The organism is Nitrospirota bacterium (assembly GCA_040752355.1).
Taxonomy (GTDB): Bacteria; Nitrospirota; Thermodesulfovibrionia; order Thermodesulfovibrionales; family Dissulfurispiraceae; genus JBFMCP01.
In genome coordinates this window covers 1-54,825 of record JBFMHE010000008.1, presented here as the reverse complement: position 1 = coordinate 54,825, position 54,825 = coordinate 1, and the positions used below count along the sequence as shown (strand labels likewise).

Below are 54,825 nucleotides of genomic sequence, written 5' to 3'. Positions count from 1 at the left end.
TACATGCTCTCCTGCAAATCCCTTTTGATTCTCCACAGCCAGTTGATCTCCTTTTCATGGAGCATCGTGACATCGAACAGATCATTCAGCACGGTATCTTTAATGAGCTTGAGGCACCTGGCGTAATAGTCCTTTGTCCTGGCACGCCGAGCTAATTCGTTAATCTCGTAGGCGTAGAATTCGGGAATATTCCTTTTCATATCCTCAGCTTTCTCCCTTGTTCGAGCGGTCCGTCCAAAATTGCCAAGTAGGCAATGCAGTAAATTGCAAAGCCTAAACTGATAATCCATTCAGCGACACCGAGCATTAGAAATACCAGAGGCAAGCATCCACCAAGGAGAAAAGGGCAAAGCAGGAAGAATATCCAGCTCAAGAGTGACTGCATGAATACGGGCAGATTGAAATTGTTCTTTATGCCCTTAATATAAGAGGCCGTGAACCAGAGGGCTGCGATCAACATTCCCCACTGTTCTTTCGTAAAGGTCTCGTATATCCAGAAGGGCTGGCCCAGGAGCCCGGCTATGAAGCCGTATTTGAATCTCGTCTTCGTGCTGAAGAGATACACTGAGCTGCAGCTGAAAATTATGATGAGTGTCTGGATCATTACCCTTTCCTCCCACACACGATTTCCAGTCGTGTGCCTTCGAAATCATCTCTCTTAACCGATACCCCACAATGTGGGGCATCAGCCACGAGCTATGAGCCCGCTTCAGTCAGCTTCTTTTCCAGCTCCTCTGTCTTTGCCGCCTGCCCTTTCTGGTAGGGCATCCATTCGCAGTAGTCGCCAGCCTCAGGCTTCGGAGCGCCGTCCTGGATCAACGGAACGCTGGTCCTGCTATGGTGTGCGCCGTTCGCGTCGAAGACCGCGAGGTTAACGCACGTGTCCGAATGTACTGCCGCGATGATTGCGGCGCACGGCTGCCTGTCGATAGTCGCCATAAAGTCCGACTTCGCAGGGGTAAACAATACGACTCTTCCGACTGTTGGTGTAATCATTCTATTCACCTCCTTCCTTGTCTACCTTGCGCCAGGAGCCGTCCGCTGCGACAACGTACTCGGTGCCGTCGCTCATCTTCACGGTCTCGCCTGGCACATGGATGTTTGCTGTGATAGGCTGCTTGTGTTCATTGGCAAGCTTGCCCATAGTCGCCCGGTCGATAGTGTCAACCTGGTCGAACAAGGCGTTATACATGTCTCTGAATGCTGCGGGCTTGCCGAAGGTCTTCTCAAGATCAGCTATCAACCCCGGATTCACACTCCCAAAACTTACTGATGCCATACTATTCACCTCCTTTGAATTCGCGTTTTAAAACTTCCCGAATAACTCGATTAAGCTGCGTGCGATTCGGGAGATCCATTTTCCTGAGAGTGTTGACCATAGCGACCAGCTTCAATCCGCGTATTTGATCGACATCAATGTTGAGGTCGATAGCTTGTTTTGCGATAGAGGCTATAACCAATTGTCGCCCGAAGATCATGCCGACTCCCTTCTCTTCTTCAGAAGCTTCGCGCATGTCAAACAATTCCCTGCTGCTGTGATGTGTCGCTGCTCAAGATCGGGCTTCATATACGTGTGAACCTTCCAGCACAGAGAGTAGTTTGATCCCTCTGCAAAGAAGTGCCATTTCGGGCGCTTCGGGGTTAGCTCAGTCTTGATCCACCCTTCCTTCATGCCGCCTCCATCTCCTCTTTCTCCTGCACCTTAGCCATGTACTCCTCGCGGAACGCCTGGATCATCTTTTCGACCTCCGAGGCGACCAGGGCGATGTAGACGTTGTCAGTGTCCTGGTCGATAGTGACGCCGATCTTTTTGAGGTCGGCGCCGGAGAGGCCCTGCAGAGCCTTTTTAACGGGCTTTTTAGTGATCTTCAGGAGGATGTCGACCTGATGCTTCAGGTGCCGCTCGATGAGCTTGACAGTGGCCTCCTCGTCGGCGATGATGACCCGTCCCTTTTCCTTCTTGATCCCCACGGTGACGCCGTGAAACACCCTCGAGCGGGGCTTCCGGAACAGCTCCGGGGACGCGGATATTCCGGAGTGAAGCTCAGCATAAGCTGCCCCCGCCCGCTCGAACTTGCGCTTGATGACGGGCAGGTGATGCCTGGTGATCTTGTCTACTGCGTCCTGCATCGCTCTGATGGCCTCAGCGAGCGCCTCTTCGGCCTCGTGATACCGTTTTGCTGCGAGCTCGATCTCCTCCATTGTGGCCATTGTCCTCCTCCTGTCTTTTATGGATGCCGTCCAGTATTGCCTCGTAGACGATCGCGCGGTCTCCGGCCTCGCGGGCAGAGGCCCGGCTGGTTACGGTCCGTTCGATCCCCCGGTTGTGCTCAGAGAGCGCCGTGAATCGCACAAGGGTCTTTTCGACGAGCTCATCGGGGATGTCGACCTGTATGATCATCGCCGCACCTCCAGGGCATCCCATTCGTCCATGCCCCTGAGCACCGCCATGCAGAAGTCGACGCGCATGCGCAGCTGCTCTTTGAGGCGGGGCGCCTGGGTGCGCCGCTCCTCTGCCTGGCTCCGCTCGATGTCGGCATGGAGCAGGGCTCGAAGGGTCTTCGGGGCCACGGTCTTGAGGTCGACGACTATGACCATAGCGCCTCCATGGCGGCGGCCTTGCCCCTGGTGATCATGTGGGCCTGCAGGGCCAGGACCTGGGAGCGGCCGAAGAGCTCGACCAACTGGTTGTCATCGATACTCTGGCGCATGACCTCCTCGGCGCGACGGTGCAGCAGCTCCAACGAGAGGCCGACGCAGTGCCACTGCCAGTTAGTGTCTGCGCCCAGGAGGAACGCAGACCTGGCTTGCATCACGCGGTCGGTAGCGGCGTCGAGCAGCCTGAGGAGATCGGCGTCGTGCATGCCGCGCTCTCTCGCCTCTCTGACCGCAGCGAGGAGCTCTCCGTAGAGCTCGAAGTATGCCTGCTTGTAGCTCTGCAGGGGATCGAATGCTGATTGCTGATGGCTGATTGCTGATCGCTCTGCTATGCTCATAGTCGTGTCCTTTCCTTAGCGGGCGGTCGATGCTGTAACATCGTCGCCTGCTGCTTTGGTTTCTACGGTAACCTGTTCGAATTCTCTCATGGTCGGCACCCATCTGCAGAGCAGCGTGACTGATTCGCTGCCGCAGACCGGGCACGTTGCACTGAGCACTCCCTCGGCCTGGTACACTTCCTCGCAGTCTAAACAGAGTCTGGCATCTCTCAGCTTCATCGCGTGCCTCCTATCGCTGACCCCTCATATTTTCGAGGGAGAAAATAATTTTCGAGGCCTGCCTGCTGGTGATGAACTTCGGGTCAGACACCTTAAAACGCTTGAACAGGAACGACCGCAGCGCCCTGGCGCGTTCATCCTCGGCGTGGTAGCGGCAGACGTCTTTCCACATGGCCTCGATCATCCGGAGCTGCTTGGGCGAGGCCATGCCACTACGCTCGCCCAGGTCCTCGTATTTCGACTTTCTCGACGTGCGCCGCTGCCATGCGCCCCTTGCAACCGCCTCGGCCTCCAGCGCCTTTATGAGCTGCTCTGCCTCGTCGCTGGTGAGGTCCTTGCTCGTGCCGCTGAAGCCGTGGACTTCCTGGACGCGCGCGCGGTAGTTGTCATCTGCAAGCTTGAGGGCACTCTTGAGGGTGTGGATGAGCCGGATCTGCCGTTTGTCGATCCGCTGCATGGCTACCTCCTCACCGAGCAGCCCAGGCATGTCCGAAAAAGCCGGAGCTTGATGGGATTGCCGGACTGGCCGCCGTACTGCTTGGCCTGTTTCCAGTTGGTCGCGCAGTCGGCCGGCGCGATCTCGCCCATAACAGGACAGAGGACCTTGCCGTGCTTCCCGTATATCTTCATCACGATCCGCTCTATCTTCGCGAGATCGCCCTGATACGTACCCTTAATCACCAGATCGACAGTTGCGCGGGAATAACCGATCTCTTTGCCGACCGCCTTCGGCCCCTTGGCCTCTACCTCGCGGCGCAGAATATCAGTCCACATGGTCGGCCTCCGATGTCTTCCTCCGTGGAGAAAGGAGCCGGACAGGCTCCTTGAGGGCGACTTTTTTCTTGGGGCTGTTCAACGGGAGGGCTTCGAGCTGACGCGTGCGCTCCTCTGCTGCAGCCTCGGCGGCTGCCAATGCGGCGACCTCGGGATCCTCGGACCAATACTCATTGGTATTGGGGTCGTACAGGAGATGCAGCGTCTTCAGGATGGGAGGCTGCGGCCCGGTGTTACGCACGAGGCGGTACACCATCTCGGCGCCGGCCTGACCGGCAGTGCGTCTCCAGCCGACCTTGACCAGGTAGCCTGCCTTAGTGAGGCCGAACATATAGTAGTGGATATTCGCTCCGGGGATGCCCGCCGTCGTAATGATGTCCACTGCGCTGAACTTTCCCATAACGCGCATCACCTTCCATGCCTTTGCTCGATTGGTATTGGGCTTGATGATGTTCCTCATCGCTTCGCTCCGTTCAGGTGCTGCGCAGCGATCTCCTTGAGGCTGTTGGTGCGTGCGATCGCCTCGGCGCGGTAGAGCCAGACCACGACGCGGCGGAAGCCGACGCTGTACTCCCGTGTCTCGTTGTAGATGTGCTGCACCGCGTCGTCGGTGAGCGGGACTTCGCACATCTGCTCGGCGATCGACTTGATGTCCGCGGCGCTGAGGGGCTTGAATTCGACGATCTCGCTGAACCGGCTGTAGAGGTGCTTGAACCTCATAAGCTTCTTGTCGGCCTTGTCCATGCCGATGAAGGTGATGGGCGCGTCGGTCTCGTCGTGGAGGTCGCGGAGGGTTTCGAGGATGCGCTGGTCATGCGCGAGATAGTCCACCTCGTCGATAAAGAGACAGGTCTGCCGGTGCGAGAGTATCTCGCGGGCCTGCTCGTAGAGCTTCTGCGTGGAGCCGGCGGGATCGCCGCCGAGCTCCTTGACGACCTCGGCGAGGAGCCATTTGCCGGTCATAAGTTTTTTGATGCGCAGGAAGGCGGAGTTGCTCTGATTGTTCATCCAGTGCCAGAGGGCGGTGCGCGTCTTGCCGAGGCCCGGCGCGCTGAAGATGAGCGCCATGCCGGGAATGCCCTCCTGCCGGTGCTGCAGCCGGTTCATGGCCGCGACAAAGGCGTTGACGTTGGAGGTTTTTGCGAAAACCTTTCGCATGTGCTAAACTCCTTTTGAACGGTTATTTTATGGGCCGCCCCAGGGGCGGCCTTTTTTATTGCTGCTGCCGCTGCTGCTGATCGAAGAACTGAAAGAGCATTTTGAAATCGCTCGTGGTCCTGAACCAGACGCACCAGGCCTGATCCTCCTCGGTCAAGACGCCGTGGTCGAGGTGCCACTGGTAGCGCTCGGCGGGAGAGGCGAAGAAGGGCCGGGTCTCAGGCTCCAGGCGCGTGACGTCTGCCGGGCCTTTGGCGGCTTCCAGGGGCTCGGGCTCGACGCTCACCGCTTCGTCAGGGATGCGCTCCTCGATAGCCGGCAGCTCGATATTCTCCCGCTCCAGCTTGTCGGCGATGCGCGGGGCGATCTCGGTGACCTTCTGCCAGTCGAGCTCCACTGTTCCGCCGGCCCGTTTGAATTCCTTCGCGAGCTTCAGTGTCTGCCGGGCGAGCCGCTTCTGCTGCGCAATGCCGCGCTTCACCGAGTCGTAATCCGCAGCAGTGCCGGTGATGCGTGCGAGGGGATGAACCGGCGTCACCCGCCGGGCGACGCAGATGAACTCGCCGCTTACGGCGTAGACCTTTACGGCAGAAAGATCGAAGAGGCTGTATTTGATGACGGCCTGTTCCTTGAGGCCGTAGAGATTGTCGTCGTAATAGTCCCCGCTGAGAAAGCGGATGCCGTTGCGGTCGATGCGGGTGATCTTCGCGTCCATCATGAGGTCGTCGAGCCCGGCAACATCGACGCCGGGGCCTTTGCCCTGGGAGAAGACGTCGCCGATGGAGATGCCCTTTACGTGAGGGCACTCCTGGCTGCGGTGGAATTCGAGCCAGGCCTCGAGGAGGTGGACCGTCTCCTCGATGGTGGGCACGTACTCGTTATGAAGCGCCTTATGAAATTTTTCGTTCCGCATCATATAGGCGGGCTTGTCGGCGATGGAGGCGCCGATATAGCTGGGGAAGAGGCGTTCAAAGGTATTCGAAAACTCTTTAAACCACCTTTCAACAATCTTCGCGCGGGCGTTGTAGGGAGCGGCGAAGAGCGGGACGATGCCGAGCCTGCCGAAGAGGCCGTAGAAGCCCACCTCCTCGAAACTCGGGGAACTCATGAAAAAGCGGTTCTTGAAGGCCTTGCCGTTGTCCTGGTAGCTGACCTTTGGCAGTTTGCCGAGGGAGATGATCGCGTTGCGCATGGCGCTGGCGACGCACTGGGTGTTTTCCTCCACCATGATTTCGTACCCGGCGAGGTCGTAGCTCTTCCAGTCGATGTAGGCGACGAGCACCGCCCTGCAGGGCTTGCCGGTGAAGGGGTTGACGACCTGGAAGTTCAGCCGGTGGCCGTCCGCGACAAAGGCGTCGCCGACTTCGAGCAGCGAGGGGTCGCGCTTGATGTAGGGCTCTACCTTATCTTTGAGCGCCTTCTGCCCCTCGCGCATGAGGACCCATAGATCGTAGTGGCGCGCCATGAAGTCTTCGGCGTAGCGGCGGTAGGTCATGTCGGACTTGTCCGTCGGGCAGCCGCGCTGCTGCAGCAGGAGCCGGGTGAACCGGGTGGCGGTGCCGACGGGTATTTTGTTCGGGCTCAGCAGGAAGGCGAGGAAGACGCGCTCCTCGACGGGATTGAGGCGGGGCGTCTTGTCTTTCAGATAGTAGCGCGGCACGAGACGGGTCCAATCCTGCGTGCCGTCAAGCTCCTTTTCCCACCGGTAAAGAGTCTGCACCGACGTCTTTCCCGCTGCGGAATAGATGGTCTGATAGATGAGCCCAGCGTTGTAAGCCGTAACGAACTCCTTGTCCACCTCGGTCATTTTGCGCCCCGGACGCGCAGCCCGGTAGCCGTCGCGCATGCGCAGCAGCGTGAGCCGTGCAATAGCCTCCTGACGGGCCTTTTCAGGGACGCCGTCGGCAGCGTCGGCGCCGGCAGCGGGAGGGCATACCTGCTCTGGCAGATTCTGCGCGGCCATGAGAGGGAATTCGCCCGACGGGGTCATTACCGGGCCTCGCCCCGTTTGTATTTCTGAAGCTCCTCCATCTTGTGCGTGATCCTGCTGTACATCCGCTGGAGCTCGGACTCCAATGCGGCGACGCCGGATCCGTCGTTGAGGTCGAGTTCCTCGAAGATGATGTAGCTCAGGGCGGCGTCGAAGTTGTCGTAGAGGGCCGATACAAGGGCGCGGGACTTTGCCCATTTGGTATCACCGGCGCTGTCGGGGATCAACTCGTGGAATTCCTTGAGCTCTTTGCGGAGGATGTCGTTATGGCTTTTGAGCTTGCCGGTTTCCTTTTTGACGATCTTGTCGGTATCGGTCTTGAGCTCCCGGACGAGATCACGGAGCTCCTTGACGCTCATCTTATCGAGCTCGTCCATGTCTTTCCCGGCGAAGAGGCCGAGCTGCTCCAGTTTCTGGAGCTCTTCTTCAGGGGCCTCCAGGAGGGTGTAGACCTTGCTCACGTGTCCCAATTGGGACATATTGATAGCCGGAAACTTATCGGCTTTGAGCGCAGCATTCATAAAACGGTAGGCTGTCGTATGCGGAATGCCTATGTTGCTTTCGACGATCTCTCTGAAGTGACCTTTTTCTCTCGCCTGAATGACCAGCAGTATCTTGCCAACGGTGAGGATATCCTCGATTGAGCGCCTCAGATACCTGCATGCCTCATTGATATAGAGCGTCCGGTCATAAGGCAAATCACCTTCGATCTGCGCGACGAGCTTCTGATGCTCGGGAGATGTTTGCGATTCCTCTGCTGCTTTGCGCTTCGCCGGCAGGTGTTCCACTTTCTTCTTTGCCATTTGCTCCTCCTGATTGCTCCAGTTTTTCTATGATCTGGGTGATCTCTTCAATCGTGCCGGTGATCCGTCCGTGTATGACGATCGTTACAGTCATTTATACGGGACCTATATATCTGTAAAGGACCCGCTTGCTATCGATGCTAACCTGCTCGATCAGCCCTTCTTTCAACAGCTCATCGAGTACGGGTTTATCATCCTTATAAAATTGCTTCCGCCACTCGTATGAGAGGAGGTAAGGCTTTTCCATGAGAAATATTCTGATGATCTTTTCTCTCCTGTCCATCTTCTCCCCTTATTCCTTGGTCTCCAGGAGCGCTCTTTCGAGTTCCTTCAGCTCCTGGTTCTTCTTGGTGATCTCTTCTTTGAGAAGGCCGAGTCGGGCTCTCACGACATCCTTGCCTTTGAGGGCTTTATAGTTGCTGGTCTCGGCGAGCAGAAAGAGAAGAGAGTAATCACCGGTGACTTCACAGAAGGCATTGACAACATCGATGGACATGCCCCACCGCTTATTGCCGTTATAATCGAGCGCGTCTCCCGAGAAATCTCTGCTCTCAGCCGACCAGCCGTCGAGCGTGCTTTTGGGGACCTCGATGCCGGTGAGCTTGTATATCTCGGCGCAGATATCTATCCTGTCTTTGCCTGACTTGCGTATGGCGTCGGAGATGATCTGTCGAGCGCGTGCGCTGATATTCATACTGCCGGGAGCGGGAGGCGCTTCAGGCTTCAGATGGGCGAAAATGCTTATCTGGTTGCCGCTGTCAATTTTACGCTTGCTCTTTGACATTCATTCCTCCGGAGCGGGCGGGTAAACTGTCATCATGATTTCGGGCGTCCTCTATCGATGCACGTTCGGCCACCGGGAGGTGGTGCGCTGCGAGCCTCCCGATGCATGGCCGGTGAAGCGGTATCCCGGCTTGATCTGCAAGCAGTGCGGGGCGTTTCTCTACCCCGCGGAGCTGGATGGCGTGAGGGACCTGAAGACGATCTTTTATATGTTCGCAACGTGCCCCCACGCCTACCAGTGCCAGACGAACGGATACTACGCGGCTGAGTGCGAGGAGCCTTACCATATCACGCCCCGCTGCCTTTCGCTGGTGATGAGGGTTTCGACCGGAGCTCGGGCCAGAGGTCTTTATAGATGACCCGAATGCCACGTATCTTTTTCCTGTGCAGGCCTCTTCTGATCTCCCTGATGATTGCGAGGCGCATTGCTCGGCCCTGGCGATCTCCGTTGATCACGCGCGAAAGCTGCATGAGCGTGGTGCCAAGCGCAGAAGCGAATGCGCCCACAGATGGGAATCCGGAAAGAAAAATAAGGCCTTTAATAAGTTCCTTATTTGTGCTATATTTGTGCGTCTGCTTGGATGATTTTTTATCCATCGGCGACATTATATCGTCATGCCGATAAGATGTCAAGAAAAAAAATCGCTATGCCGATTGGAGCAAGACTAAGGGAGTATCGTGAGAAAAAGCATTACAAAGTAGCTGAGTTTGCCTCTATAATCGGTATCTCTCAGGGCACCCTGTCTGATATCGAGAATGAGAAGACGAAGCCGAGCGCAGAGACTATCGCAGCGATTGTTCGCCATACGGATATTAATGCGACCTGGCTGTTAACCGGAAGGACGACCGAGAAAGAGAGTTATATGTATCGGGCTCCGGCGGAGAGATCGATGATTATCGCTGAGCAGCCTGCCGAATTTATGAAGAGTGATGCGGTCTCAGTTACGGTGCATGCTCTGGGGGGGGCAGGAATGGGCAAGATGCTGGTCGAGACGGACCCGATTGAGACGATCGCGGTGCCGCGGGAGTTCTGGAAGCCGTCTATACAGGTCGTAAAGGTGCGCGGCGACAGCATGGAAGACTACATTCACGACGGCGCGTTCGTCGGGATCGACACGCATGACCGCGAGATCCTGAGCGGACGAATCTATGCGATCTGGCTGCCCTACGACGGGACTGTCCTAAAGGAGATTTATACGACGCCGAGTGATATAGTTTTCAAGTCGCGGAACGCGCGGTACCCGGTGTTCTCGGTGCCGCTGAAGGAATTCCAGACCGAGAATATCATCGGCCGCGTGAAGTGGGTGCTGCAGGAAGTCTAAACCGATATTCTAAGAGGGGGAGTTATGAGCACCGTAAAAGCATCCGCCGTACTGATTATCACTCTTGCTGTCCTCGGCTGTGTGTCAATGCCCGGCGCTATAAAGACCGCTCAGTCTGAATTTGATGGGGCCACGGAAATTACTATGGAGCCAGCATGGATATGCAAAGAAGCATCTCTGAGCGGGTGCGCTTTTAAGCTGGGGCTGCAGCGGCGCTCTACGATGCCAGGTGATCAGATTATATTGATTGCTATGGTCCAAGGGGTCTTTTACTTTTCAGAGCCGTCCTTGCTCTTGAATATCGACGGAGAAATTTTAAAACTTGTATCGATTGATTCAATGACGGATATCTCCTCTACCGAAGGGGTCTATCTCCCACCCGCTTACTCACCTAAAGTTATTTTGCCAGGCTTTTATCTTCCACCCTCAAACTGGTCTGTAAAGCAATATTTAATGGATAAGGCGCTTTTGCAAAAGATGATCAGCGCACAAAAGGTAGCTGTTCGTATTAATTCAAGCAAGACCTATGTGGAAGGGACTTTTTCTCAGGATAGGCCCACGACAGCCCGGCCAGCTTTCAGAGAATTCTTCTCTATTGCTTTTGAGGGTGAAGCAGCAGAGAGTAATGCCCCGGTAAAGAAAAGCCGACCTGATGAGAAGGAGAAGGCCAAGGGAGTGATCGGTCTTTGAAAAAAGATCGCGCCCGCGAAATGAACAGATGGATAGTTATACCGCTGCTCATTCTTTTATTGTGTTTCGGTAACTACTCCTTTGCCGCTCATCGGCACAAGGAACGTGAATACCAGGAGGCCTGGTGCACTGCACATAATGGCACCCTGGAATACGTGCTCGATGATGGAGCCAGGGTGGACTGCCTGACGGAAGAGTATGCTGTAGAGTTCGATTTCGCGCCGAAGTGGGCCGAGGCGATCGGTCAGAGCCTGTACTATTCCCTGAAGACGGGGAAGCGGCCAGCTGTTGTCCTCATCATTGAGAGAGGGGGTGGCGAGCGTGAAATGAGGCGGCTGAGATCGGTATCGGAGCGCTACGGGATAATGGTATGGACCATGCGGCCGGAAAAAATTAAGGGATCGCGCCCGATATAAAAATACATTAATTAATGTATTCGCGCCCTTTTTAAAGCCCTGTTGCAGCCCCTTTTAATTTCTCATTTTGGGTGGTAAATAGGTGGTAAAACTGGCATTTTTTCTCAAACTGGATTCCGAGACCCCGGATATCCTTTTTTTTTATAACTTAGGTACTTACCTTCAATAGACCTCTTTTTTCTCTTTTCTCAAATTACCTGAAAAATTATATTTGCAGTCTCCCTCCAGGACATGCACTTTCACGTAGACGCCCCGGAACTCCACCTCGACGCGGTCCTCCTCGAAGATCTCGACAGGGGTATTGTCCAGCGCTTCACAGCCCGCTGCCGATTCCCTGTCGCTGAGGAAGATGCTCCGCTTCACTTCGTCGGGGTCCGCATAGACGGGAACAGGACCGCCGCCCGCAACCGGGCCGCCGCACGGTATGCTCAGGTATCCCAGCGACCCGGCGGATGCAGTACAGACAAGCACGGCAACCGCAAGCATGATTGTCACGGCACGGTAATGGTAAGGTCTCATCGGTTCCTCCCCTTATCTCAATCATAGCACCGTGCTCATTCTTGGCAACCCCTCAGCTCCCCGCTTCCCGCAGCGCGCAGGTGATTTCTGGTAGGATACCCTGTTGGCCCTCAGTATCCAACCCGGCGACCCGGCCGGACCGGCACGATTACCTGGCCGGTACGATTACCTGGTAAGATTGGAGGAGGGCGTATCCTGCTGCACGCCGTTCGTGCTGCCGTGGAGGAGAAGAGCACTGAAGGAGAGGACGGTCAACCTTACTGAAGGGAGCTTGCGGACGACTATCTGGCAGCTCTCGTGGCCCATGCTGCTCATCATGGTCTTCAATTTCCTCGTGGGACTGGCCGATGTCTACGTAGCGGGATTCATCGGCCCGCCGGTGCAGGCGGCCGTAGGGTTCGTCAGCCAGATATTCTTCCTGATCATCATCATCGCCAACGCGATCAGCATCGGCACGGTGGCGCTCCTTTCGCGCGCCCTCGGCGCCGGCAATTTCGATGAGGCGGTGGGCCTTGCCCGCCAGTCGCTCCTGTTCAGCCTGCTCGCTGCTGCCGCGATAACGGCTGCAGGGCTCCTCCTGTACCGCGATATCGTGGTCCTTGCGGGCTTTCCTCCGGACATCAGGAAGATCGCCGAGGACTTCCTCCGCATCTATGCCCTTGCCGTAGGGCCGAATTACATAGTAATCATTACCAACGCCGTATTCCGCTCGAGCGGCGAGGTGAAGAAGACGCTCTTCACCATGTTCTTTGTGAGCGTCATCAACATCGTCGGGAATTTCGTTTTCGCCCTCGGCCTCTTTTCCGTTCCCGCGCTCGGCCATGTCGGCATCGCCCTTTCGACGGCCCTCGCCATGACCGCCGGCATGCTCATCAACTTCGGCCTCTTCGCTTTCAGCCGGTGGCGGGCGCTCTACGAGGGACCCTGGAGGGTGTCGGCTTCCGTCATCAAGAGAGTATTCAGGCTCAGCTGGCCGGCGGCCATGCTCCAGATCGCCTGGAACGCCGGGAGCATCGTCCTCTACAACGTCCTGAGCCGGCTCGATGAGGGGAGCATTACCGCCCTCGCCTCATTGACGAACGGCCTCAGGATCGAAGCGATCATCTATCTCCCCGCGTTTGCGCTCAATATGGCCGCTTCGGTGCTCGTGGGACAGAATCTCGGCGCCCGGCAGGTCGTGCGGGCGGAGAAGGCGGGATGGCACATGGCGGCAGTCGGGATAGCGCTCGTAAGCTCGATGGCGCTTATAATATTCATAGGGGCAGAGCGGTTCGCCGCCCTCGTGACCAACAGCCCCGCCGTGCTCGAAGAGACGACGCGCTACCTGAGGATCACCATGCTCTCCGAACCCTTCATGGCCCTGAGCGCCATCCTCGGGGGAGGGCTCCAGGGCGCGGGAGATACGAAAGGGACCATGTGGGTGATCATCATCGCGATGTGGTTCATCAGGCTGCCCCTGGCGTATCTTGCGGCCATCGTCCTCGACTTCGGCGCTCCCGGGGTCTGGACGGCGATGGTGGTCTCCATGGTGATCCAGGGCATGCTGATGGCGGCACGGTTTCGCAGCGGACTTTGGAAAAAAGTCACGGTAGAATAAAATAAAGAGAGGTCGTATGTTGAAACTTTTCAACACCCTGGGAAGAAGACTCGAGACCTTCCACCCTGTCAGCAAGAAGGTGGTCACCATGTTCACCTGCGGCCCCTCGGTCTACCAGCGGTCGCATATCGGCAATTTCAGGACCTTTCTCTTCGAGGATATCGTCGTGCGCTATCTCGAGTACAAGGGATGCGCCGTGCGGCGGGGCATGAATTTCACCGATGTGGAGGACAAGGCATACAAGGCGGCCCGGGAGAAGAAGACCACCGTGCGCGCCCTTACGGAGAAGAACATCCGCACCTTCTGCAGAGAGATGGAGCAGCTCCGGATAAAGATGCCCGACTACCTCCCCCGCGCCTCGGAGCATGTGGAGAAGGCGGTCGAGATCATTCAAGAGCTCCTCGACCGCGGCAGCGCCTATTGGTATAAGGGAAGCGTCTACTTCGATCCCCTCACCTTCCCCGGCTTCGGCAAGCTCTACGGCCTCGATATGTCCCGATGGCCGAAAAGAAAGCGCCGCTTCCACCGGGATACCTATCCCGGCATGCAGTGGAACCTCGGCGATTTCATTCTCTGGCACGGGACGCCGCACGGCGCCTGGAAGACGGCGATCGGGAGGGGAAGGCCGTCATGGAATATACAGGACCCGAGCATGATCAGCGACTGCTTCGATGAGACGCTCTCGATCTACTGCGGGGGGATCGACAATCTCTTCAGGCACCACGACTACAACCTCGCTATTCTCGAGACGATCAGGCCCTATCCGATGGCGCGCTTCTGGCTCCACGGTCACCATCTTTATGTCGACGGCCATAAGATGTCGAAGAGCAAGGGGAACATCCTTTACACAGAAACGCTTCAGGAGCGGGGATATTCGCTCAGCGAAATACGGTTCTTCCTCATCTATGGCCATTACCGGACGCGGCTGAACTATTCGGACCGGGCCATGGAAGAGGTTGCAAACAGGCTGCGCCGATTCAAGACATACGTAAAGAAGACGGAAAAGCGGGCCGGCCCGAAGCCAGCGGCATGTCCCCTGGTCAACCGGGTCGAGGCCGCCTTCGTGGCGGGAATGGATAACGATCTCAATGTGAAGGAGGCCTTCGACGGCGTTGCCGGGGTGCTCGAGTCAGGCGGAGGCAAGGCGCTCTCTCCCGGTGAAGCGGCATGCATGCTCCAGGCGCTGCAGCGCATCGATGAAGTGCTGAACGTGGTTTATTAAGGAGCCGGTGCAGACGAGCCCGGGAGAGCTGCTGCCGTGCGCGCCTACTTCTCGAGCTCCTTCTTCACCTTCTCGCCCGCCTCCTCGGCGCGCTCCCCGGCCTTCTCCACTCCCTCATCGATCTTCTCTCCGGCGCGCTCTGCCGGACCTTTCTTCTCGCAGGCGGCACCGTTCATGATGAGCATGCCGGCGACGAGCAGGGAAAAGAGCGGCGTATACCGTTGCATGAGGAGCCTCCTTCAGATGGAAAATGGTGCAGAACGGCATCGCAGCGGATGCTACTTTCTTAGTAGCACGGATAGAATCCTTTGTCAACGCTCTGTTGACATCATACCTGGCAAGATGATAATTTATATATCTCGGGGCTGTAGCTCAGCTGGGAGAGCGGTCGTATCGACAGGTCGACGGTTGGCCTCAATCCGTTTCGCATGCCCTACGTTGTATATATTCTCAAGAGCGATGCAACGGGAACCTCGTACGTAGGCCAGACCTCGGATTTGGAGAAGAGACTTGGAGAGCACAATAATGGCAAAAGTCTCTCAACAAGAAATCAACGGCCGTGGCGATTGGTTTATAAAGAAGTGTACCAGACACGCGCTGAAGCAGTGCGGCGGGAAAAGCATTTTAAATCAGTTAAAGGCCGCTTAGAGCTTAAAGCACAAGGGATTTTGTAGTAACTATTTATTGATTTTCGTTCGTTCCGGTGTAAGGTAACAAACTTGGATTGTTCGGGGCTGTAGCTCAGCTGGGAGAGCGCTTGAATGGCATTCAAGAGGTCGACGGTTCGATCCCGTTCAGCTCCACTTATTCCATCCTTCATTTTCAACAATTCACCTCTCTTTAATCTCCTTTACCATCAGCATGTTATGGTATAATTTGGTTCATCGGGTGGATGGAGAGTCTGTGATAGTGTCAAGAATTTTTCGCACTTTTAATGGTGCCCTCAATGTGGCCGTGCCTTAAGCTGCTAACTCCCTGGCCTGCTCATCGAGCCGGTCCACTTTCAGATACTGCTTCAGTCCCCACTTCGTACTGGCGATATGCCTGAGCCGTGCCGCTACGAGCATCAGGGCGGAGTTGCCGTCAGGAAACGATCCGACTACCCGTGTGCGCCGCCTAATTTCTTTCATGATCCGCTCAAGAGAATTATTCATCCGTATCTTCCTCCACTGCTCGCTCGGGAAATGATAATACCGTAATGTCTCCTCTATGCCCTCTTTGACGATCTCCGCTGCCTTGCCCAGCTTCATCGCTTTGAGCTTTTCCACTACTGAAGAGGCTTTCTTCATTGCCTCCTTCTTGTCCTCCTGCGCTTTGTCAATTTGAAATCATATCCGGCGCTTGGCCGAGACTTGCTGAAAGCATCGCGGAAGCTTTACAAAGCACCCGCCACACTAATCGGCGGGTAAAAGGACAAGCCCCGTATTAAATAATTACGGGGCAGGCTCTGGAGGAGCGAGGGCATGTGCTTCCCCTGGCATGAGGTCGAATCGACCGGACCCTTGCCCTTGCCCGTGCCGGAATGTTCCGTGCGGAGTCAAAGGATCATGAAGGCACTCTTTGTAAGGTGCATGACAGGATCACAAGCAAAATGACTGAGCGAGGACTGCGGGTAACCCTCGTAGCTGCGGAGCGGCGGGTGGGATTTACCGTTTTATCGGCTCTTTATCAATTCATTTCTCGTCATTTCAACATCCCTCAGGATCTTTGATAACAGTCCCGGTCCAATACTTTCACCAGAGTGGACCGGCACTACTGTTGCCCTTCCATCAGGGTGCTGCAAAAATACATGGCTTCCCTTTTGTCTGGTAGCAACAAAACCCTTTTTTTTCAATAGGGAGATGAGCTGCTTCCCGGTAAGGGAGGGGTATTGGCTCATACCGCTACTTTCTGAACGCCGACGAGATGTGTCTTAGGAGATTTTCTCCCATACACTTCAAGGCAGAGTTGAATTGCCTCTTTTGTCCGTTCAAGGAGCACGTCAAGAGACTTTGCCTGTGTATGGCATCCTGCAAGCTCAGGGACTTCCGCAATAAAATATCCCTGTTCATCCTGTTCGATAATTACGGTGAATTCTTTTTTCATTGTTATTCACCTCCGTTTCCTTGAATTATAGCTGATCTGCGGTTTTTCAGGCTATCTTCACTTCGAGTCGCTTTATAAAAAGAGTACGGGCACATTTATCAACTAATGCCTTTCTTGCACCGTTGCTGTCTTTCCTAAACCGGTATCTCCAGAAGAATCTTGTCATAATTCACAGAGGGTAGTTTTTTTTCCCTGCCGTTGGCTTTCGCTCTTTCCAACTCGATAAGGCCCAACCCCGCCAGGTAGTGGACATCATCAGAAACGTTCTTAATATTCCGATGCAGCATCTTTGCAAGCTCGTAGATGGATTCCGGGTGTCTCTCTTTAATAACCTTGATGATCCGTATCCTTTCCTCTGTAATAGCCTTTCTCATTGTCTCAAGGTTTTCAAAATAAACGCCCGGTCTCTTTTTTCTCACTTTCTCCCCGCTATCGAGACGCTTCATTACATCCTTTGCCTCGCTAAGCATCGCCTCGACGCTCTTTATCCCTACGGTGACATTCTTAACTCTCATGTTTTCTTGCCCTCCTTACATCTCTGTAAAAGTCCTCAAAAAGCTTGTCAATGCCGCTGAACCTGTGCGGCTCTTCTTTATTGCCATAATGCCGGTGATCGCCCTTGCCCTCGTGGTTGTCATAGCACACAACGCGCTTGCCGTGCCTGATATAAACCAGAGAATATTTATAGCCGTGGGGTGAGCCCTTCACAGCCGGCACAGCCCACCCCTTGATTTCAATAATGCTGCCGTCGGCTTCTTAACCTTGTCGTGCAAAACAAGCTCTGCTCTCATATAGTAGTTCTGCTATACCAGTTATGGGCTAGTCAGTCAATTCTAAAAGGAAGGGTTAAACGTATCCGCGATTTCTTCGATGGACACCGCACATCCTCAGCATAGCGCAGACGTTTCCATCTAAAAACAGCCTGGGTGTGAACTAAACCGTGAAGTGGAAAGGGAAAAGAGGGATAACGCCGTTTAAGATGCTATCCCTCTCGTTTTGAGACTCTCCAATTCTGAATGCTATTCCGGCTCCCTGTTCAGCAGGCTGAGGAAGATGAGGGCGAGGAGCAGCATGCCTGTCTCGAGGGGGAAGGCGGACATCGAGAAGAGGACCAGTCCCAGGAGGGACAGGTGGAGAGCTACGCGTGCGACCTTCCTGAGCATCCTGCGCAGTTTTCGCCTTCTTCTCCTCGACAAGCGAGCGTCGAAGATCGATCCGAAAAGCCACTCCATCCTGAGCCCTGCACCGAGCCGCATCGTCGTCCCCTCCTTTTCGTGCCGGCGCTCCTTTCACAGCGGCATGCTCAGGGCGCGGCGCCTGCTGCCGCAGTCCCCCTCGTTACTGACATTCTACTTACCTTTTAGAGCAAAATATGCCGGTTGTCAACATCTTTTATGCCGACCGATCCTTTGATTGTCAGGCAGTATGCCCTTCTGGTATCATTGAACTCATGGGGAGGGAACTCATGGGGAGAAAGGTTATCTGCGCAGGCACCTTCGACCACTTTCATCCGGGGCACCTCGACTTTCTCAAGCAGGCGAAATCCCTCGGCGATGAGCTGATGGTCATCGTGGCGCGGGATGAGACGGTACGACGGATAAAAGGGTTTCTCCCCTCCCACGACGAGCAGCAGCGGCGCGCCAATGTCGAGTCCGCCCGCATCGCCGACCTCGTCGTTCTCGGGCACCTCGACACCGATCTCTTCGAGATAGTGGACGAGCTCGGGCCCGATGTCATCGCCCTGGGATACGATCAGCGCGTCTCGGAAGAAGAGATCCGCCGGCGGTTTCCCCGGCTCACAGTAGTGCGCCTCGCCTCATTCCATCCGGAACACTTCAAGTCCTCGGTCTATCGCAACAAGCGGACCTGACGGGCGCACCAATAAAAAGGGCGGTCCCTGTGACAGCGGACCGCCCTTTGTGGTGAACGGGCTCTCTTGCCGGAGCCCTAGCGCCTCGCCTCTTCCGTCGGCATCAAGACATCCTTGGGAGTGCCGACGGCGCCCCCCGCCGCTGCTGCTATCGCGCCGAGCACCACCGCGATAAAGGCCCAGATCGCCGCAGTCGAGAGCGCACTCATGGCCTGCTCCGTCACCTGCGCCGCCGTGCCCGGGACCTGCTGCAGGAACTGCTCCGCCTGCTGCCGCTGCTGGATCCAGGTATTCACCGCCTGCTCCGCCTCGCTCCGGTTCATCTGCGTGCGCTGCGCGAGCATGCTGATGACCCGCTCGCGGTCCGCAGGCGTCACGTCCTGTCCCGTGAGGATGCTCTGGAGCGACTCTCTCATCTCGGGGTCCAGTGTCGCTCCTCTCTGGGAGAAGAGCTGCTGCGCCTGGTTAATGATCGTCTGGACCGGATCGCCTTCTCCTCTCGTCGCCTGCTGGGCAACGGCTGCCACCCCGCTGCCCAGGAGCGAGATGCCTCTTCCGAGCACACCCGCCACACCGCTCAACAGCATGCCGATCGCCGTCGTCATCAGGTAGAACGAGAAGAGCGTCACGAGCCCCCAGACGACGACGCCGTGCAGGACGCCGAGCAGCGAGCGGGGATAGCCCGCCATCCTGCTCGCCACCCAGCCGCCGGCAAAGAGCGAGATCAGGGTGCTGATCGCCATCCAGATGCCGGCACCTATCCCTATGCCGCCGAGGGGATTCTGTTCCGTCGCCGGGTTGATGGTCCCCAGCCCTATACCCATGCCCAGCAGGCTGAGCGCCAGGCCGATCACCAGAGCGACTATCGTCCCTGCGAAGATCGCTCCCCAGGATATACGCCTGAAGAATCCCACTTCCGTTGTCCGTGTGCTTGCCGGTTCTCTGTAAACAGTTGCCATTCTGCACCTCCTGGTAGTTACTCGTTACTGAATACGGCCTGTCTCCGGTGCTGCAGCAGCCATGCGTACAGCTCCGGGTTGTTGTACGTTACGGTCCATGCATCATGGCCGGCATCGGGATATACCGTAAACCGCACCGTGCCGCCGCAGCTCCGCAGCGCGTTCACCATCTCCTCCGATTCCGAAAGCGGGACGACCCTGTCCCTGGCCCCGTGGAATGCCCACACCGGCAGGTGCTTGATCCTGCATACCTCGTCGGGGTCGCCTCCCCCGCAGATCGGCGCGAGCGCGGCGAAGCGGTCGGGGTAGTCCATCGCCATGCGCCAGGCGCCGTAGCCTCCCATGCTGATCCCGGTGAGAGAGATGCGGTCGCGGTCGACGCGGTGCTCGGCCTCTACCTCGTCGAGCAGCACGGCCAGCATGTCCGGTATCCAGTACTCGCCCTCAGGGCACTGGGGAGAGACGGCGATGAAGGGAAGGTCCTTCCGCTCCTCGACGACCCTCGGTATCCCGTGGGCCTTTATCCTCTTCAGATCGTTACCCCGTTCAGCCGCGCCGTGGAGAAAAAGGACCAGCGGCCACGGCTCCTCCTGGTCGAGGTAGCGGTTCGGGAGAAAAAGCAGATACCGGTATCCGGCGGTCCGGGTGATGCTCTTCTGTGTGTTCGTATCCATTACGCCTCCCTTCGGCAGCAGCCGCTACGCAGCGGCATCTATGGCAACCTCGACCCGTACCGTACGCGCGCCGCCCTCTTCGACAACGCGCACCGGGACGATGGCGCGGAGATGCTTTATGAAGCAGAGGTATTCTCTGCCGGCCTGGCAGTAGTAGACGATGAGATCTATGGCGCCCTGCACAGCGCCGGGGGAGAAGGCGACAGGCAGGCTGAGCGGAAACACGGGATGAGGGAGGGTCTGGTCCGCGACACCCGGCGCCATGCGCACTGCGCTCCCGTCCTCAAAGCTGCAGCGGAATGAGAACGGCGCCATAGCGCTCAGCTTCAACCCTTCGGGAAAGAGTACGGTGAGCTCGATAGCGCCCGCTCCCGCTGCCACGGTCTGCTCCGGGAGCTCCACCCGCTTTCCCTCGAACGGATCTCGCTTGCGCTGCGGCGGCAGGAGCGCATCCGCATGCTGCAGGCTCATCGTCGAGAGCTCCTGCGCCGCAAGGTCGAAGATACGAATCAGGTGGTTGTTCGTATCGGCGATGTAGAGCTTCCCGTGCGCCTGCGTCAGCCCGTTGGGTTCGTTGAGCTCCGCTGTTCCGGCGGGACCGTCGGTCATTCCCTGCCGTCCGGCGCCGATGACGGTTTCGCAGCGTCTGCTCGCAGGGTCAATCCTCTTTATCTTGTTGTTGTAGGTATCGGCGACATACAGGACCCCCTCATGGGAGAGCACGCCGAGAGGGTGCTGGAGCCGCGCCTCCGTCCCGACGCCGTCCCTGTCACCGAACTCGAAAAGTCCCTCGCCGACGAAGGTCTCGACCATGCCCCCGGCATCGGGGTCGGCTGCGCGAACGGCGCTCGCTTCGCTGTCGGCGAAGTAGAGGCGTCTGCCGTCGGTCGTGATGCCGCTCGGCTGGGCGAGGACTGCTTCGGCAAGGGGGCCATCGATGAGCCCCTCGCGGCCCGAGCCTGCATGGGGGCGCGCCCAGCCGGTTTCGGGGTCGAGCGTCCAGAGCTGGTGCGGACCCGCCATGGCTATATAAAGAATACCGTTGTGAACGACAAGGTCCCAGGGCGAGTTCAGCTCGACAGCCGTACCTTTCCCGCTGACATTGAAACGGCGCGCCTGCCTGCCTGTCCCGGCCAGGGTGACCACCTTTCTCTTCGCGAGGTCCACGGCGCGGACCGCGTGGTTCCCGGTATCGGCCACATAGAGCACCTGCCCGCTCACGGCGATGCCCTGCGGCCTGCTGAACCGGGCATTCTCGCAGCTCCCGTCCGCCAATCCCTCCGTACCATCACCGATAGTGTCGGCAACGCTGTGGTCGGCGAGAGCGACGACGACGATGCGGTTATGGTTCGAATCGGCTATGTAGAGGTGCGTCCCGTCGCTGGCGACCTTGCCGGGAAACGAGAGGAGCGAGCGGGGGGCGCGCTGCTGTTCGGAAACAAAGGAGAGCGGCTGCCGGTCGATCTTCCCGAACATGTCGAACTCCCGGATCATACCCCGTATCACCCTGTCGAAGATATCGAAGATATCCTCTCCGGAATGCTTTCCGACCACTTTTCCCTCGGGGTCGATGAGAATGAAGCTCGGCCAGGCGTTAACCGTATAGGCGTCCCACACTTCGAAGGAGCGGTCGTTCACGACGGGGTGGTCGATCCCGTAGCGGAGGATCGCCTCGCGGATATTGGCGGTCTCCCGCTCGGTGCTGAATTTACCGGAATGCACGCCGATAACCACCAGCTCGCTGCGGTACTTTGCCTCGAGCCGCTTCAAATCCGGGATAACATGAATACAGTTGATGCAGCAATACGTCCAGAAGTCGAGCAGCACGACCTTCCCCTTCAGCTCGCGGAGCGAGAGCGGGTGCTCGGTATTGAGCCATTCCAGTCCTTTGGGGAAATCAGGCGCGTTGACCTTTCCGGCATAGGAAATAACCGGCATTATTTCATCTCCTTCAGGCGCTCTTGACGGGCAGCAGGAAAGAAGGCATCGGTTGTGAGCTTAAGTAGGGATGCTTCCGAAGACCATCGCTGGATGATAACGGCTCGGTACGGGGTAACCCCTGCGCCTTTTACCTATTACATAGCATAGAATCGGGACACACGCAAGAAGAAGGCCCTGCGGGCACTTGCAAGGACCGGAGAGGTTCAGAGGCGAGTCGTTTATGATTGACCGCTCCCGCCGGCGAATCATTTATAATTAAACCATGGGTAACGAACATACCTCCTCTGCTGAGGAACTGCTCGATCGGGAGTTTCAGCTCCGGAGCGGTCTGATCCATCTCAACCACGCCGGGGTCGCCCCATGGCCGACGAGGACAGCCCGGGCCGTTCAACGCTTCGCCGAAGAGAATGTGCGGCAGAGCTCGTGCAACTATGCCGCCGAGTGGCTCGGGGTCGAGGCGGAGCTCCGGGCGAAGGCAGCGCTGCTCATGAACGCCCCCTCTGCGGGAGACATCGCCCTCCTCAAGAATACTTCAGAGGCGCTCTCGGTCGTCGCTTACGGAATAGACTGGAGAGCAGGAGACAACATCGTGAGCAGCGACCAGGAGTTCCCCTCGAACCGCATCGTGTGGGAATCCCTGGCTGCCTGCGGGGTGGAGCTCCGCGAAGCGGACCTCGCGTCCGCCGCAACGCCCGAGGGCGCCCTGTTTGCGCTCGTCGACGGGAGAACGCGCCTCGTCACGATCAGCTCGGTGCAGTTCGGAACCGGCCTCCGCATGGACCTCTCCCGTATCGGCGAGCTCTGCAGAAAGCGCGGGATACTCTTCTGCATCGACGCGATTCAGAGCCTCGGCGCAGCAGCGTTCGATGTCCGGGAGGTGGAGGCGGACTTCGTGATGGCCGACGGTCATAAGTGGATGCTCGGGCCCGAGGGCCTCGCCCTCTTCTACGCGCGTCCCGGTGCGCGCGACCGGCTCCGGCTCACCCAGTACGGCTGGCACATGGTCGATCCGCTCGGCGATTTCGATACGAGGGAGTGGAGCGTGGCGAAGACGGCGCGCCGGTTCGAATGCGGCAGCCCGAACATGCTCGGGATTCACGGGCTCGATGCGAGCCTTTCGCTGCTCCTCGAGACAGGAATGGAGGAGGTGGAGCGGCGGGTAAGCGCACGGGCGGCGCACCTCTTCGACCGTATCCGTTCAGAGGCGGCTTTGGAGCTCGTGACCCCGGGCGAGCCTGGCCGCTCTGCCGGTATCGTGACCTTTCGCCTTCGCGACACCGATCCCGCCCCTCTCTACCGTCATCTGATGCAGCACGATGTCCTCTGCGCCCTCCGCAGCGGCGGCATCCGCCTCTCGCCGCACTTCTATACCCCCTTGGATCAGCTCGATCATGTAATGGCAATGATCGCGGACTATCTCAAGAGGGTATAACAAAAGAAAAAGCCCTCCTGCACTACCTCAATATGGACATCCTCTGTATCTGGTCTCTGCGTATCTCGTACTCCCTCTGATCCATTTTTCCCGCCTTGTAGTCCTCTTCGATCCTCTGTATCTCACGCCGCGCCACGTATTCATAGCCTCCCGCCCCTGCCGCAGCTCCTCCGGCTGCGCCGAGCACGGCGCTTCCGCCTCGCGAGCTGCAGCCGGTCGCCGTAACGAGAGAGGACAACATCATGAGAGCCACGATCAGCTGTTTCATGGGACCTCCTTCCGGGGGGACAACGGTGTGTGGTTTTTACCGGGAGAGAAAAAGAGTGCGTCTAAGAACAACGTAGCACGAAACGACCCGGCTGTCAACAAACGCCCTTCAGCCGGGGGGTGTAATTATAAAGAGGTGGCAAGCATCTCACTCAAGGGGAGAGGCCGGGAAGAGGGCAATAAAAAAGGGCCTTGTGCAGGCCCCGCTATTCGGAATTAGTTCATTATGTATAGTTGTCGGATATTAGACCTTTTCTACATTGATCGCTTTCGGTCCGCGATCTCCTTCGACAATGTCGAACTGGACTTTCTGGCCCTCGGCTAACGTCTTGAATCCATCGCTCTTGATCGCGGAATAATGCACGAATACATCCGCCCCGTTCTCCTGCTGGATAAAGCCGAACCCCTTCGCCTCATTGAACCACTTCACCTTTCCTTCGAACGCCATGACTGCTGAGTCCTCCTTTTTCCCTGTACAAGGGTTACTGAAATTACGAGACAAAGTATCGCAATATTCAGTTATACCATGTACTTACCTCAAATGTCAAAAGGAAAATTATTGATTTATTACCGGTTTTCGGGAGAGGTCTTCGCCTCCTCCCAGAGGGCGTCCATCTCCTCGAGCGTCATATCGGAGAGCGACCGTCCTGCTTCGGCGGCCTTCTTTTCGATGTAGCGGAACCGGGAGGCGAATTTATCGATCGTCTTCTGGAGGGCGCTCTCGGGGCTGACGCCGGCAAAGCGGGAGATATTGACGAGGACAAAGAAGAGATCGCCGAGCTCCTCTTCGATATGCTCCTGTTCCCCGCTCTCGAGGGCCTTCCGGAACTCGTCGAGCTCCTCATCGAGCTTCTCGAGCACCTCCTCGATGCGCTTCCAGTCGAAGCCCACCCGCGCTGCCCGGGATTGAATGCGGTGGGCCTTGAGGAGCGAAGGCAGCGCCTTCGGGATCCCCTCCAGTATGGATTCCCGGTTCTTTCCCTCCTCTTTCTTGCGGTCTTCCCACTGCTTCAGCACCTCTTCGGCGGTCCCGAACTGAGCGTCGCCGAAGACGTGGGGGTGCCGGCCGATCATCTTGCGGCTGATCGCATCGATGACATCGTCCATCGTAAAGTCGCCGCGCTCCTTCGCAAGCTGAGCGTGGAAGACGATCTGGAAGAGCAGGTCGCCGAGCTCTTCCTTTATTTTCGAAGGGGCGCCCTCGTCGATCGCCTCGATCACCTCATAGGTCTCCTCGACCAGAAAAGGCTTCAGTGACTCCCGCGTCTGCTCCCTGTCCCAGGGGCAGCCGTCCTCGGAACGGAGCGCCGCCATGATATCGATGAGTTTCTGGAAATCGTTCATCGTTTCAGCTCTTGCGCGCTATCTCGTCAATATCTCCACGATCTCTCGGTAGCGGGCTGCGGTCTTCTGTACGATCTCATCGGGAAGGACCGGCCCTGGATAAGTCTTGTTCCAGTCGAGGGTGAGGAGATAATCGCGGACGATCTGCTTGTCGAAGCTGTCCTGCCCCTTGCCGGGCCGGTACTCCTTGATCGACCAGAACCGCGACGAGTCGGGGGTAAGGAGCTCATCGATCAGGATCAGCCTGTTCTCGTAGAGCCCGAACTCCATCTTCGTGTCGGCGATGATGATTCCCTTCTTCTCCGCGATCTCCCTGCCCCTCTTGTACACCGCGAGGCTCACCTCCTTGAGCCGTTCGGCAAGGGCGGGATCGACGATCTTCTTCATCTCATCGAAGCTGATATTGATATCGTGACCCTCTTCCGCCTTCGTGCTCGGCGTAAAGATCGGCTCATCGAGCCGGGACGATTCGACGAGGCCGCCGGGGAGCGCGATCCCGCAGACGGTCCCCTTTTCCTTGTACTCTTTCCATCCCGACCCCGAGAGATAGCCGCGGACGATGCACTCGACCGGCAGGGGCTGCGCCTTCTTCACCAGCATGCTCCTGCCTTCGAGCACCGCCCCGTACTTATGGAGCACCGCGGGATAGTCCTTCACCTCCGTGGCAACGATATGGTTTTCGATAACGCTCTTCATCTGATCGAACCAATAGAGGGATATACGGGTCAGCATCGCCCCTTTATCGGGAATCCCGTTGGGCAGCACCACATCGAAGGCCGAAACCCTGTCGGTGGCGATGATGAGGAGATAGTTGTCCACCTCGTAGACATCCCTCACCTTGCCGCGCCTGACCAGTTTGACATCGTTGAAATCGGTCTTCATCACTACGTCAGCCATAAACGCCTCCTCGCTGCGATTTTCAGTACTGCATATGATTTCATGGATATAAGCCACTATTCTATCATAACCGGCTGGAGGGGACCGTACGCCGCCGTATCCACTTCTCGATCTCGACGGCGAAGAAGACCACCGAGGAGAGGGCGAGGATCAGGAGCAGCTCCGGGCCGGACAGCGGGACCGTCCTGAATACGGGATTGAGGAACGGCACATAGATGACCGCCATCTGGAGCAGAAACGTGACGAGCACCGCTCCCAGCATTGCCCTGATCTTCCCCGGAGGCATCCTGAAGAACGACTGCTGCTCCGAGGTGAGGGCGAGTGCGGCGCCGAGCTCGGCCAGGCAGATGAAGGTGAAGACCATGGTCTGCCACTTTCCCTGGAAGCCGCCGTTCATCGTACCCGCCTGGAGCACGATCCCGATGCCTGCCAGGAGGAAGCCGGTCCAGAGAATGCTCACCAGCATCCGCATATCGATGATCCCGGCCTTGGGGTCCCGGGGCGGCCTGCCCATTACATTCGGTTCGGCAGGTCCTGCGGCAAAGGCGAGGCTCGGCAGGCCGTCGGTAATGAGATTGAGCCAGAGCATATGGATCGGCAGGAGCGGCAGGGGCAGCCCGAAGAGGGGGGCGAAAAAGATGAGCATGACCTCGCCCGAATTGGTCGAGAGGATATAGCGGATCATCTTCGCGATCCCGTCGAAGATTCTTCTGCCTTCCTTGACGGCCTTGACGATGGTGGCGAAGTTATCGTCCAGAAGGACCATATGGGCCGCCTGCTTCGCTACATCGGTGCCGGTAATCCCCATGGCAATCCCGATATCCGCACGCTTCAGCGCAGGAGCGTCATTCACCCCGTCTCCCGTCATCGCCACGAACTGTCCCCTGTCCTGCAGCGCCCGGATGATCTTCAGCTTCTGCTCGGGCGCTACCCGCGCATACACCCGGATATGCTCCACCCGCTCCTCGAACTCCTCCAGCGGCAGCTTCTCCAGCTCCCGCCCCGTCGTGATCGATCTGCCCTCCTCACGCTCCAGGATGCCCAGCCGCTGCGCTATGGCACGGGCCGTCAGCGGATGGTCTCCCGTGATCATGACCGGCTTTATCCCCGCGCTCTTGCACAACGAGACCGCCTCCTTCGCCTCCTCCCGCGGCGGGTCCATCATCCCCACCAGCCCGATGATCGTCAGGCCCGTCTCGACCGCCTCGGGGGTCAGCTCCTGAGGTACCGCCTCCCACCGCCTCATCCCGATGCATAAGACCCGCAACCCCTCTGCCGCCATCCGCTCAGCGGTCTTCAGCAGCGCCCGCCTGTCGAGCTCCCTCACTCCTTCGGCAGTCAGCTCGTCCGCTGCCTTCTCCACGAGCGACTCCACTGCTCCCTTGGTGAAGGAGACGAATCCCCCTTTCCCTGCTGCGGGAAAATCGGGAGGCACGCTATGAAACGTGGTCATCGCCTTCCGGTCGGAATCGAACGGCAGCTCGGCAACACGGGGGAGCTCCTTTTCGACCGATGCCTTCTCGAAGCCTTTCTCCTGTGCAATGCTGTAGAGGGCCACCTCGGTAGGGTCTCCCAGGATATCCCCTTCCGCTCCCTGCTGCGCATCATTGCTCAGCGCAAGGGCCGTGAGCATCAGCTTCCGGGCGCCTGTTCCTTCCGCGCTCAATTCTTCCGCTCCCACCACCCTGCCCTCGACATAGAGCTCCTCGACGGTCATGCGGTTCAGGGTCAGGGTGCCGGTCTTGTCCGAGCAGATGTAGGTAACCGACCCCAGGGTCTCGACCGCAGGGAGCTTCCGCACCAGGGCGTTCTGCCGCACCATCTTCTTTGCGCCCAGCGCAAGCGATATCGTCACCACCGCCGGCAGCGCCTCCGGGATCGCCGCGACAACGAGCGTAAGGGCGGTCATGAACATCAGGGTTATCGACTCGCCTCGCATCACGCCCACGAAAAAGAGGAGCACGCAGACCGCGATGACCGCTACCGCCAGCTTCTGGCCGAATGCAGCGAGCCGCTTCTGGAGCGGGGTCTTCATCCCCTCGTCGGTATGGAGGAGCGAGGCGATCCTGCCGAGCTCCGTCTCCATGCCGGTGGCGACGACCACGCCGCTCCCTCTTCCATAGGAGACCATCGTCCCGTTGTAGACCATGTTCTTGCGGTCGCCGAGCGGAAGCGACTCGTCGTGCAGGGCGCGGGTATGCTTCTCGACGGGCACGGACTCGCCGGTGAGGGCAGCCTCTTCGATCCGCAGCTGCGCCGCCTCGATCAAACGCATGTCGGCGGGCACGATCTTTCCCGCCTCGAGCAGCACGATGTCGCCCGGCACCAGCTCCGCTGCAGGGACATTCACCGGAGCGCCGTCCCGCACCGTCAGCGCCACGGGGGCGGCCATCTTCTTGAGCGCCTCCATCGCCTTTTCCGCCCGGTACTCCTGGACGAAGCCGATGACCGCGTTCAGGATGATGATGAGCAGGATGGCGATGGTGTCGGTGAGGTCGCCGATGATGCCCGAGATAACGGCGGCGGCGATAAGGATAAGGATCATGAAGTCCGTGAACTGGCCGAGGAACATCACCGCCGGGCTCCGGCGCTTGCCTTCCCGCAGCTCGTTGCGTCCGTACTCGGCAAGGCGGGCTGCCGCCTCTGCGGACGGCAGTCCGTCCGGCCCGGACTTCAATTCCTCGAGAGAATGCTCGGCCGTCCGCTGATGCCAGGACAGGCGCTCAGATATGCTTTGATTCAAGATGCTCCTCCCTATACCGCTTTCTTAAACGAATGCCCGGGGTCCTGCTCCAGCAGCCGTTTGAGCTCGTCTCCGTCGATAACCTCTTTTTCGAGGAGCAATGCGGCGATTGATTTCAGTTTTTCGATCCGTTCCGACAGAAGTCCCTTGGCCTTGGCATAGGCGTCCACCAGCAGCGTCTTCACTTCGCTGTCGATCCGCTGCGCCGTCTCCTCGCTGTACTCTTTGTGCGGAGCGCCCCACTGCGGCTCGAGAAAGAGCGAGCGGCTCCTCTCGAAGGAGACGGGGCCGAGCTTCTCGCTCATGCCGTAGGCCCGCACCATGCTCCGGGCCATCTCGGTCGCCTTCTCGAGGTCGTTCCGGGCCCCCGTCGAGGCCTCGCCGAAGATCAGCTCTTCCGCTGCCTTGCCTCCCAGCATTACCGCCATCCGGTCGAGGAGCTCCGACGCGGTCAGCAGGTAGCGGTCCTCGGTCGGCAGCTGCAGGGTATAGCCGAGCGCCGCGATCCCCCGCGGGATGATCGAGACCCGCCGCACCGGGTCCGCATTGGGCAGCACGCTCGCGACGATCGCGTGGCCGCATTCGTGGTACGCCACCCGCTCCTTCTCCCTCTTGCTCATCACCCTGCTCTTCTTTTCGAGGCCTGCGACGACCCGCTCGATCGCCTCCTCGAAGTCGGCCATTTCGACGATGTCCTTGCTCTTCCGCACCGCGAGAAGCGCCGCCTCGTTCACGATATTGGCGATGTCGGCGCCGACCATGCCGGGGGTCATCGATGCGAGCACATGGATATCGACATTCCCGGAGAGCTTGATCTTCTTGACATGGACGGCGAAGATCTCCTCGCGCCCTTTTATATCGGGACGGTCCACCAGCACATGCCGGTCGAACCTCCCCGGCCTGAGCAGCGCCTGGTCGAGGATCTCGGGACGGTTCGTGGCCGCCATGATGATCACGCCCTTGCGCGTATCAAACCCGTCCATTTCGGTGAGGAGCTGGGTCAGCGTCTGTTCCTTCTCGTCCACGCCCGAAACAGGGCTGAGCGTCCGGGCCTTGCCGAGGGCGTCGATCTCATCGATGAAGATGATGCAGGGCGCAAGCTTCTCGGCCTGGCTGAAGAGGTCGCGCACCCGCGCGGCTCCGACGCCGACGAACATCTCGACGAAGTCCGAGCCGCTCAGGCTGAGGAATGGCACCTTCGCCTCGCCTGCCACGGCGCGCGCCAGCAAGGTCTTGCCGGTCCCGGGAGGGCCGACGAGCAGGATGCCCTTCGGTATCTTGCCGCCGAGCCCCTGGAACTTCTGGGGGTTCTTCAGGAACTCGATCACCTCTTTCAGCTCCTCCTCAGCCTCCTCCACGCCCGCCACATCGTCGAACGTGACCTTGGTCTCGCCCTCCACATACACCTTCGCCTTGCTCTTCCCCACGGCCATGAGCCCTCCCCCGCCGCCCGGGGCTCCCATCCGCCTGAAGAGCAGTCCCCAGATCGCGACAAAAAAGACGACCGGAAGAATCCAGGAGAGGAGGTTGACGAGCCACGTCGCTTCACGCCGCGCCGCGTAGCGGATGCCCTTGGCAGTGAGCTCCCGAACCAGATCGGAGTCATCCATCCTGACCACCGTAAAGACGCCGGTCTTTTTCAGCTGTTCAGCTGCTGCACTATCCTTTTCGTTCCTGAGCGCGATGAGGCGCTCCTGCGCACCGGCGGCGAACGTCCCTTCGATCATATCCTGGGCTATGGTGAGGTCGTTCACGAGCCCCTCTGCGAGAAGGATCTTGAACTCGCTATAGCTAAGGGGGGCAACCTTTCCAGAAAAAAAATAATTCTGCAGTGAAAGGAGCACGGCTATCGCGATAATGAAATAGATCACGCTGAACCGCATCTTCTTTTCCATGGCAACGCTTCCTCCTCAAACGGTCAGGCGGGGGCAAGGAGTATCACTCACCGCTCCGCCGCTTCAGCCACTTCTCGATCTCGACGCCGATGAAGACCACCCCGGAGAGGGCAAGCGTGATCAGCAGCTCACGGAGAGAGAGGGGCTGTGTTTTGAAAATCGGATTCAGGAAGGGGGCATATATGGTCGCCATCTGCAGGACAAAGGTCAACAGGAAGGCGCCGAAAAGAGGCTTGTTCGAGAAAAGCCCCTGCCTGAAAAGGGATTCTCTTTCAGAGCGTATTGCAAGAACGTGTCCCATCTGGTTAAGACAGAGGACGGTGAAGACCATCGTCTGCCAGTTGGCGATGCCGGCCTGGATAGCCCATGCCTGTGTGAATATGGACGCTGCCCCCATCAGCAGTCCGACCCATAGGATATGGGTCCCGAGGCCGTGGGCGAAGATGCTCTCCCGGGGATGGCGGGGGTTCCGCTGCATGATCTTGCGTTCCGCCGGCTCGGCGGTCAGGGCGAGCCCCGGCAGGCCGTCGGTCACCAGGTTTATCCAGAGGATATGGATCGGGAGCAGCGGGATGGGGAGCCCGAAGAAGGGAGCCAGAAAGATCGTCCATATCTCGCCCGAATTGCTCGTCATGGTGTATCGTATGAATTTGCGGATATTGTCGAAGATTCTTCTGCCTTCCTTGACGGCCTTGACGATGGTGGCGAAGTTGTCGTCCAAAAGGACCATATGGGCCGCCTGCTTCGCTACATCGGTGCCGGTAATCCCCATGGCAATCCCGATATCCGCACGCTTCAGCGCAGGAGCGTCATTCACCCCGTCTCCCGTCATCGCCACGAACTGTCCCCTGTCCTGCAGCGCCCGGATGATCTTCAGCTTCTGCTCGGGCGCTACCCGCGCATACACCCGGATATGCTCCACCCGCTCCTCGAACTCCTCCAGCGGCAGCTTCTCCAGCTCCCGCCCCGTCGTGATCGATCTGCCCTCCTCACGCTCCAGGATGCCCAGCCGCTGCGCTATGGCACGGGCCGTCAGCGGATGGTCTCCCGTGATCATGACCGGCTTTATCCCCGCGCTCTTGCACAACGAGACCGCCTCCTTCGCCTCCTCCCGCGGCGGGTCCATCATCCCCACCAGCCCGATGATCGTCAGGCCCGTCTCGACCGCCTCGGGGGTCAGCTCCTGAGGTACCGCCTCCCACCGCCTCATCCCGATGCATAAGACCCGCAACCCCTCTGCCGCCATCCGCTCAGCGGTCTTCAGCAGCGCCCGCCTGTCGAGCTCCCTCACTCCTTCGGCAGTCAGCTCGTCCGCTGCCTTCTCCACGAGCGACTCCACTGCTCCCTTGGTGAAGGAGACGAATCCCCCTTTCCCTGCTGCGGGAAAATCGGGAGGCACGCTATGAAACGTGGTCATCGCCTTCCGGTCGGAATCGAACGGCAGCTCGGCAACACGGGGGAGCTCCTTTTCGACCGATGCCTTCTCGAAGCCTTTCTCCTGTGCAATGCTGTAGAGGGCCACCTCGGTAGGGTCTCCCAGGATATCCCCTTCCGCTCCCTGCTGCGCATCATTGCTCAGCGCAAGGGCCGTGAGCATCAGCTTCCGGGCGCCTGTTCCTTCCGCGCTCAATTCTTCCGCTCCCACCACCCTGCCCTCGACGTAGAGCTCCTCGACGGTCATGCGGTTCAGGGTCAGGGTGCCGGTCTTGTCCGAGCAGATGTAGGTGACCGACCCCAGGGTCTCGACCGCAGGGAGCTTCCGCACCAGGGCGTTCTGCCGCACCATCTTCTTTGCGCCCAGCGCAAGCGATATCGTCACCACCGCCGGCAGCGCCTCCGGGATCGCCGCGACGGCGAGCGAGATCGCGGTAAGGAGCATATGGAGTGCCGGCTCACCCCTGAGGAGGCCGACAATAAAGACGACTGCACAGATGGCGATGACCGCTACCGCCAGCTTCTGGCCGAATGCAGCGAGCCGCTTCTGGAGCGGGGTCTTCACCTCCTCTTCTTCCTGGATCATGCCGGCGACTCTCCCGAGCTCCGTCTCCATGCCGGTGGCGACGACCACACCGCTCCCTCTTCCGTAGGAGACCATCGTCCCGTTGTAGACCATGTTCTTGCGGTCGCCGAGCGGAAGCGACTCGTCATACAATGCACAGGTATGCTTGTCGACCGGCACGGACTCGCCGGTGAGGGCAGCCTCTTCGATCCGCAGCTGCGCCGCCTCGACCAAACGCATGTCGGCGGGCACGATCTTTCCCGCTTCGAGCAGCACGATGTCGCCCGGCACCAGCTCCGCTGCAGGGACATCGGTCGGCACACCTCCCCTGATCACCGTCGCCGTGGGAGCCGCCAGCTTCCTGAGCGCGGCTATCGCCTTTTCGGCCCGGTACTCCTGGACGAAGCCGATGATCGCATTGAGGACAATAATGACGATGATGGCGATGGTATCGGAAGGCTCGCCGATGATGCCCGAGACCAGCGCAGCAGCGATGAGGACCATGATCATGAAGTCCCTGAACTGGTCGAGGAACATCATGAAGGGCGTCCTGCGCTTCTTCTCTCTGAGCTCGTTCCGTCCGTACTCGGCAAGGCGCCGCTGCGCCTCCTCAGGGGAGAGCCCCTGAGGAGAGCAGCGCAGTCCTCCGATGGTATCCTCGATGTTTTTCTGATGCCAACGCATGAATGCTTCCTTATCGCCAAAGCAGAGGCTATGGTGCAGCAGGACTCCTCATCGATCTTCGCCCCGCCTACTTCTTGAACACGCTGAAGAGCTTGTCGAGGCCGCCTTTCTCGAGCCGCGATACGGCCTCGAGCTCTCCGGCATCGAGCCATATCCCTTCGCACTCCGAGCACTTATCGACCTTTATGGCCTTGTAGTCGATCTCTATCAGCTCCATGCCGCACTTGGGGCAGCGCATGAGATGGAGCTCTTTGAGCCGCTTCTTCTCCTCTTCGGCGAGCCGCTCATGCTTCTCCTCCTCGATCTTCCGTAACCTCTCATACTCCTTCCGCGCTACATACTCCTCTTCTCTCTCGCTTGGCTTCATGGCGTATTCCTCCTTTTCCCGTTCTGCAGCCTGGTTTTCACTCTCCTCGAACAGCCAGCACGCCCCGCCGCGATGCGGCTATCCCAGGAACTTTCTTATGTGCGCCGCCTCTACGAGCATCCCCTGGATATTCGCACGGTCGTTCTCCCTGAGCGCCCGTATGAGCCGCGACGTCACCTCCCTGTACTCGGGGAGTACGCGGTATTCCCCCCAGTCGAGCCGGAGCGACCTCCTCACCTCATCCGGAAGCAGGGCGAGCACCTCCTCGTTGAAAAAGGACATCGCGGTCTTCATATCGAACATGAAATTCACATGCATATCCTTCATGCAGGCGATGTCCTCGCAGGTAAGGACATTCAGCCCGAGGAGCTCCGGCGGCAAACCGATGGAGTAGCAGGCCGCACAGAAGCTGATGACCCTCGGCAGCGAAGTCGCGCCGACGCTCCGGGCATACCCGAAAAGGCCGACATGGAGCTTCCGCATCCGCCGCCTCGGAACGAACCCCGCCAGGTGATTGATGAGCGGGGCGAGATGCTCTATCAGCCGCCGGTACTCCGCCGACACCTTTTCGATGATCTCGATGCACTTCCCCTCGTCAAGGTCATAGCCCCGCGTCATCTGCGTCTTCCTGAGGGTCTCGATTGCGGTGATGACCGACGAGACCGGATAGTCGTACTTGAACGCCGACTGAATGGTGAAGGTCTGGACATCGGGATATTCTTCGAGCATCATGTCGACCGTATCAGGGGTGAGATGCCCCCTGAACGGCGCGGAGCCGGCACCGAGTATGGGATAGAGGGCAACGCCCGTCTCCTCGGAGAGCCTCCGCAGCCGCTGGAGCGCGATCTTGTTGCAGAGGATCGCGCTCACCATGCCGTAGTTCATGGCCGGATCGGACCGGGCGATAAAGACCCGCTGGTGCTTGATATCCTTCCCCTTCAGATAAGCGCCCATGATGCGGTGGGCCTCGAGCATATGGACCTTGTCCTCGAAGAGCGGGATCACGTTGACCGTCTCGGGCTTGAACTCGCCGATCCACTCGGCGATGGGGATGTCGCCGGGATAGAAGGGCTTATGCTCCTTCCCGACGACAAAGTCCTTGTAGTAATAATACACCCTGTTCAGGCTCTCGGGGGACATGGTCATCGGGAGGATCACTTCGAAGATGGACGGGATATCCTGCCCGTAGAACAGCCGCGCCGCATCGCACGAGCGGGGTATGCTCTCGAGCGTCTCGATGAGCACTTTCGCTTCCTGCCGTTCCACGTCGGGATTGGGGACCCGCAGCGTGAGGAAGACATCCTCCCCCAGCCGCCTCTGTTTGAAGAAATGCTCGTATTTGGTGAAGAGCTTCCGGACCACGAAGTCGTCGACTTCCTTGCCCTCGCAATCCCACATCTGCTCATCGATCCCGAGATGCGAATAGGCGTAATACGCCTCCTGTATCTCGTCGTCGCCCGACATGTCCTGGCTCTCCGCGAAAAAGGGCAGGATGACATTGTCGGGATGCTGCGTCGACATCACCCGCGGAATCTTCACGCTCTTCTCCCCGCTCATGCCCTGCCCCCGATCCCCTCGAAGCGGTCGGTCGACGGATTGTAGGAGCAGATGCTCCCCATCCCTATGTCGTAGTACCACCCGTGGAGATGCAGGCTGCCCTCTTCGAGCGCCCGCGAGACGAACGGGTAGGACTGGATATTCTTCAGCTGCAGCAGGATGTTCTCTTCCTCGGTGATCCGCAGGCGGACCGCCGACGACGTATGCGCCTGCGGGTAGAACCGTTCGACGATGCGGCGCACCGGCCTCGCGAGATCGAGCCACTCGCCGAGGTGGGGAGTACGCCTGAAGGCATCCTCGTCGCTGTAGAGCGCCTGCATGGCCCCGCAGTTCGAATGCCCGCAGACGATGATATCTTTCACCTTCAGCACGAGAACGGCGAACTCCAGCGCAGCGGCGACGCTGTTTTTATCCTTGATGGCATCGTAGGGCGGGATGATGTTGCCCACGTTCCGCACGATGAAGAGCTCCCCGGGCCTGCTCTGGGTGACGAGATTGGGGTCCACGCGCGAATCGGCGCAGGTGATGAAGAGCACCTCCGGCGTCTGCGCCGCCGAAAGCCGCCTGAAGAAATCTTCCTCCCTCTTGAAATAGGACCGTTGAAAGGTATGAATGCCCTTGTAGAGCTTATCCACGATGCATCTCCATAAAAAAGACCTTTACCCCCTTTCAGGCAAGAGGCAGGAAGTACGAGGTGAGAAGCCAGAAGCATACGCCTTCAGTTCCTGCTTCCCCGCTCTTCCTTCCTGCTTCGCAGGAGGTAAAGGTCTTGCTTGTTAGGTTGCTCTAACCAGCGGCGCCGGGCCGACCATCCCTTTGTGCCGACCGTATTGACGACCACCGCTGCAACAGCTACTCCCCTTTACATTAGTTTTAACTTACCCTAAATACGCCATTAAGTCAATAGACCTAATAAATGTCCTCCGACAGATAGATCACCTCGGGGAGCAGGTAAGAGACGACATCCCGGTAGGAGATGATCCCTATGACCTTCTCGTTTTCGGTCACCGGCAGATGCCTGATCTTCCTCTCGGACATGAGATTGATGGCAACGCCGAGGTCGGCCGAGGCGTCGAGCGTTATCGGGTTGGGGGTCATGACATTCCTCATCACTTCGTTCTTGAACTGGACCCCTTTGACGAAGCAGTGCATAATGTCCCTCTCGGTGAAGATACCGATGAGCTCCCCGTTCGCATCGGCCACGATCAAGGAGCCGATGTTCTTGCCGTCCATGATCGTAACCGCATCGGCGACAATGCAGTCGGGACTGCAGGTCTCGACGCGCATCGGCTTGCTCTGAAGAAGATCCTTTAACGTCATTCGCGCGCTCCTTTCGAGTACTTCGATATTTTCCGACGGTATGCCGAACTGCTCCTGCAGCCTCACCACGCTCTGCTTGTGAATAGTGACCGCCTGCACCGGGCAGACGTTGTAGCACGCCCTGCACTGGGTGCAGTAATCGCGGTCGATAAAATACTGGTCCCGTGTCTCCTTGACCGCATCGAAGGCGCAGGACTCCTTGCAGAGGCCGCACCGCAGGCACTCGGTCTGGTTGATGATGAACACGCCCAGCCCCGCGCAGACCTGGGCGCGGCAGTAGCGGTCATAGACATGCTCCTCGACCTCCTCCCTGAAGTACTTGATTACCGAGAGGATCGGGTTCGGAGCGCTCTTGCCGAGGCCGCAGAGCGAGCCCTTCTGTATGTTCTTGCCGAGCTGAATCAACCGCTCGATATCGCCGTGCCGGCCCTCTCCCCTGGTGATCCGCTCCAGGATCTGGAGCATCTGGTAGGTGCCGATCCTGCAGGGCGGGCACTTGCCGCACGACTCGGACTGCGTGAAGGAGAGGAAGTATTTCGCTACATCGACCATGCAGGTGTCCTCGTCCATGACCACCATGCCGCCCGAGCCCATCATCGACCCGACGCGGATGAGCGAATCGAAATCGACCGGCAGATCGAGATGGCTCGCCGGGATGCAGCCGCCGGAGGGGCCGCCGGTCTGGACCGCCTTGAACGCCCTGCCCTCGAGAATCCCGCCGCCGATATCGAAGATGATCTCCCGCAGGGTCGTACCCATCGGGACCTCGATGAGCCCCGTATTCCTCACCTTGCCGGTGAGAGCGAAGACCTTCGTGCCCGGCGCGCTCTCGGTCCCTATGCTCCTGAACCACTCCGCTCCCTTCTCGATGATGACCGGAACGCAGGCGAGGGTCTCGATGTTGTTAATGGTGCTCGGATAGCCCCACACCCCTCCCCCCACTTCCGAGGGAAGCGGCGGCCGGGTCCTCGGATATCCGCGCTCGCCCTCGATCGAGGCGACGAGCGCCGACGCCTCGCCGCAGACAAAGGCCCCTGCGCCCTCGCGCACATCGAGGTGGAAGCTGAAGCCCGTGCCGAGAATATTCTGCCCGAGGAGCCCCAGCTCCCCGGCCTGACGAATGGCATGCCTGAGATTCTTGACCGCAAGGGGGTATTCATGCCGCACATAGATGAAACCGTACTGCGCACCCGTAGCATAGGCGCAGAGGAGCATGCCCTCGAAGAGACTGTGGGGATCGCCTTCCATGATCGAGCGGTCCATGAACGCTCCCGGGTCCCCCTCGTCGCCGTTGGCAATGACGAACTTCACGCTGCCCGTCGCGCCCTTGGTGTGCCGCCACTTCTGGCCCGCGGGGAACCCGGCGCCGCCCCTTCCTCTCAGATTCGCGCGGTCGACCTCGTGCAGCACCTCCTCGGGGGTCATCGAGAAGAGCGCCTTCTCGAGCGCGCCGTAACCGCCGACCGCAAGATAGTGGTGAATGTTGCGGGGATCGATCTTGTCGTTGTTCCTCAGCGCGACCCTCATCTGTTTCTTGTAGAAAGGGATCTCCGTCATCTCGGGGATGGGCTCGCTCGTGATATCCTCCCGGTAGAGCCCCTGCCTGAAGTGGTCCTCGCCCCGGGACAGATAACTTATCATAGGCCCTGCATGCTCCGGCCGGACCTTCTGGTAGAAGATATTCTCGGGATCGGTCCTCATGACCGGCCCCTTCTGGCACATGCCCTGGCAGCCGGTCTTGACGACATCCAGGGGAAGCCCTTTCTTACGGCCCTCGTCCTCGAGGGCGGCGACGACCTCGTGCGATCCCATCGCCGCGCAGGCGGTGCCGCAGCACACCTTTACCTTTTGCATACCGCTATCGGACGGCTCCTCTTTCAGGCCGCTCCGCAGCGCCACCAAATCCTCTCTGTTCCTCAGCTTCGTCATGATCCTCCCTGCCGCTCTTCTGCCGTCGAGCCTCGCTTTCACTGTATCATTTTACTATCACTTTACACGGATTCGCATGGTTTTATCACCGGTCTTATCCCTTCATAACGAAATCTCATAGTACTGTGGTATTATAATGCGTATGGATATCAAGCTGAAGCTCTTCTGCGCGGTCGCCGAAACCAGGAGTTTCTCGAAGGCCTCCAAGATCGTCCATCTCACCCAGCCCGCGGTAAGCCTCCAGATACAGGCGCTCGAAGAGTTTTTCGAGACCAAGCTCTTCGACCGGTCCGAGGGGGCTGTCAGGCTGACTCCTTCCGGGAGGATTCTCTACCGGCATGCAAAACACCTGCTCCAGCACTACACCGATATCGAGAAGGAGATCGGGAAAGTCACCGGCATGATCAAAGGCGGCATCACGGTGGGCGCGAGCACCACGCTCGGCAACCACGTCCTGCCCCGCGTCATCATCGACTTCAAGAGGAAGCATCCCAAGATCAAGTTCAGCATGCTCGTGAGCAACACGAAACGGATCGAGGATCTCCTCATGTCCGGGCTGATCGACCTCGGCCTGGTCGAGGGGGAAGTCTCCCGGTCCACCCTGCGCATAGAGCCGATCGTGCCGGATGAGCTGACCCTGATCGTCCCCCCTGCCCACCCGTGGGCGCGGAAGAAGGTGGTCCCCGTGCTCGACATCACGCGAGAGCCCTTCATCCTGCGGGAAGAGGGCTCGGGCACGAGGGACCAGATCGAAGGATACCTGAAGGCCCACGGCGTCACTACCAACGATATGCATATCGCCTTGACCCTGGGGAGCACGGAATCCATAAAAGAGGCCGTCGAAGCGGGCATCGGGATATCCATCGTCTCGAAACTGGCGGTAAAGAAAGAGGTGGAAGACGGGAGGCTGAAGCTGGCGGTCCTCAGGGAGGGGAAGATACTCAGGAGCCTCTCCCTCATCATGCCGTCGAAGGCCCGGCTCTCGCCCGCCGTCGAAGAATTCGCCCTCTCCGTCAAATCCTACCCTTACGAGCACCTCTCCGCAGGAGAACGCACCCGCTAATCGATTCTCTCGGCAGGCTCCGGGGCCTTGGGCTCTACTTTCGCGAGCACGAAGAGCACCTGCCCCTCCTGCACCGTATCGTTCAGCTTCACGCAGACCTCGACGATCTGCCCGTCGAAGGGCGCCACGATCGCGTTCTCCATCTTCATCGCCTCGAGGTTCGCGATCTCCTCTCCCTTGTGGACGATGTCGCCGGCCTTGATGGCGCCGCGCTCGGGGTTGCCGATCCTCCAGAGATTGCCGTTGATCGGCGCGCCGACCTCGTGCGGCCCCTTGGCCATCCGTATCTCGACCCGCTTCGCCCTCGGCGTCTCGACGGTGTAGACCCGCGTCTTGTTGTTCACCTTCATGACGACATGGATCAGTCCCTCGTGCTCGGCGCCCACCGAGACGAGCTCGATGCAGTAGGGTTTGCCCCAGAGCTCGAACTCCACCTTGTCGCCCGGCCTCTGCAGTCCCCCTCTCCAGACATTCGTCGGCAGGAGGAGCGGCGCCTCGCCGTAGCGCTCCCTGAAGTTGATCACCTCGAGCGCGTCCTTAGGGTGCATGAGATAGAGGATGAACTCCTCTTCCGTCGGCGTCCTGCCGAGGCTGTCGGCCAGGCTCTGCCTGAGCCGTTCGAGGTCGTCGTCAGCCACCGACTCGAGCGGAGAGGTCTCCTTGCGTTCCTTGACCTTCGCCTTCCACTCCTCGCCGAAGGTGCTCCGGTAGACCCACTCGGCAGGCCATCCCATCGGGAGCCTTCCATAGCCGCCGAGCAGGAGGTTCTTGAAGTCGCCCGGCGCATTCTTGAAGAGCTGCAGCAGCTCCTCCTGCTCGTGCTTCTCCATGCTCTCGAAGACCTGCTCCTTCCCTTCGACGAACTTCGTAAGGAGCTGTATGATGTGCCGCACGCCGGCGGCGCCCTTCTCCTTGTCGTACCGGTTCACGATGCCGCTGCAGGTGACCCAGGTGATCTGCGAGCCGGGGGTCACGTCGAAGTACCTGATGATCCTGTTGTACAGGGACATCACCTTCAGTATGGCGGGCATGAGGTGCAGGAACCCGCCGTTCGCCGCCTGCTCGAACGAGCTCGGGAAGGCCCCGCCGGGCATCCGGTGCTCGGTCACGGTGTGGTCGTATCCCTTGAACGGCGACTCCGCCCATTCATAATGCCCGATCCAGTCGCGGACCTTCTGGACAGCGGCTTCCGCATGCGGCCTGCTGATGTTGACCGCGATACCCGACTCCTCGAGATAGGCCTGCAGCCCCAGGATGGGCGCCTGGCCGTAAAACCGCGTGAGCGAATCCTCCTGCACATCGAGGATCTTCGCCCCTGCCTGTGCCGCGGCGAGGAGCGCGGGCATGGCGATGCCGTCAGTCGAGTGGCGATGGTACTGCACTTCGAGCCGGGGGTACTTCTGCTTGATCGCATCGACGAGGCTGCGGATCCGCTGCGGGCTGCCGACGCCCGCCATGTCCTTGATGCAGAGGATGATCTCGTCGACGCCGCCGCAGAGATCGACCATGTCCCTCACGACACTGAGATAGTAGTCGTTGGTCGTCCAGTCGGCCTGCGTGAAGGATATGGCGGGCTGGAAGATCCTCCCCCGCTTCATCACCACTTCGGCGACGGTGCGCATGTTGCGGACATCGTTGAGGAACGAGAAGCAGCGCCAGACGTCGATATCGACCCTCGAGACCACGTATTCGATCAGGTTCTTCGGATAGGGACGGTAGCCGAAGAGGTTGGTCTCGCGGATGAGCGTCTGGAGCAGCACGTTCGGCATCAGCTCGCGGAGCAGGTCGATCTCCTCGAAGGGCGTCTCCCTCCGGTTCATGACCCCCACATGCCACCGCGCGCCGCCGTGGCACTCCGCGCTGAAGAGCCCCATCTCGTTATAGAAGGGGGCGAGGGTCTTGAGATCGTAAATCCGGTGGCGGTTCTTGTAGTCCGACTGCCCTGCGTCGCGCATGCCGGTGGAGGTGAGGAAAACGCCGGGAGCGGACCGCACCGCCTTGACGACCTCCCGGGGCGACATGCCCGGTTTGACGAGTACAGGGGCCGGACAGCTGCCGTTGTTTTTTCGGGGGCTGCTCCCCTGGGCGTTATCTTCTTTCTGCTCGGTCTTCTTTTCCACCATCGGCGCTCCTCTTCCCTGATATCGGTAGTGTTCTGCGTTCCGCGCTCCGCCGCTCCCCTACATCCACTTCTGGGGGCCCAGGGCCGAAATCTCCGCAACGTATTTCGCGATCTTAAGCGCCTCGTCCTCGCTGTTCTTTTCCTTGAACATCGAGATGAGCTCGGCCATATGCTCTTCTATGAAACGGGTCGAGAACTCCCCCGTCATGAACGCCGGGTGCCTGATGATGCTCAGGAGCAGCGGCGCCAGGGTCTTGATCCCCTCGACCCTCAGGTTCCTGCTCAGGGCCCGGTCCATGGTCCGCACCGCGTCCTCCCGGTCAGCTCCCGCCGTCATGAGCAGCATGAAGAGCGAGTCATAGTAGGGCGGGATATCGGCGCCTTCATACACGCCTGAAGAGATGCGTACGCCGGGACCCTGCGGTATCTGGAGACGGGTGATCGTGCCGAAGGAGGGGCTGAAGGTCTTGGGGTCCTCGGCATTGAGCCTGACTTCGAGCGACCAGCGGTTCGGGACGATCTCGTCCTGGGTAAAGGGCAGCCTCTTGCCCATGGCCACATCGATCATGATGCCGACGATGTCGAGGCCGGTAATGAGCTCGGTCGTGCCGTGCTCCACCTGGAGGCGGGTGTTGACCTCGAGGAAATAGAACTTCTTGGTCGGCGCGTCGAAGATGAACTCGACCGTCCCCGCCGTGGTGTAGCCGATCTCGCGCATCAGGCGCACGGCGGTGAAGCATATCTCCTGGCGGAGGTTGTTGTCGAGCGAGGGCGACGGCGCCTCCTCGATGATCTTCTGGTTCCGCCGCTGGAGCGTGCACTCCCGCTCGAAGAGGTGCACCACATTGCCCTGTTCATCGGCGACGATCTGGACCTCGATATGCCTGCCGCGCTCGATGTATTTCTCGACGAGTATCTTTTCGTCACCGAAGGCCTTCTTCGCCTCGGAACGCGCCTGGGCGAAGGCCTGGGGGATCTGCTCCTCGCTGTCGACCTTCGCCATCCCCTTGCCGCCGCCCCCTGCAGCCGCCTTGATCATGATGGGGAACGCCACCTGCTCGTCCTTCATCCATTTTTTGATCTGCGCCACGTCGGTTACGTCGCTGATGCCGGGGATGGTCGGCACGTGGGCCTTCTGCGCGAGGACCTTCGCCTCGATCTTGTCTCCCATCATCCTGATCACCTGCGGGGAGGGGCCTATCCAGATGAGCCCCGCGTCGATGACCCGCTGGGCGAACTCCTCGTTCTCGGCGAGGAAGCCCCAGCCGGGGTGAATCGCGTTCGCCTTGCTCCGCAGGGCGGCATTGATGATGCTGTCCATATTGAGGTAGGATTCGACGGGAGGCGCCTCACCGATGTGCACCGCCGTATCGGCCATGAAGACATGGTGGGCCAGCCGGTCGGGCGTGCTGTAGACCGCCGTGGTGGGGATCTTCCGGTCCCTGCAGGTATGCATGATCCGCACCGCCGGGACGCCGCGGTTGGCGACGAGAATCTTTTCTATCGTTCTCTGCATAGCGCGCTATCTCTCCTTGAGCTTCTTCGATTTTTCGAGGAGCTTCGCTCTCGTATCCTCCCTGAAGGCTTCCAGCTTCTGTGCGAGCTCCGGGTGCTTTATCGAGAGGATCGAGCAGGCGAGATAGGCGGCGTTCTTTGCGCCGTCGATCGCCACGGTGGCGACGGGGATGCCCGGGGGCATCTGCACGGTGGAATACAGGGCGTCCACCCCGTTCAATGCCCCTGACTTGAGCGGGACGCCGATGACCGGGAGCGTGGTATGCGAGGCGACGACTCCTGCGAGGTGCGCCGCCATGCCAGCGCCTGCTATCAGCACCTCGATGCCCCGCTCGCGGGCGGTCCTGGCGTAGTCGGCGGTCTTCTCGGGGAGCCGGTGCGCAGAGCTTATATCGATCTCGTATGGTACGCCCATCTCTGCAAGCACGTCGGCAGCCTTCTCCATGACCGGCAGATCGCTGTCGCTCCCCATGAGAATTCCTACCAGCGGTTTCTTCATTGCGCCTCCTTGCTGCCACCCCTGCGAGGGGTCGCGCTCCCCCGGCGGGTCGTATTTTTAAGGTCAAAAATTTTAGCAGAAATGCCGCGCTTAACGCTACAAAAAAATAAAAGCGACACCATTATGTCTTTCTAATGAAAAAGGCTGAAGGCGTCTTTCCGCGCCTTCAGCCTCTCTGCTCGGATACTTCCGTGTCTATCGCTTACGAGCGCCTGTGGGCCATGCCCTCGAGCCTCGCGATCCGCTCTTCCATGGGCGGATGGGTGCTGAAGAGCTTCAGCAGCGCGCCGCCCGAAAGGGGGTTCACGATGAACAGGTGCGAGGTCGCGGGGTTCGCGTCCATCGGGATGCGCTGGGACGCCATCTGCAGCTTCTTGAGGGCGCTCGCGAGGTGCATCGGGTTGCCCGCGATCCTCGCCCCGCCCGCATCGGCCCCGTACTCCCTCGACCGGGAGATCGCCATCTGGATCAGCAGCGCCGCGATCGGGCCGACGATCATCATGACCAGCGCGGCGATGGGATTGCCTCCCTCGTCATCGTTCTGCCTGCCGCCGCCGAAGATCATCGCCCACTGGGCCATCTGCGCCAGGTAGCTGATCGCCCCGGCGATTGCAGCGGCGACCGTGCTCACGAGTATATCCCGGTGCTTGATATGCGCGAGCTCATGGGCGAGCACTCCTTCGAGCTCCTCGCGCGAGAGGATCCGCATAATGCCGGTCGTGACCGCCACCGTGCCGTGGCTCGGGTTCCTTCCGGTAGCAAAGGCGTTCGGCTGGTCCTCGTTAATGATGCAGACCCGCGGCATCGGGAGCTCCGCCTTGTGGGCAAGCCTCCTCACCGTACCGTAGAGCTCGGGCGCCTCCGCCTCGCTCACTTCCTTGGCGCGGTACATCCTGAGCACGATCTTGTCGCTGAACCAGTAGGTAATGAAATTCATGCCGAAGGCCATAATGAGGGCGAAGGTCATGCCCGTCCTCCCGCCCAGCGCGCCCCCGACAAAGACCAGCATGAGGGTGAGCGTCACCATCAGCACCATCGTTTTCAAGCCGTTCATCCGTATCCTCCTTTACCCCGCGACTCGCTCGCGGGCATCCTTGCATACAGGTTCATGAGTGCATATAAAAAAACCCTTACCCCGATCAATGCCCGAACCAGCTATTCATCGTGGTAAAGGTCTCGCTTATCAGTCCTGTTGTCCTGACCGGGGGCACCGGGCCGATTACCTTCTTTGCCGGCCGTGCTGACGATGCCCGCCGAGGAAGCTACTCCCCTCTACGTATATATCAAATGTAACCAATAACACCCCCTCCTGTCAAGCGGTTTTTCAAGGAGCGAGCTAACCCGAACGCCTTGATTTCCTAGATGAATACCGCACCGGCAGCCGGCAGCGGCAGCAGGGGGGTTGACTTTCCTTGTATCAACTGTTACATTACGATCAAATGATACATTCATCACAGAAAGACCTGTCGGGATGGCTGCTCTTCTTCTACAGCGTTCCGTCGAAGCCGGTCAGCAACCGGATGAAAGTCTGGAGGAAGCTGCTCAAGGCGGGAGCGCTGCAGTTCAAAGGCGCCGTATACCTTCTGCCTTACAGTGACGAGCACTATGAGCTCCTCCAGTGGCTCATCGCCGAGATCGCTGCAATGGACGGCGACGGCGGCTTCGCCAGGGTCGAACGGATCGAGACGATGAGCGACCGGGAGATCGTCGAGCTCTTCAACCAGCAGCGGGAGCGGGAGTACCGCTCCGTAGAGAAAGGGATCGAAGAACTGGAACGGAAGGTCGGCAGCATCAGGAAAGGGGGCGGCGCACCGAAAGACAAGACGCTCGCCGAGCAGCATGCACGGCACCTCAAGGCATTCGAGGAGATCAGGAAGGCAGACTTCTTCTCCTCCAGGGCGGGACGGGAGCTCGAGAAGAGATTCAAGGCCGTACGCACGGAACTGCGAGAGCTCACCGGCGCCGCTCCCGGAGGGGCCGCCGCCATAGTCCCGAAGCGGAGAGAGGACTACCAGAAAAAGACCTGGGCGACCCGCAAGAGACCCTTCATCGACCGGATGGCCTCGGCATGGCTGATCCGGACGTTCATCGATGCGCATGCGTCGTTCAGCTTTGTCGACGAAACCGCCGCCTCCGCCGCGGGAGCAGGCGCCGTCACCTTCGATATGCGGGGAGGCGAGTTCACCCACGCCGGGGACCTCTGCACGTTCGAGGTGCTGATGAAGTCGTTCGAGCTCAGGGACCGGGCGCTCAAAAAGATTGCGGAGATCGTGCACGAGCTGGACATAAAGGACGAGCGGTACCGGAACGAGGAGTCGAGGGGGATCGAAGAGATACTGACGGGCATACGAAAAACGGTAAGGGACGACGGGGAGGCGCTCCTGAAGGGAATGGCCGTATTCGAGATGCTGTATGCATCGAAGACTCAATAAGAGGGAGGGACACCATTATGCCGCCTGTTGAAAAACACATCAAGGCAAGCATCGAGAGCACGGGGAAGGAATACCGGGACGTCCATGAATGGCTCGACAAGGACCCGGAGAAAAAGGCCGAGCGGCACGACGTGACGAAGATGTACGAGTACGGGAGAATGATCGAAGAGAAGTACGGCCCGGAGGCGCACCGGGAGTACATCCGCCACATCCACGACGACCTGAAGGCGAAGTTCGAACATGTGCAGCATGACCTCGAAAAGGCGATAGCGGATACGCTCGCCTACTTCGGGGTGAAGTAAAGGGGGAGCTCATATGACCTACACCGCTGGCAACGCCGATATCGAACTGCTGCGGAAGGCAGGAGTTTCGGAGGATGATAGAGCGCATTGCAGGAAAGTTGCGGAGAAAGCCCTCGAGATTGCGCAGCGGACCGGGGCGCCCCTCGACAGGGAGCTTGTCGGGAGGGGCGCCCTCTTCCACGATCTCGGAAAAGCGAAGACGCACGAGATCGAGCACGGGAAGATCGGCGCCGAGATGGGAAAGGCCCTCGGTCTCCCCAGCGCCGTAACGGACATAATGGAAAAACACATCAGGGGCGGTCTCACCGAAGAAGAGGCAAAGGAGCTCGGGCTTCCGGCAAAAGATTATACGCTCAGGAGGCTCGAGGAGCGGATCGTGATCTATGCCGACCGGCTCGTCGACATCATCACCGACGGCATCGTCGACATAGGCAGCGATGAGCGGGAGGCCGAGAGAAGGTTCGAAGAGATACTCAGGGGGTATCCGAAGTACGGCAAGAATGCAATGACCCTCGAGCGGTATCTCGGCTATCACCGCGAGATACAGGGATTGATCGGCAGGCAGCAGCGCTGAAGGAAAAGGAGCGGCAACGGGTGAGACCGGATCCTTTCACCATGCTGTGTACGGCGGGGCTCTTCGCGATCTTCAGCTCGACCATCTCGAAGAGCCCGGTGCTGCCCCTCTTCGCCGCGCACCTGGGCAGCGACCCCGCCGGGGTCGGCATGATCGCCGCGGTATCCGCATTCACCGGCATCATCGCCAGCATACCTGCGGGCATGCTCTCCGACCGCTGGGGCCGGAGGAGGGTGCTGCTGATCGGGGCGGCGGTATTCTCGACGGCTCCCTTCCTCTATCTCTTCGTGCGGGAACTATGGCAGCTCGCTCTCGTCAGGTTCTATCACGGCTTCGCCACCGCCCTCTTCATCCCCGTCGCCATGGCACTGGTTTCGGACCTGTTCTATAGGGAGAGGGGTGAGAGGTTAGGGTGGTTCTCCACTGCGACCCTTCTGGGCAGGTTTATGGCCCCTATAGCGGGAGGGAGCATTATCGGCGCGCTGGTATTCAATCCGGGCATCAGCTACAAGGCGGTTTATCTGGTATGCGGAGCAGCGGGAGTAGTCGTCCTGTTGCTTGCCCTCAGGATACCCGACCCCGATGCAGGGCGGAAGAGCGGTCAGGGGTGGAAGGAAACCCTGCAGGCTCTCAGATCGGTAGTCTCGAGCAGGAATATCCTTATTACGAGCGGGGCCGAGGCAGCGATCCTCTTTGCCTACGGGACGTTCGAGACCTTTCTCCCCCTCTATGCCATACAAGCAGGACTCAGCGCCTATGAGGTCGGTCTCTTCCTTTCCGCGCAGGTAATTACCCTGGCTCTGACGAAGCCGGCCATGGGACGATTCTCAGATAAGCATGGAAGAAAACCTCAGATCGTTACCGGCGCCCTCATCGGCTCGCTCTGCATCGGGAGCCTCTCGCTTCTCCGGTCATTCGTTCCGTTACTGCTCCTGAGCGTTTTGTTCGGCCTCAGCCTCTCGATCGTCACCTCGGCGACTTCCGCCTTTATTGCCGATCTGAGCAGGCGGGAGACGCATGGCTCGGCCATGGGAGTGCTGGGCTCGATCATGGATATCGGGCATACTACGGGACCGCTGGTCTCGGGGATCGTAGCGGTGCGCTTCGGGCTCGCTTCGTCTTTTACAGGAGCAGCACTGGTGCTTGCGGCAGCCACCCTCGTATTCTGGGCAGGAGTAACCGATATCGGTCATAAGAATTCCGGTCATCTTAGTACGGGCAGCGGGTAAGCTCCACTACCGCGCCCTGAACACAGCGTACGGAAGGGGAACCTATGACAGGACTGCGCAGCATCTTCACACGGAGACAGGTCTGCATGCCGCTGATCAACCTGCAGGGGACCCACGTGCGGAAATACCGCTCCTTCAAGAGCTACCTTAACCACAACCACACGGCGCTCAAGATCATTGCCGATCTCGAGCAGAGATACTACAGCGGAAAGCCTTTCATCCCGACCTCGATACGGACATCATACGAGGAGCTGCTGGAAGCGGTCTACGGCGCCATCCATTCGCTCGAAAGCCTCTCGGGCACCTCCTGTGCCCGGCTCGCTGCTACGCTTGCTGAAATAGATAATGCCCTCTCGGATGATCTCAGTCCGCGCTACCCCTTACTCTCCCAGGCCCTCGTGCTCCCTTTTGAGGACATTACCCCTGAACTGAAGAGCATGGTCGGCGCGAAGGCAGGGAATCTCGCGATTATCAGGAATAATCTCGGCGTGCCGGCACCGCATGGCTTTGCCGTTACCGCCTATGCCTTCGAGCGGTTCATAGGAGAGAACCGCCTCAGGAAACCGATCGAACAGCAGCTCGGGAAGATCAACCCTGATTCCCCCGAGGATATGGATGAGATGAGTAAGACCATCCGGATGATGATTCTCAAGGCCGAGCTGCCGCAGGATCTTCATCGGGAATTGATGAGCGCCTATGCCGCTCTCGAGGAGAGGGCAGGCAGCGGCATCCCCATAGCCATGAGGAGCAGCGCCATAGGCGAGGATTCGGAGGCCACCTTTGCCGGACAGTACACCTCGGTGCTCAACGTTACACGATCACACCTTATCGAAGCCTATAAGACCGTTGTTGCGGGCAAGTATTCCAGCAGGGCCATTTCCTACCGGATGCATTACGGGCTGGACGACCGGGAGACTCCCATGTGCGTTGCGGGAACGGTCATGGTCGATGCACGGGCCAGCGGCGTTATCTATACGGGAGGGATTGACCCTGAAAACAGGAAGGTCATCAGAATAACGTCCCTGTGGGGTCTGGGCGAGCGCCTTGTGGAGGGGAGCGCATCGTCCGACTCATTCCTCGTTGCACGAGATAACGGGGAAATAGTAGCGAGGGAAATAAGCAGGAAGGAGCAGCGCAGTGTACGCGCCGCTGCCGGGGGTACCCTCCTCGAAGAGGTGCCGGAACCCGAGCAGCAGCTTCCCTCGATAAATGACGCCGTTATCGCCGACCTCGCTCGCTGCAGCCTCACGCTCGAAAACTACTTCGGAACGCCCCAGGATATCGAGTGGGCTCTGGACAGCAGGGGCACTATCGTCATTCTGCAGTCCCGTCCCCTGATGATTACGGAGCCTCAGCAGGATCGGGAGCCCGTCGCACGGGAATTTCCCGACCATCCGCTCCTCCTTTCGGGAGGACAAGCCGCCTCTGAAGGAATAGCGGTCGGCACTGTCTTCATGGTAAAGGAGGGGCAGGGGATGGCGGCGGTTCCGGATAACGCCATCCTCGTCGCAAAGACCGCGTCGCCCCACTATGCGAACCTCGCCGGCAGGCTCAGCGGAATCATCACCGATATCGGCAGCATCACCAGCCACCTCTCCTCGGTTGCCCGAGAGTTCGGCATACCGGCCCTCGTGGATACGAAGAACGCTACCGACCTGCTCCCTGACGGAGAGACGATTACGCTTTCGGCGTCCACCGGGAGGGTATACAAGGGAGTGGTCGATGCGCTCACCCGCGCTGCACACCCTGCCAGAAGATTCATCTTCGATACCCCTGTCCACCGGAGGGTAAGACGTATCCTTGACCGGATCGCCTCTCTTGCCCTGATCGATCCGGAGGCGTCGACCTTCTCTCCGGAAGGGTGCAAAACACTGCACGATATCGTGCGGTTTACCCACGAACGTGCGATGCAGAGCATGTTCGGCCTCACCGATGAAGCGGAGGGGACGCAATCGGTTGAGCTGACCGCACCTATCCCCCTGACGCTCCGCCTGGTGGATCTGGGCGGCGGGCTCAGACCGGGGCTGACCACCTGCGATGCCCTTACCCCCGAGCATATCGAGTCGGTCCCTATGAGGGCATTGTGGAGGGGCTTCACCTATCCCGGCATAACCTGGGAAGGAACGATCAATCTCTCTATGCGGAAGATGATGACCCTCTTTGCCTCGAGCGCGATTTCCGAATTCGGGGAGATACCGGGAGGCACCAGTTATGCGGTTCTCTCCGGAGACTACCTGAATCTCAGCGCGAAGTTCGGCTACCACTTTGCAACCCTTGATGCGTTCTGCGGAAATAGAAGCACGCAGAACTATATCGCCCTCCAGTTCGCCGGAGGTGCAGGAAACTATTACGGAAAATCGTTGAGGGTCTCATTCCTCGGCGGTGTCTTACAGCGATTGGGGTTCCAGGTGTCCGCGAAAGGCGATCTTCTGGAAGCGTACCTCACCGGCTATGACCGCGCTTCGACTGAAGACAGACTCGACCGGTTGGGAAGGCTCCTTGCCTGTTCCCGGCTTCTGGATATGGCGCTCTCGAGCCAGGGCGACGTAGAGAGAGCGATCGCCGCATTCTTCAAGGGCGACTATGACCTCCTCTCGAAAGGACGGGCCGATCAGTTGAGCAACTTTTACACCTACGGCGGCTACTGGAAAAGAGACCGGGAAGATGATCAGAGCTGTTGCGTCCAGGACGGCTCAAAGTCTGGTTTCACTCTTTCGTCGGGAGTGGCGGGAATCGTGGGGAAATTTGTCGGCCCGTCGCTCCAGGAGTTCCTCGATACTATAGAGGCCTACTACTATTTTCCTCTAGCCATCGCAAAAGACAGCGAGATGGCCGATGGGTCGGTCAGCGTTCGCGTAAAACCGATCGGCGGACATATCGACAGAGCGGGGGGTATCGCTTTCGGCGTGCGCAACGCGAGCAACTACTTCGTGCTCCGGATCAATGCGCTCGAAGATAACGTGATACTCTTCGAGTATGTCAACAATAAGAGGATTAAGCGCGTCGGCGCGCAGGAGACGATACGGTCCGGCACCTGGTATGAGCTCAAGGTTGAAGTAAGCGGAAATCGTATAAGGGGCTGTCTCGACGGCAGAGTGGTAGTAGAGCACACGGCTGAACAGCCGGTCGAGGGATTTGTCGGGCTATGGACCAAGGCCGATTCGGTCACCTTCTTTTCTGAGATAACGATCCGGATTGGCCATCAGGAGAAGATTATCGGATGTCAGTAACGGTCCGACCGGCCCTCTCACTATTACGCGGGAGAGCGCTGCCGTGTACCATCCTGCAGTGTTATATCCTTCCTGCACTACCCTGTTCGGACCGTTGACTTTTTCTCTTCTCCTGCTATCATTTTGATACGATTCAAAGAGACACGGCAAGGAGGGTACGAGAATGGGTACTATGAGAATTACCAGTCCCGTATTCGAGGACAACGGTCCCATCCCTGAAAAGTATACCTGCGACGGCGACGATATCAACCCCCCGCTCGTCATAGACAAGGCGCCGCCCGCTGCCCGCTCCCTGGCCCTGATCGTCGACGACCCCGATGCGCCGATGGGCACCTGGGTGCACTGGGTGGTGTGGAACATCGATCCGGCCACGAGGACGATCGGGGAGCACGCGCTTCCGAAAGGGGCCGAGCAGGGGATCAACGACTTCAAGAGGCACGACTACGGCGGCCCCTGCCCGCCCTCGGGCACACACCGCTACTTTTTCAAACTCTACGCGCTCGATACGACGCTTCATCTGGACAAGAAGGCGAAAAAGGCCGACCTGGAGAAGGCGATGCAGGGGCATGTCATTGCGCAGGGACAAATCGTAGGGTTATACAAGAGGAAGTGACAGCCGCCTTTCAGGATGCCTGCTCTCCGAAAAAAACTCCCTGCAGCAGCACGCTGCAGGGAGTTTCTAACGGGGCGAACCGGACTACTCTTTGGTTATCGTGTACTTGCCGTCTTTGTCGATCTTGATGTCGGCATCGAGGAACTTCACCTTGTAGCCGGCGTCCTTCAGGATATTGTAGGCCATCTCGGCCCTGACGCCGGTGACGCAGTGGGTGATGATCTCCTTATCCCTGGGGATATCCTTCAGCCTGTCCTTGATATCGCCGCCGGGAATATTCAGCGCTCCCTTGAGCATGCCCTGCATCGCTTCGTCCTCATCCCGGACATCGAGGATGAGCTTGCCCGCGGGCAGGGTCTCGGCAACGACCTTGAAGTCGTCGATCGAGATCGCGCCGGGTCTCGGCTTCGGCACATAAACGACCGTGGTGCCCACGTCGCCGCTGACCACGAGGCCGCCGATACCCTTCCACGCTTCGAGACCGCCTTCGAGCGCGGAGGTATTGGAATAGCCCCAGCCGCGCACGGTCTTGAACGCCTCTACCGCAGCCTTCGTATCAGTGCCGTAGAGAATGATCGGGGCCGACTTGCTGCCGGGGAAGCGGTCCTTGGCTTTTGCGAGCTCGCTTGCGGGGATCGAAACAGCGCCCTGGATGTGACCCTTCTTCGCTTCAGCGGTCGGCCTGACATCGATAAGGACATTGGGGATATCCTTGTCCATCATCTCTTTGAGGTTCTTCGTGGAGGAGAGCACTGCATTGCCCGCCTTTTTCCAGGCAGGCATGCCGTCGAGGTATACTTTCACCCTGGTATAACCCATTTTCTCTGCCTTAACTGCAGAGGACGTGCTCAGTCTTCACGTAGGGCCGGCGCAATAGAAGACGAGCAGCTGATCTTTCTCCTTCGGAAGCTTGTCCGTGTTCTTCTCGAACTCGGCATCGTATATATTGATCGAGCCGGGGATATGTCCCTCGATGTACCGCGGCGCCGGCCGCGAGTCGACGAGCGTGAAATTCCCCTTTTCGGGGCCCATGGCGACGAGCTTCGCTATCTCTTCGGTCGATATCAGCTTCTCGGGGGCCACCTTTGCGGGAGGCTTGACCGAAACGCTCTGCGCATAGAGGCCGCCGTCCTGCTCTCTGATAGCGATGGCGATCTCTTTCTCTTTCGGAATCTGGCTCCACTTCTCCGCGCCGATGAGCTTCGTGTCATCGTCGTAGGTCACGACCCAGGCGGCAGGCCCGATATTGATCTGAACGGTGCCGGTCTTGTTCGATACCCCGCCGAAAGCGCCGCGCAGGATGTTCTCATCAGGCTTATGACACTGCTTGCAGGGCGGCGCGATCTTCGGCTTCTGCGGCGCATCGGCTGCTATTCCCATGACACTGAAAAGAAACAGTGCTGCGGTCATGAGGGCGGCCAATAAGGCGACTCTGCTCTTCATTACCATACAAACCCTCCACTGAAAAGTAGCCCGGACGAAGTCGGGCATTTCTAAAGAGTTTACAAACTATTTACCTAATTTAGTTATATATTAGCTGCATCCCGAACAATAATGCAATAACCCTCATGCGCCTCTCCTGTCCGGCATTGATAAGGCTTTTATTTATGCAATATATTCCTGGGCGGTTGCCGTGGATAAAGGCGTGCGGGCAAAGCGGTCCGCACACCGGCGCTCAGCGGAGCATATAGAGCACCATAACGTTCATCAGATAAATCAGGATGATACCGAGGGAGTCCCATGCCAGGGGCAGGCGCTTTCGTTCCGCCCGGTAGGTAAGGCCTATCACCGCAACGGCGGTCATGGCGGTCGCCGAAAGCCCCGAGACGATGTGGTCGGGCTGTGCAAAGGCGAGGAGAGGTCCTCTCGTGAAGAACAGGTCGTCGATGGAGAGAATAAGTATATTGAATATATTGCTTCCGAAAAGATTCCCTATGGCCAGGTCGACCGCCCCCATCCTGACGGCGGAGAAAGAGACCACCAGCTCGGGAAGCGTCGTCGAAACGGCGATGAATATAGTGCCGACAAAGGTCTGCCCCAGCCCGGTCACCCTCGCAAGCCCCTCTCCTATGCCCGGCAGAAAAAGCGCTGCAATAATGACGACCAGTGCATTGAGGCCGTAGTTGAGCAGGGCCGTTCTCAGCGGCACCTTCTCGTATCTCAGCTCCTCGGCCCTCTCCCGCACGTACTCGGAGAGCCTCCTCTTCTCATAGGAGTAAATCAGCCTGATGGCGACGAAGTAGAGCAGTATGAAGAGCAGGCTCGAAGGGGATATCCACCCCAACGGCGCTGCCCGCTCATCGAGGAACAGATTGACCACTACCAGGCTCAGAAGAAGCATGCCGAAGGCAGCAGCAAGCACATGCCCGTAGTGCGCCCGTGCCGAAAGCGGCGCCGGCCGATGCACTGCATCGAGGAGGGCCAGGGTGAACATGTTGAGCACGCAGGCGCCCAGTACGTTGCCGACGGCGATATCGGGAACGTCGGCATAGGTGATGGAGCTGATCCCGGTCACCAGCTCCGGGAGCGAGGTGACCGAAGCCATGAGCACTACCCCGACCCAGGTCCCGCCGAGGCCGGTCTTTTCGGCAATGATATCGCCGTACTTCGAGAGTTTCATCCCCGAATAGACGATCACCGCCGTACAGCCGAAGAACGCCAGCCAGAGGACCGTCACCGCGCTGCTCCCTTCGGCACGCTCAATGCCCTCCCTGTATGCCCGGCATCCGGAAAGGAGGGAGCCGGGAGAGCGCGGCGCCGCCGCGCGCGGCGGCCGCCCCGGCGGGGCGGTTGA

62 protein-coding genes, 1 tRNA gene and 1 pseudogene (1 of these 64 only partly in view) are annotated in these 54,825 nt (G+C 59.0%); 17 read left to right on the top strand and 47 right to left on the bottom strand.

Going from position 1 to position 54,825, the window contains the following annotated elements; all coding sequences use genetic code 11:
• The 18 genes from AB1805_07480 to AB1805_07395 all read right to left on the bottom strand — a co-directional run.
• On the bottom strand, nucleotides 1-200 hold the 5' portion of the coding sequence (locus AB1805_07480; GenBank protein MEW5745258.1) for a hypothetical protein. Its footprint begins 1 nt before the window's first position; the window shows 200 of its 201 coding nt (coding positions 1-200); it begins with the start codon at nucleotides 198-200; the stop codon is cut by the window's left edge — 2 of its three bases fall inside, at nucleotides 1-2.
• Entirely contained in the window at nucleotides 197-604 is a 408-nt protein-coding gene (locus tag AB1805_07475; protein MEW5745257.1) for a hypothetical protein, read from the bottom strand. The genes AB1805_07480 and AB1805_07475 overlap by 4 nt, the downstream gene beginning before the upstream one ends.
• Nucleotides 605-696: 92 nt before the next feature.
• Nucleotides 697-996, bottom strand: a complete 300-nt coding sequence (locus AB1805_07470; protein MEW5745256.1) for a hypothetical protein — start codon at nucleotides 994-996, stop codon at nucleotides 697-699.
• A 1-nt stretch (nucleotide 997) separates the two neighbouring features.
• On the bottom strand, nucleotides 998-1,279 hold the full coding sequence (locus AB1805_07465; GenBank protein ID MEW5745255.1) for a hypothetical protein: 282 nt from the start codon (nucleotides 1,277-1,279) through the stop codon (nucleotides 998-1,000).
• A 1-nt stretch (nucleotide 1,280) separates the two neighbouring features.
• Nucleotides 1,281-1,514: a hypothetical protein gene (locus AB1805_07460; protein MEW5745254.1), complete on the bottom strand. Its 234-nt coding sequence runs from the start codon at nucleotides 1,512-1,514 to the stop codon at nucleotides 1,281-1,283.
• A 154-nt stretch (nucleotides 1,515-1,668) separates the two neighbouring features.
• A complete protein-coding gene (locus AB1805_07455; GenBank protein MEW5745253.1) occupies nucleotides 1,669-2,211 on the bottom strand; it encodes a host-nuclease inhibitor Gam family protein in 543 nt (180 codons plus the stop codon).
• A complete protein-coding gene (locus tag AB1805_07450) occupies nucleotides 2,144-2,401 on the bottom strand; it encodes a hypothetical protein (GenBank protein MEW5745252.1) in 258 nt (85 codons plus the stop codon). Before AB1805_07450 ends, AB1805_07455 begins: the two co-directional genes overlap by 68 nt.
• Nucleotides 2,398-2,598 carry a hypothetical protein gene (locus AB1805_07445; protein MEW5745251.1) on the bottom strand — a complete coding sequence of 67 codons (201 nt, stop codon included), beginning with the start codon at nucleotides 2,596-2,598 and terminating at the stop codon, nucleotides 2,398-2,400. The genes AB1805_07450 and AB1805_07445 overlap by 4 nt, the downstream gene beginning before the upstream one ends.
• The gene (locus AB1805_07440) at nucleotides 2,589-2,996 is read right to left on the bottom strand and encodes a hypothetical protein (GenBank protein ID MEW5745250.1); all 408 of its coding nucleotides are present in this window, start codon (nucleotides 2,994-2,996) and stop codon (nucleotides 2,589-2,591) included. The genes AB1805_07445 and AB1805_07440 overlap by 10 nt, the downstream gene beginning before the upstream one ends.
• A 15-nt stretch (nucleotides 2,997-3,011) precedes the next feature.
• Nucleotides 3,012-3,215, bottom strand: a complete 204-nt coding sequence (locus AB1805_07435) for a hypothetical protein (protein ID MEW5745249.1) — start codon at nucleotides 3,213-3,215, stop codon at nucleotides 3,012-3,014.
• Between the two features lie 10 nt (nucleotides 3,216-3,225).
• On the bottom strand, nucleotides 3,226-3,672 hold the full coding sequence (locus tag AB1805_07430; GenBank protein MEW5745248.1) for a regulatory protein GemA: 447 nt from the start codon (nucleotides 3,670-3,672) through the stop codon (nucleotides 3,226-3,228).
• A 2-nt stretch (nucleotides 3,673-3,674) separates the two neighbouring features.
• Nucleotides 3,675-3,989 (bottom strand): hypothetical protein, encoded by a 315-nt coding sequence (locus AB1805_07425; GenBank protein ID MEW5745247.1) that lies wholly within the window; start codon nucleotides 3,987-3,989, stop codon nucleotides 3,675-3,677.
• Nucleotides 3,979-4,449: a hypothetical protein gene (locus tag AB1805_07420; GenBank protein ID MEW5745246.1), complete on the bottom strand. Its 471-nt coding sequence runs from the start codon at nucleotides 4,447-4,449 to the stop codon at nucleotides 3,979-3,981. The genes AB1805_07425 and AB1805_07420 overlap by 11 nt, the downstream gene beginning before the upstream one ends.
• Nucleotides 4,446-5,147, bottom strand: coding sequence for an ATP-binding protein (locus AB1805_07415; GenBank protein ID MEW5745245.1), 702 nt, complete (start codon nucleotides 5,145-5,147; stop codon nucleotides 4,446-4,448). The genes AB1805_07420 and AB1805_07415 overlap by 4 nt, the downstream gene beginning before the upstream one ends.
• Before the next feature lie 55 nt (nucleotides 5,148-5,202).
• Nucleotides 5,203-7,137, bottom strand: coding sequence for a transposase (locus AB1805_07410; protein MEW5745244.1), 1,935 nt, complete (start codon nucleotides 7,135-7,137; stop codon nucleotides 5,203-5,205).
• Complete coding sequence (locus AB1805_07405; protein MEW5745243.1) at nucleotides 7,137-7,940, bottom strand: hypothetical protein; 804 nt, start codon at nucleotides 7,938-7,940, stop codon at nucleotides 7,137-7,139. The genes AB1805_07410 and AB1805_07405 overlap by 1 nt, the downstream gene beginning before the upstream one ends.
• A gap of 94 nt (nucleotides 7,941-8,034) precedes the next feature.
• A complete protein-coding gene (locus AB1805_07400; GenBank protein MEW5745242.1) occupies nucleotides 8,035-8,223 on the bottom strand; it encodes a hypothetical protein in 189 nt (62 codons plus the stop codon).
• Between the two features lie 9 nt (nucleotides 8,224-8,232).
• Complete coding sequence (locus AB1805_07395) at nucleotides 8,233-8,724, bottom strand: hypothetical protein (protein ID MEW5745241.1); 492 nt, start codon at nucleotides 8,722-8,724, stop codon at nucleotides 8,233-8,235.
• Nucleotides 8,725-8,758: 34 nt separating this feature from the next.
• Here AB1805_07395 and AB1805_07390 point away from each other — a divergent pair, with 34 nt between their 5' ends.
• The 4 genes from AB1805_07390 to AB1805_07375 all read left to right on the top strand — a co-directional run bounded on the left by AB1805_07390 (nucleotide 8,759) and on the right by AB1805_07375 (nucleotide 11,151).
• Nucleotides 8,759-9,082 (top strand): hypothetical protein, encoded by a 324-nt coding sequence (locus AB1805_07390; protein MEW5745240.1) that lies wholly within the window; start codon nucleotides 8,759-8,761, stop codon nucleotides 9,080-9,082.
• A 288-nt stretch (nucleotides 9,083-9,370) separates the two neighbouring features.
• Complete coding sequence (locus AB1805_07385; protein ID MEW5745239.1) at nucleotides 9,371-10,045, top strand: LexA family transcriptional regulator; 675 nt, start codon at nucleotides 9,371-9,373, stop codon at nucleotides 10,043-10,045.
• 24 nt (nucleotides 10,046-10,069) lie between these two features.
• Nucleotides 10,070-10,735 carry a hypothetical protein gene (locus tag AB1805_07380; GenBank protein MEW5745238.1) on the top strand — a complete coding sequence of 222 codons (666 nt, stop codon included), beginning with the start codon at nucleotides 10,070-10,072 and terminating at the stop codon, nucleotides 10,733-10,735.
• A gap of 20 nt (nucleotides 10,736-10,755) precedes the next feature.
• Entirely contained in the window at nucleotides 10,756-11,151 is a 396-nt protein-coding gene (locus AB1805_07375; GenBank protein ID MEW5745237.1) for a hypothetical protein, read from the top strand.
• A gap of 162 nt (nucleotides 11,152-11,313) precedes the next feature.
• Here AB1805_07375 and AB1805_07370 read toward each other — a convergent pair whose 3' ends face one another.
• Complete coding sequence (locus tag AB1805_07370) at nucleotides 11,314-11,670, bottom strand: hypothetical protein (GenBank protein MEW5745236.1); 357 nt, start codon at nucleotides 11,668-11,670, stop codon at nucleotides 11,314-11,316.
• Nucleotides 11,671-11,773: 103 nt separating this feature from the next.
• Here AB1805_07370 and AB1805_07365 point away from each other — a divergent pair, with 103 nt between their 5' ends.
• Both AB1805_07365 and AB1805_07360 read left to right on the top strand, forming a co-directional pair.
• Nucleotides 11,774-13,267 carry an MATE family efflux transporter gene (locus AB1805_07365; GenBank protein ID MEW5745235.1) on the top strand — a complete coding sequence of 498 codons (1,494 nt, stop codon included), beginning with the start codon at nucleotides 11,774-11,776 and terminating at the stop codon, nucleotides 13,265-13,267.
• 16 nt (nucleotides 13,268-13,283) lie between these two features.
• Nucleotides 13,284-14,489: a class I tRNA ligase family protein gene (locus AB1805_07360; GenBank protein ID MEW5745234.1), complete on the top strand. Its 1,206-nt coding sequence runs from the start codon at nucleotides 13,284-13,286 to the stop codon at nucleotides 14,487-14,489.
• A gap of 44 nt (nucleotides 14,490-14,533) precedes the next feature.
• Here AB1805_07360 and AB1805_07355 read toward each other — a convergent pair whose 3' ends face one another.
• On the bottom strand, nucleotides 14,534-14,716 hold the full coding sequence (locus AB1805_07355; GenBank protein MEW5745233.1) for a hypothetical protein: 183 nt from the start codon (nucleotides 14,714-14,716) through the stop codon (nucleotides 14,534-14,536).
• A gap of 201 nt (nucleotides 14,717-14,917) precedes the next feature.
• Between AB1805_07355 and AB1805_07350 the strand changes: the two genes are divergently transcribed.
• Nucleotides 14,918-15,163 (top strand): GIY-YIG nuclease family protein, encoded by a 246-nt coding sequence (locus AB1805_07350; GenBank protein MEW5745232.1) that lies wholly within the window; start codon nucleotides 14,918-14,920, stop codon nucleotides 15,161-15,163.
• Nucleotides 15,164-15,219: 56 nt separating this feature from the next.
• Nucleotides 15,220-15,292, top strand: a tRNA-Ala gene (locus AB1805_07345).
• Nucleotides 15,293-15,448: 156 nt separating this feature from the next.
• Here AB1805_07345 and AB1805_07340 read toward each other — a convergent pair.
• The 6 genes and pseudogenes from AB1805_07340 to AB1805_07315 all read right to left on the bottom strand — a co-directional run bounded on the left by AB1805_07340 (nucleotide 15,449) and on the right by AB1805_07315 (nucleotide 17,830).
• Nucleotides 15,449-15,802, bottom strand: a pseudogene (locus AB1805_07340) (transposase).
• Nucleotides 15,803-16,143: 341 nt separating this feature from the next.
• Complete coding sequence (locus AB1805_07335) at nucleotides 16,144-16,368, bottom strand: type II toxin-antitoxin system HicA family toxin (protein ID MEW5745231.1); 225 nt, start codon at nucleotides 16,366-16,368, stop codon at nucleotides 16,144-16,146.
• Complete coding sequence (locus tag AB1805_07330; protein MEW5745230.1) at nucleotides 16,365-16,574, bottom strand: type II toxin-antitoxin system HicB family antitoxin; 210 nt, start codon at nucleotides 16,572-16,574, stop codon at nucleotides 16,365-16,367. Before AB1805_07330 ends, AB1805_07335 begins: the two co-directional genes overlap by 4 nt.
• A 134-nt stretch (nucleotides 16,575-16,708) precedes the next feature.
• Nucleotides 16,709-17,089, bottom strand: a complete 381-nt coding sequence (locus tag AB1805_07325; protein ID MEW5745229.1) for an ArsR family transcriptional regulator — start codon at nucleotides 17,087-17,089, stop codon at nucleotides 16,709-16,711.
• Nucleotides 17,079-17,291, bottom strand: coding sequence for a DUF6516 family protein (locus AB1805_07320; protein MEW5745228.1), 213 nt, complete (start codon nucleotides 17,289-17,291; stop codon nucleotides 17,079-17,081). Before AB1805_07320 ends, AB1805_07325 begins: the two co-directional genes overlap by 11 nt.
• A 302-nt stretch (nucleotides 17,292-17,593) precedes the next feature.
• A complete protein-coding gene (locus AB1805_07315) occupies nucleotides 17,594-17,830 on the bottom strand; it encodes a hypothetical protein (GenBank protein MEW5745227.1) in 237 nt (78 codons plus the stop codon).
• 209 nt (nucleotides 17,831-18,039) lie between these two features.
• Between AB1805_07315 and AB1805_07310 the strand changes: the two genes are divergently transcribed.
• The gene (locus AB1805_07310) at nucleotides 18,040-18,444 is read left to right on the top strand and encodes an adenylyltransferase/cytidyltransferase family protein (protein ID MEW5745226.1); all 405 of its coding nucleotides are present in this window, start codon (nucleotides 18,040-18,042) and stop codon (nucleotides 18,442-18,444) included.
• A 77-nt stretch (nucleotides 18,445-18,521) separates the two neighbouring features.
• On the opposite strand, the gene AB1805_07305 is transcribed toward AB1805_07310, so the two are convergent.
• Genes AB1805_07305 through AB1805_07295 form a run of 3 tightly spaced genes read right to left on the bottom strand, consistent with a single transcriptional unit; the run spans nucleotide 18,522 to nucleotide 22,015 of the window.
• Nucleotides 18,522-19,403 carry a hypothetical protein gene (locus AB1805_07305; GenBank protein MEW5745225.1) on the bottom strand — a complete coding sequence of 294 codons (882 nt, stop codon included), beginning with the start codon at nucleotides 19,401-19,403 and terminating at the stop codon, nucleotides 18,522-18,524.
• A gap of 17 nt (nucleotides 19,404-19,420) precedes the next feature.
• Nucleotides 19,421-20,077: a prolyl oligopeptidase family serine peptidase gene (locus AB1805_07300; GenBank protein MEW5745224.1), complete on the bottom strand. Its 657-nt coding sequence runs from the start codon at nucleotides 20,075-20,077 to the stop codon at nucleotides 19,421-19,423.
• A gap of 24 nt (nucleotides 20,078-20,101) precedes the next feature.
• Nucleotides 20,102-22,015, bottom strand: a complete 1,914-nt coding sequence (locus AB1805_07295) for a thioredoxin-like domain-containing protein (protein ID MEW5745223.1) — start codon at nucleotides 22,013-22,015, stop codon at nucleotides 20,102-20,104.
• 265 nt (nucleotides 22,016-22,280) lie between these two features.
• Between AB1805_07295 and AB1805_07290 the strand changes: the two genes are divergently transcribed.
• The gene (locus AB1805_07290; protein ID MEW5745222.1) at nucleotides 22,281-23,450 is read left to right on the top strand and encodes an aminotransferase class V-fold PLP-dependent enzyme; all 1,170 of its coding nucleotides are present in this window, start codon (nucleotides 22,281-22,283) and stop codon (nucleotides 23,448-23,450) included.
• 22 nt (nucleotides 23,451-23,472) lie between these two features.
• Here AB1805_07290 and AB1805_07285 read toward each other — a convergent pair whose 3' ends face one another.
• The 11 genes from AB1805_07285 to AB1805_07235 all read right to left on the bottom strand — a co-directional run bounded on the left by AB1805_07285 (nucleotide 23,473) and on the right by AB1805_07235 (nucleotide 38,494).
• Nucleotides 23,473-23,718 carry a hypothetical protein gene (locus AB1805_07285; protein ID MEW5745221.1) on the bottom strand — a complete coding sequence of 82 codons (246 nt, stop codon included), beginning with the start codon at nucleotides 23,716-23,718 and terminating at the stop codon, nucleotides 23,473-23,475.
• Nucleotides 23,719-23,961: 243 nt separating this feature from the next.
• Nucleotides 23,962-24,165, bottom strand: a complete 204-nt coding sequence (locus AB1805_07280; protein ID MEW5745220.1) for a cold-shock protein — start codon at nucleotides 24,163-24,165, stop codon at nucleotides 23,962-23,964.
• A 119-nt stretch (nucleotides 24,166-24,284) separates the two neighbouring features.
• On the bottom strand, nucleotides 24,285-25,061 hold the full coding sequence (mazG, locus tag AB1805_07275; protein MEW5745219.1) for a nucleoside triphosphate pyrophosphohydrolase: 777 nt from the start codon (nucleotides 25,059-25,061) through the stop codon (nucleotides 24,285-24,287).
• Nucleotides 25,062-25,079: 18 nt separating this feature from the next.
• Nucleotides 25,080-25,958, bottom strand: coding sequence for a phosphoribosylaminoimidazolesuccinocarboxamide synthase (locus AB1805_07270; GenBank protein MEW5745218.1), 879 nt, complete (start codon nucleotides 25,956-25,958; stop codon nucleotides 25,080-25,082).
• A 64-nt stretch (nucleotides 25,959-26,022) separates the two neighbouring features.
• Complete coding sequence (locus AB1805_07265; protein ID MEW5745217.1) at nucleotides 26,023-28,701, bottom strand: cation-translocating P-type ATPase; 2,679 nt, start codon at nucleotides 28,699-28,701, stop codon at nucleotides 26,023-26,025.
• A gap of 11 nt (nucleotides 28,702-28,712) precedes the next feature.
• Nucleotides 28,713-30,596, bottom strand: coding sequence for an ATP-dependent zinc metalloprotease FtsH (ftsH, locus tag AB1805_07260; protein MEW5745216.1), 1,884 nt, complete (start codon nucleotides 30,594-30,596; stop codon nucleotides 28,713-28,715).
• Nucleotides 30,597-30,639: 43 nt separating this feature from the next.
• Nucleotides 30,640-33,279, bottom strand: coding sequence for a cation-translocating P-type ATPase (locus AB1805_07255; protein ID MEW5745215.1), 2,640 nt, complete (start codon nucleotides 33,277-33,279; stop codon nucleotides 30,640-30,642).
• Nucleotides 33,280-33,346: 67 nt separating this feature from the next.
• The gene (locus AB1805_07250; GenBank protein ID MEW5745214.1) at nucleotides 33,347-33,646 is read right to left on the bottom strand and encodes a zf-TFIIB domain-containing protein; all 300 of its coding nucleotides are present in this window, start codon (nucleotides 33,644-33,646) and stop codon (nucleotides 33,347-33,349) included.
• Nucleotides 33,647-33,724: 78 nt separating this feature from the next.
• Nucleotides 33,725-35,185 carry a phosphoenolpyruvate carboxylase gene (gene ppcA, locus AB1805_07245; protein ID MEW5745213.1) on the bottom strand — a complete coding sequence of 487 codons (1,461 nt, stop codon included), beginning with the start codon at nucleotides 35,183-35,185 and terminating at the stop codon, nucleotides 33,725-33,727.
• A gap of 14 nt (nucleotides 35,186-35,199) precedes the next feature.
• Complete coding sequence (locus AB1805_07240) at nucleotides 35,200-35,838, bottom strand: carbonic anhydrase (protein MEW5745212.1); 639 nt, start codon at nucleotides 35,836-35,838, stop codon at nucleotides 35,200-35,202.
• A gap of 274 nt (nucleotides 35,839-36,112) precedes the next feature.
• Nucleotides 36,113-38,494 carry an NADH-ubiquinone oxidoreductase-F iron-sulfur binding region domain-containing protein gene (locus AB1805_07235; GenBank protein MEW5745211.1) on the bottom strand — a complete coding sequence of 794 codons (2,382 nt, stop codon included), beginning with the start codon at nucleotides 38,492-38,494 and terminating at the stop codon, nucleotides 36,113-36,115.
• 100 nt (nucleotides 38,495-38,594) lie between these two features.
• Between AB1805_07235 and AB1805_07230 the strand changes: the two genes are divergently transcribed.
• A complete protein-coding gene (locus tag AB1805_07230) occupies nucleotides 38,595-39,515 on the top strand; it encodes a selenium metabolism-associated LysR family transcriptional regulator (protein ID MEW5745210.1) in 921 nt (306 codons plus the stop codon).
• Here AB1805_07230 and AB1805_07225 read toward each other — a convergent pair.
• The 4 genes from AB1805_07225 to htpX all read right to left on the bottom strand — a co-directional run bounded on the left by AB1805_07225 (nucleotide 39,512) and on the right by htpX (nucleotide 44,705).
• Nucleotides 39,512-41,536: a biotin/lipoyl-containing protein gene (locus tag AB1805_07225; GenBank protein ID MEW5745209.1), complete on the bottom strand. Its 2,025-nt coding sequence runs from the start codon at nucleotides 41,534-41,536 to the stop codon at nucleotides 39,512-39,514. The genes AB1805_07230 and AB1805_07225 overlap by 4 nt on opposite strands.
• 159 nt (nucleotides 41,537-41,695) lie before the next feature.
• Entirely contained in the window at nucleotides 41,696-43,153 is a 1,458-nt protein-coding gene (locus AB1805_07220) for a biotin carboxylase N-terminal domain-containing protein (protein ID MEW5745208.1), read from the bottom strand.
• A 6-nt stretch (nucleotides 43,154-43,159) separates the two neighbouring features.
• A complete protein-coding gene (gene purE / locus AB1805_07215; GenBank protein MEW5745207.1) occupies nucleotides 43,160-43,651 on the bottom strand; it encodes a 5-(carboxyamino)imidazole ribonucleotide mutase in 492 nt (163 codons plus the stop codon).
• A gap of 202 nt (nucleotides 43,652-43,853) precedes the next feature.
• A complete protein-coding gene (gene htpX, locus AB1805_07210; protein ID MEW5745206.1) occupies nucleotides 43,854-44,705 on the bottom strand; it encodes a zinc metalloprotease HtpX in 852 nt (283 codons plus the stop codon).
• Between the two features lie 385 nt (nucleotides 44,706-45,090).
• Here htpX and AB1805_07205 point away from each other — a divergent pair, with 385 nt between their 5' ends.
• From AB1805_07205 to AB1805_07180, 6 genes are all read left to right on the top strand, one after another.
• Nucleotides 45,091-46,083, top strand: coding sequence for a chromate resistance protein ChrB domain-containing protein (locus AB1805_07205; GenBank protein MEW5745205.1), 993 nt, complete (start codon nucleotides 45,091-45,093; stop codon nucleotides 46,081-46,083).
• A 17-nt stretch (nucleotides 46,084-46,100) separates the two neighbouring features.
• On the top strand, nucleotides 46,101-46,385 hold the full coding sequence (locus tag AB1805_07200; protein ID MEW5745204.1) for a hypothetical protein: 285 nt from the start codon (nucleotides 46,101-46,103) through the stop codon (nucleotides 46,383-46,385).
• Between the two features lie 13 nt (nucleotides 46,386-46,398).
• Nucleotides 46,399-46,959 (top strand): HDIG domain-containing metalloprotein, encoded by a 561-nt coding sequence (locus AB1805_07195; GenBank protein ID MEW5745203.1) that lies wholly within the window; start codon nucleotides 46,399-46,401, stop codon nucleotides 46,957-46,959.
• A 20-nt stretch (nucleotides 46,960-46,979) separates the two neighbouring features.
• Complete coding sequence (locus tag AB1805_07190; GenBank protein ID MEW5745202.1) at nucleotides 46,980-48,188, top strand: MFS transporter; 1,209 nt, start codon at nucleotides 46,980-46,982, stop codon at nucleotides 48,186-48,188.
• A gap of 44 nt (nucleotides 48,189-48,232) precedes the next feature.
• On the top strand, nucleotides 48,233-51,418 hold the full coding sequence (locus AB1805_07185) for a PEP/pyruvate-binding domain-containing protein (GenBank protein ID MEW5745201.1): 3,186 nt from the start codon (nucleotides 48,233-48,235) through the stop codon (nucleotides 51,416-51,418).
• A 163-nt stretch (nucleotides 51,419-51,581) separates the two neighbouring features.
• Nucleotides 51,582-52,031, top strand: a complete 450-nt coding sequence (locus tag AB1805_07180; GenBank protein ID MEW5745200.1) for a YbhB/YbcL family Raf kinase inhibitor-like protein — start codon at nucleotides 51,582-51,584, stop codon at nucleotides 52,029-52,031.
• Between the two features lie 84 nt (nucleotides 52,032-52,115).
• Here AB1805_07180 and AB1805_07175 read toward each other — a convergent pair whose 3' ends face one another.
• The 3 genes from AB1805_07175 to AB1805_07165 form a co-directional block, all read right to left on the bottom strand.
• Entirely contained in the window at nucleotides 52,116-52,850 is a 735-nt protein-coding gene (locus AB1805_07175) for a rhodanese-like domain-containing protein (GenBank protein MEW5745199.1), read from the bottom strand.
• 36 nt (nucleotides 52,851-52,886) lie between these two features.
• The gene (locus AB1805_07170; protein ID MEW5745198.1) at nucleotides 52,887-53,480 is read right to left on the bottom strand and encodes a rhodanese-like domain-containing protein; all 594 of its coding nucleotides are present in this window, start codon (nucleotides 53,478-53,480) and stop codon (nucleotides 52,887-52,889) included.
• A gap of 226 nt (nucleotides 53,481-53,706) precedes the next feature.
• On the bottom strand, nucleotides 53,707-54,825 hold a 1,119-nt coding region (locus AB1805_07165; protein ID MEW5745197.1), incomplete at its 5' end, for a hypothetical protein.

Coding starts and splice junctions, on each gene's coding strand:
- AB1805_07475 (MEW5745257.1), bottom strand. CDS start 604: ATGATCCAGACACTCATCATAATTTTCAGCTGCAGCTCAGTGTATCTC.
- AB1805_07470 (MEW5745256.1), bottom strand. CDS start 996: ATGATTACACCAACAGTCGGAAGAGTCGTATTGTTTACCCCTGCGAAG.
- AB1805_07465 (MEW5745255.1), bottom strand. CDS start 1,279: ATGGCATCAGTAAGTTTTGGGAGTGTGAATCCGGGGTTGATAGCTGAT.
- AB1805_07460 (MEW5745254.1), bottom strand. CDS start 1,514: ATGCGCGAAGCTTCTGAAGAAGAGAAGGGAGTCGGCATGATCTTCGGG.
- AB1805_07455 (MEW5745253.1), bottom strand. CDS start 2,211: ATGGCCACAATGGAGGAGATCGAGCTCGCAGCAAAACGGTATCACGAG.
- AB1805_07450 (MEW5745252.1), bottom strand. CDS start 2,401: ATGATCATACAGGTCGACATCCCCGATGAGCTCGTCGAAAAGACCCTT.
- AB1805_07445 (MEW5745251.1), bottom strand. CDS start 2,598: ATGGTCATAGTCGTCGACCTCAAGACCGTGGCCCCGAAGACCCTTCGA.
- AB1805_07440 (MEW5745250.1), bottom strand. CDS start 2,996: ATGAGCATAGCAGAGCGATCAGCAATCAGCCATCAGCAATCAGCATTC.
- AB1805_07435 (MEW5745249.1), bottom strand. CDS start 3,215: ATGAAGCTGAGAGATGCCAGACTCTGTTTAGACTGCGAGGAAGTGTAC.
- AB1805_07430 (MEW5745248.1), bottom strand. CDS start 3,672: ATGCAGCGGATCGACAAACGGCAGATCCGGCTCATCCACACCCTCAAG.
- AB1805_07425 (MEW5745247.1), bottom strand. CDS start 3,989: ATGTGGACTGATATTCTGCGCCGCGAGGTAGAGGCCAAGGGGCCGAAG.
- AB1805_07420 (MEW5745246.1), bottom strand. CDS start 4,449: ATGAGGAACATCATCAAGCCCAATACCAATCGAGCAAAGGCATGGAAG.
- AB1805_07415 (MEW5745245.1), bottom strand. CDS start 5,147: ATGCGAAAGGTTTTCGCAAAAACCTCCAACGTCAACGCCTTTGTCGCG.
- AB1805_07410 (MEW5745244.1), bottom strand. CDS start 7,137: ATGACCCCGTCGGGCGAATTCCCTCTCATGGCCGCGCAGAATCTGCCA.
- AB1805_07405 (MEW5745243.1), bottom strand. CDS start 7,940: ATGGCAAAGAAGAAAGTGGAACACCTGCCGGCGAAGCGCAAAGCAGCA.
- AB1805_07400 (MEW5745242.1), bottom strand. CDS start 8,223: ATGGACAGGAGAGAAAAGATCATCAGAATATTTCTCATGGAAAAGCCT.
- AB1805_07395 (MEW5745241.1), bottom strand. CDS start 8,724: ATGTCAAAGAGCAAGCGTAAAATTGACAGCGGCAACCAGATAAGCATT.
- AB1805_07390 (MEW5745240.1), top strand. CDS start 8,759: ATGATTTCGGGCGTCCTCTATCGATGCACGTTCGGCCACCGGGAGGTG.
- AB1805_07385 (MEW5745239.1), top strand. CDS start 9,371: ATGCCGATTGGAGCAAGACTAAGGGAGTATCGTGAGAAAAAGCATTAC.
- AB1805_07380 (MEW5745238.1), top strand. CDS start 10,070: ATGAGCACCGTAAAAGCATCCGCCGTACTGATTATCACTCTTGCTGTC.
- AB1805_07375 (MEW5745237.1), top strand. CDS start 10,756: ATGAACAGATGGATAGTTATACCGCTGCTCATTCTTTTATTGTGTTTC.
- AB1805_07370 (MEW5745236.1), bottom strand. CDS start 11,670: ATGAGACCTTACCATTACCGTGCCGTGACAATCATGCTTGCGGTTGCC.
- AB1805_07360 (MEW5745234.1), top strand. CDS start 13,284: ATGTTGAAACTTTTCAACACCCTGGGAAGAAGACTCGAGACCTTCCAC.
- AB1805_07355 (MEW5745233.1), bottom strand. CDS start 14,716: ATGCAACGGTATACGCCGCTCTTTTCCCTGCTCGTCGCCGGCATGCTC.
- AB1805_07350 (MEW5745232.1), top strand. CDS start 14,918: ATGCCCTACGTTGTATATATTCTCAAGAGCGATGCAACGGGAACCTCG.
- AB1805_07335 (MEW5745231.1), bottom strand. CDS start 16,368: ATGAGCCAATACCCCTCCCTTACCGGGAAGCAGCTCATCTCCCTATTG.
- AB1805_07330 (MEW5745230.1), bottom strand. CDS start 16,574: ATGAAAAAAGAATTCACCGTAATTATCGAACAGGATGAACAGGGATAT.
- AB1805_07325 (MEW5745229.1), bottom strand. CDS start 17,089: ATGAGAGTTAAGAATGTCACCGTAGGGATAAAGAGCGTCGAGGCGATG.
- AB1805_07315 (MEW5745227.1), bottom strand. CDS start 17,830: ATGCGGCTCGGTGCAGGGCTCAGGATGGAGTGGCTTTTCGGATCGATC.
- AB1805_07310 (MEW5745226.1), top strand. CDS start 18,040: ATGGGGAGAAAGGTTATCTGCGCAGGCACCTTCGACCACTTTCATCCG.
- AB1805_07305 (MEW5745225.1), bottom strand. CDS start 19,403: ATGGCAACTGTTTACAGAGAACCGGCAAGCACACGGACAACGGAAGTG.
- AB1805_07300 (MEW5745224.1), bottom strand. CDS start 20,077: ATGGATACGAACACACAGAAGAGCATCACCCGGACCGCCGGATACCGG.
- AB1805_07295 (MEW5745223.1), bottom strand. CDS start 22,015: ATGCCGGTTATTTCCTATGCCGGAAAGGTCAACGCGCCTGATTTCCCC.
- AB1805_07290 (MEW5745222.1), top strand. CDS start 22,281: ATGGGTAACGAACATACCTCCTCTGCTGAGGAACTGCTCGATCGGGAG.
- AB1805_07285 (MEW5745221.1), bottom strand. CDS start 23,718: ATGAAACAGCTGATCGTGGCTCTCATGATGTTGTCCTCTCTCGTTACG.
- AB1805_07280 (MEW5745220.1), bottom strand. CDS start 24,165: ATGGCGTTCGAAGGAAAGGTGAAGTGGTTCAATGAGGCGAAGGGGTTC.
- mazG (MEW5745219.1), bottom strand. CDS start 25,061: ATGAACGATTTCCAGAAACTCATCGATATCATGGCGGCGCTCCGTTCC.
- AB1805_07270 (MEW5745218.1), bottom strand. CDS start 25,958: ATGGCTGACGTAGTGATGAAGACCGATTTCAACGATGTCAAACTGGTC.
- ftsH (MEW5745216.1), bottom strand. CDS start 30,596: ATGGAAAAGAAGATGCGGTTCAGCGTGATCTATTTCATTATCGCGATA.
- AB1805_07255 (MEW5745215.1), bottom strand. CDS start 33,279: ATGCGTTGGCATCAGAAAAACATCGAGGATACCATCGGAGGACTGCGC.
- AB1805_07250 (MEW5745214.1), bottom strand. CDS start 33,646: ATGAAGCCAAGCGAGAGAGAAGAGGAGTATGTAGCGCGGAAGGAGTAT.
- AB1805_07230 (MEW5745210.1), top strand. CDS start 38,595: ATGGATATCAAGCTGAAGCTCTTCTGCGCGGTCGCCGAAACCAGGAGT.
- AB1805_07225 (MEW5745209.1), bottom strand. CDS start 41,536: ATGTCGCCCCGGGAGGTCGTCAAGGCGGTGCGGTCCGCTCCCGGCGTT.
- AB1805_07220 (MEW5745208.1), bottom strand. CDS start 43,153: ATGCAGAGAACGATAGAAAAGATTCTCGTCGCCAACCGCGGCGTCCCG.
- purE (MEW5745207.1), bottom strand. CDS start 43,651: ATGAAGAAACCGCTGGTAGGAATTCTCATGGGGAGCGACAGCGATCTG.
- htpX (MEW5745206.1), bottom strand. CDS start 44,705: ATGAACGGCTTGAAAACGATGGTGCTGATGGTGACGCTCACCCTCATG.
- AB1805_07205 (MEW5745205.1), top strand. CDS start 45,091: ATGATACATTCATCACAGAAAGACCTGTCGGGATGGCTGCTCTTCTTC.
- AB1805_07200 (MEW5745204.1), top strand. CDS start 46,101: ATGCCGCCTGTTGAAAAACACATCAAGGCAAGCATCGAGAGCACGGGG.
- AB1805_07195 (MEW5745203.1), top strand. CDS start 46,399: ATGACCTACACCGCTGGCAACGCCGATATCGAACTGCTGCGGAAGGCA.
- AB1805_07185 (MEW5745201.1), top strand. CDS start 48,233: ATGACAGGACTGCGCAGCATCTTCACACGGAGACAGGTCTGCATGCCG.
- AB1805_07180 (MEW5745200.1), top strand. CDS start 51,582: ATGGGTACTATGAGAATTACCAGTCCCGTATTCGAGGACAACGGTCCC.
- AB1805_07175 (MEW5745199.1), bottom strand. CDS start 52,850: ATGGGTTATACCAGGGTGAAAGTATACCTCGACGGCATGCCTGCCTGG.
- AB1805_07170 (MEW5745198.1), bottom strand. CDS start 53,480: ATGGTAATGAAGAGCAGAGTCGCCTTATTGGCCGCCCTCATGACCGCA.